Source organism: Streptomyces sp. NPDC048479 (assembly GCF_040651435.1).
Lineage (GTDB): Bacteria > Actinomycetota > Actinomycetes > Streptomycetales > Streptomycetaceae > Streptomyces.
Genome location: NZ_JBEZKA010000012.1, coordinates 112,450 through 168,468 on the forward strand (window position 1 = coordinate 112,450; position 56,019 = coordinate 168,468).

Below are 56,019 nucleotides of genomic sequence, written 5' to 3' on the forward strand. Positions count from 1 at the left end.
CCGGAGCGTAATTTCGTGGGCTGGCCGTATATTTTGATCATCTCACCCGGGGGATCGATTGGAGCTTTTACCATGCTCGAAGTAATTCATCATGTCCGGCGCCCCGGTGTCGGGCCGACCGTGTTGTTCGTCCCGGGCCTGGGAATGACCTCGCACTGTTTCGCGCACATGGCGGCCGGCCTCGGCCCGGACTACGACGTCGTCACCGTGGACTTGCGCGGGCATGGGGCCAGCCCGGAACCCCCGCTCGGCTGGACCCTCAAGGACGCCGCGACCGATCTGGCGCAGGTCGTCGAGCAGCTCGACCTGCACGACGTCACGCTCGTCGGGTGGTCGCTCGGCGCGACCGTCACCTACAACTACCTCGACCGGTATGGGACCGACAGGGTCTCCCGGCTGGTCTCCGTGGAGATGTCGCCACACTTGCTGCGGGAGGAGGGCTGGGAGCACGCGGCGTTCGGTGGTCTGGACGCGGCTGGCGCGCTGCAGGCGACCCAGCAGCAGTGGACCGACCCGGACACGTACCTCACAGCCCTGATCGAGAACTGCTTCGCGTCCGGGAGTGAACCCGAACCCGGCGCACTGCAGCCGCTGTTGGCCGAATCGCTCAAGACTTCACGGCTGGCCCTGCTGGCCCTGTGGGGCGGGGTCCTCACCCAGGACTGGCGCGAGCGGATCGGTGTGCTGACGCTGCCGACCTTGCTGCTGCACGGGGCGAAAAGCCGGATCTTTCCCACCGAGGTCGGCAAGTGGCTGCTGGGTGCGTTCCCCGATGCCCGGCTGGAGATGTTCTCGGAGAGTGGCCACGCTCCCTTCATCGAGGAACCGGACCGGTTCGTTCGCGTGCTCCGCGACTTCATGGACGGGACGGCGGGCGCGTGAGTAGGCTGCGCGGCAACCCTTGGGCGACGCTGGTGGTGTTGTCCCTGGGCTACTTCATGACTTTGCTGGACTCGACGATCGTGACGATCGCGATCCCCAGCATCATCGACTCGATGCACGCCACGCTGCCCCAAGTGCTGTGGGCGTTGAACAGCTACATCATCGCCATCACCGTACTGTTGATCACCGCGGGCCGCTTGGGCGACCGGTACGGCCCGCGGCAGATATTCGTCGTGGGCGTCCTGCTCTTCACCGTCGCGAGCCTGCTGTGCGGGCTCGCGACGGTACCCGGCATCCTGGTGGGTGCCCGCGTGCTGCAGGGTGCCGGCGCCGCGCTGCTCATGCCGCAGAGCCTGACCCTGATCGTGGCCTCTTTCCCGCGCGAGCGGCGCGGCACGGCACTGGGGGTGTGGGGCGCGATCGGCGGTGTGGCCTCGGTGCTCGGCCCCTCTCTCGGCGGCCTGTTGATCAACGCGGCCGGCTGGCGATGGATCTTCCTCGTCAACCTGCCGATCGGCGTGCTCGTCGTTGTGGCGAGCCTGATGATCGTCCCGGACCTGCGGACGGGCCGGCAGCACTCCTTGGACCTGCTCGGCGTCGGTATCGCCTCGGTGGCCCTCGCCTGCTTCGCCTACGCCGTGACCAACGGCGCGGATCACCACTGGGGCCCCCTCGTCTGGGCACTGCTGGTGGCAGCCGCGCTCTTCGGCGCGGGCTTCACCGTCCGCCAGCGGCATCGCCAGGACAGTGATCCGCTGGTGCCCTTCGCCCTCTTACGGATCCGCAGCTACACCGTGACGCTCGGGATCGCCGCGGCGATCACCGGTGCCACCTTCGCCATCATGGTGGTGACCGCGCTGTACTTCCAGGCGGTACTCGGCCTGAGCGCCTTCCGGGCAGGGCTGATCCTGGCGCCGGCGTCGGCGATGTCCGTGCTGATCGCCCTCGTCGCCGGCCGGCTGGCCGACCGGATCGAGGGCCGGCACATCCTGCTGACCGGCATGGTCGTACAGGGCGCCGGCATCCTGTGGACCGCGCTGCTGATGACGGGCTCGGTGCACTGGACGGCCTTCCTGGCCCCGATGGCGGTCATCGGCATGGGCAACGGCTGCTCGATCGCGCCGAGGACGACGGTCGCCATGCGCGACGTCCCCCAGGCATTGACGGGTGCGGCCTCCGGGATCCTGGAAACGATGCGACAGCTGGGTGCGATGGTCTTCACCGCGGGCGTCGTGGCGCTTATGCAGGGTCTGCCGTCGGTGACGGGCGGCAGCGGTGCGGCGATGCGCGCCGCTGCGGTCCTGCCGATCGCGGCGCTGGCTCTCGGCGCCGTCGCCTGCCTGGCGCTGCCGCGCGAGGCAGCTGAGCCTGCCGTGCATGCCCGGCCGATGCCGTCGGACTGACGGCGACCGACCTGAGGAGTGCGGCATTCCCGGCGGCGAACAGGACTCAGGACAAGTCCTGTCGTCCCTGGTCAGCGGCACTCCTCTCGCGTTTGGTCAGGCTAGCTTCCGGAACCGCTCTGTCCGGGAGTGTTGTGGAGGAGAAAGCTGATGTTCTCGTGGACGGATGCGTGATCGTTGGCCGCGAACAGGGCATGGCCTGCTCGCCAGTACCGGATGCGCAGGCCTTCGTACTCGAAGACCTTCGGAGCCCGGCGGCGGTCGAGGTCGATCGAGGTGACGGCCTCGGGGTGTGGGAAGGCATATGACGGCCAGGCGAAGGGAGCGTCGGTCGGGCCGTTGAAGAAGCCCACGCCGTAGTGGTCGCCGGTCGGCCGAGGGCGGCCCGGGGCGCGGCCGTTGAGCATCGCGTCGAAGTAGGCCTCGTACGGACGTATCTCGTAAGCCGATTCGAGCAGCTCGACAACGCGGTCGCCGGGGTAGCGGGTGTGGATCTCGACAAGCTCGATCCGGTCGTCGAGCAACTTGATCTCGGCGTGCATCGGCGAAGTGACGAAGCCCAGCGCCGACACGACGGCCTGGAGGTACTCCTCGACCTGCGCGGTCCGCTCCTGCGTGTGCTTGCTGGGCACCACGTGGCCGACTTCTTCGAAGTGCGGCATACCGGTGTTGACCTTGTCGGTCAGGGTGAACAGCGTGAGCTTGCCGTCCACGACGAGCCCCTCGGCGCTGATTTCGGGGCCCGGCACGTACTCCTCGACGATGACCTCGTGCGTACGGTGGTCCCCGGCGAGGTGAGCCACCCGGGCGTCACGCTCGTCGCGATTGCTCTCGGCCAGGTCGTACGGCTCGAAGACGCGCGCCAGCTCGGAATGGTCGGCGACGAACGTCACGCCGTGGCTGCCGCTGAACGATCGCGGCTTGACCACCACCGGCGGCTCCAGGCCGCCGAGCAGGTCCTCGGGGAAAAGTAGCGAACTCCGGTGAAAACCAACCTGGGTGAGCCCGTGCTCGCGCAGCACTTCGCGGGTCTCCGCCTTGTCCAGGACGCGGGCCTCGACGGCGGACGGCGTGCCGGGGATGCCGAGTTGCTCGCGCACGACCGCCGCCAGCTCCATGGAGAACTCGGTGATGGCAAGGACTGTGGCCGGCTCGGTGTCGCGCACGCAGTCGGCGATGAGCAACGGGTCGAGCGCCTTGACGGCCCGGGTCTGCACGGCGGTCTGTTCGCCGATCTGAGCGAGGGACTCGGGCGTGTCGACGACGAGGAGGGAGGCTCCGAGTGTGGCCGCGTCACGGACGGCGTCGTCCAGTTCGTAGACGCTCCACGGGACTCCCACGAGCACGACAGTCTTAGTGTTCATCCCGCTATTTTCCATACACAACAGTGCGTCGACAACATCGGATACTTGCAGGAATTGTTATCGGCCGATCAAAAATCATTATTGGACCGCTTCGTCGCAGGTTGCATAAGATTTATTTGACCTAGTGCCACACGATGTGCGAATTATTCGAATGAATCGACATTGTATTTCGCACGTGGCTGTTTCCCTTCACCGATGTGCCAGGAGAATCATGATCGGAACCATCGACCGGGAGACCCTGCTCGCTCACGCCCGGATGATCGCCTCGTCCGGCGGGAAGGCAGTCCCCGACGGGGCGAAAGAGCTTTCCGACCTGGAGATCTGTGGTCCTGCCGAGATAACGGCGATGACCCGGGCGGCGGCCGAACGTGACGGAAGCGTGCTCGTCTCCAGCGGCGGCACCACGGGCACCCCGAAGCTGACCTACCTGCCCCACCACATGGCCTTTGACCGACTCCTGCCGGTCTGGCGCCCGCTGGGCATCGGCGACGTCGTGCTCAACCTTTACGACGCGGGCCGTATGTGGGGCACCCACTATTTCGTCCAGAAGCTCGCCGAGCGCACCGAATCCACGGTGATCCCCTCGGGACCGATGACGGCCGAGGAGCTCGAACTCCGGCTTCCGATGCTCCGTGACGTCGGCGTCAGTGCTCTGGCCAGCGTTCCGTCCGTTCTCGCCGACTTCGCCGAGACCGTGCTCAAGACCGGCGTGAAGCCGCCGGTCAAGACCATCATCTGGATGGGCGAGGCATGGACGGAGTCCAAGCGGGAATTGGTTCGACGGGCCTTTCCCGACGTGCAGTTGTGGGGCATCTACGGCTCGGTCGAGACCTGGGCGATGGGGTCCACCCGGCCGGGGTGCGACGAGACGACGCTCCATCTGCTCGCGGATGAGATCTTCGAGCTGGAAGAAGCGGGTGCCTTGCTGACCCGGGCCGGCGATGGATGGACCGTGCCCGTCGTTCGTTACCGCCTCGGTGACCGCATCGAGGCAGCGGAGTGCCGCTGCGGACGCGGCGACGCTTTTCGGGTCCTGGGACGTGCTGACGATGGCTTCAGCCTTCTCGGTAACTATGTCAACGTCGCGGATATCGTCGAGTCCGCCCGGCAGTGCCCGGACGTCGTGGATGCCCAGCTCGTGTTGGTCCGCGACACCGACACGGCAGACTCGGCGCGTTCGATGACCGTCGAATACACCGGGGCGGCCGCCCCCGAAGTCGTCAGGAGCTGGCTGGCGGGGAGCAACGTGCGACTCGGCACCGTCGACAGCCAGCACCCCGAGGCGATCTCCGCCCGCCGGGTCGACCGTTTGCGCCGCATCACGAGGACGAACAAGACGCCCGACGCGGTGTGGCAGGACGCACTGGGAAGCGGTTCTTAGGCCGGGGTGAGTTCGGGGGTGTTGTTGCGGAGCTTGCGTTGGGCCAGCTCCGCGAGGACCTGGGGGACGCGTTCGCCGCGGATGAGGGCCTCCAGGATGGCCCGTCCGGCGAAGCCAGTAGTCAGAGGTCGCTTCGATCACGACCAGGGTGACTCGGGCGGCGGGCAAGTGATCGCGCAGGGCGAGTACCGCGTTCGTCATCGATCCCCGGGTGGTGGTCTCGGTAGTGAATGACCCCCGCCGCTTGGCCAACGCGATCTCTTCCCGGTCTTCCGCGGCGGCCTTCGACTCTTCCGCGTGCTTCGCCCCGCAACTTTGCGCAGGACGTGGTCTTCACGGCACCCCTGTCGGCCGCTCCGCTGCCCCGACAGGGGAACTCACCCCGCCGCGACCTGCTCGCCCTGCCGGGGCGCCGACGGCGCGTCCGCCCCCTCGCGGCGGTCGATCAGCGACAGGAGCGGGCCGGTCATCGAGGTGGTGACCACCGCCGCCCCAGCAGCGCCAGATACAGGCTGGAGGTGAACACTCCGGCGCTGTACGCGGCCTGGAGCAGGGCGATCTCGGTGAGCCCCCGGGACTCCGCCACGTCCGCCGCCCGGACGGACGGGGCCTTCGACGTGTCCTTTGCCGATTGGGCGTGGCCGGACGTGACGTTTCTTGATCGGTTTGCGCTGTGTTTCAGCAGGGCCGGTACGGCCGGTCCACGAATCACGGAAGGAGCGCATGTGCGCTTCACACACGCTGCGTTGACAGTCGGGCTCGCGGTTGCGACGAGCTTGTCACTGGCGGGGACCGCCAGCGCGGGGGGAACGGTGGAGGCGGGCCGGATCACCGCCACGGACTACTCTGCGGGGTCGCCCGCCACCGTCGCGCTGGACCCGGCGACCGGCTCCGTCACCACCACGTTCGCCCAGGCCGCGCAGGACGGGGTCCTCTCGCCCAAGGGCTCCCGGGTGGCGTACATCCAACGCCGGGACACGTGCATACCGCAGGCCGAGGGCTGCATGTACGCCCGCGACCTGGTGATCGCCGACGCCGACGGCAGTGACCGGCGCGTCCTGGCCGAGGGCGTCCAGCCCGAAGACGCCACCGCGCCGTACGTCGGACACCCTGACTGGTCCCCGAGCGGTAAGCGGATCGTCTACGACAGCCCTCGCGGCCTGGAGTGGATCGCCACGGACGGCACTGGTGCTGAGGTGCTCACCACCTCCGGCAGCCACGGCACGTTCTCCCCGGACGGCCGGAGCATCGCCTTCCTGAAGGCCACCTCATACGAGACGCCCAGCGGCTGGGAGTACGGCTCCGACGTCTACATCCTGGACCTGGCCACCCGCCAGGTCCGCGCCGTCACAGCCGACCACCAGGCATTGTCGACGCCCGCCGACTGGTCCCCCGACGGGCAGCGCGTCGTCCACTCCACCGGGCACGGTCTGCGGATCACGGAGGTCGCGACCGGCGCCGCCACCGAGCCGCAGTGGCCGATGCCCCTCTCCAGCATCCAGAACCCGGTCTTCTCCCCCGACGGCAACCGGATCGCCTTCACCGCCGTCGACGACTTCGCCGGCACAAGCGGCGTCTATGTCGACGCCGCCGATGGCGGGAACCTCCGCGTGCTCACCGACCGTCCCGTGACCCTCACGGACTGGCTGGCCAACTAGGGTCGCAGGACCCCGGCCCCGGCAGGCTTCGGCGGCCGTCCGTCCCGGCGGGCGTGCGGCCGCCAACAGTATGATCGGCGCATGATGCCACGAAGGGCCGATGCCGCGTAGGTCCCCGCATGCGCTTCGGGTCAGGCCGCCCGATCGCCAAAGCCGCAGTCGGATCAGCACGTTGCTCATCGGCACTTGCCCTGGGTCACCTGTATGCACTGCCACGCACACGTAACCTTTTTGTCGACGGCCTCGACTTGATCGCGCGCAGCGACAGCAGGGTTGTGGGCATACATCCGGAGCAGCTGCTCCGGCCCGGCGGACCGCTCTACCCGACGGATGCCGCCCGCAGTGTCGGCCTGGCGTCTCAGGAACATTCCGAGTCGGGCTGCCTTTGCTCCGACGGTGGCGGCTGACGGCAACCGCCCTCGCGGGTCCCCTCGTCAGCCGCCGTACCTTTTGGCCGACTCGTCCTCCTGTGCGAGGCGTCGCAGCGCCAGGAGTGCCGGCTCCAGCAACACGGTCAGCAGCAGGGCTCGTTCGGCCTGTTCCAGGGGGTCGGTGGTGTCGTCCAGTTGATCGAGATCGTGGGCGGCGGTGCGCTCGGCGAGGGTTGCGTAGGGGAGAAGGGACCGCCAGTCGTAGTCGACGCCGAGTGATCGCAAGGTCTCCAGGGTTTCGGCGATGACGCTCTTGGCCGGGGCGTGTTCCGATACCTGCCAGCCCATTTCCGTCAGCAGCGCATCCGCGTCGGCGATGCCGGGCCGGTCGTCCTCGTCGGACTCGGACTCGGACTCGGACGCGGACGCGGACGCGGACTCGGACTCGGGCTCCGGCTCGGTGACCGGCCGGGCGCCGAGGACGAGGCCGAGCACCTGGTGGGTGTCGGCTTCGTGCTCGGACGCCGCACTCAGCAGCTCCCTGGTGGCGTTGACCGACAACCCTCGTACTCCGATGAGGGCGCGGATCAGCCGGAGGCGGCGTACGTGCGACTCCTCGTACTCGGCCTGGGTCGCGGCTGTCGCCCGTCCGGGCGGCAGCAGTCCCTCCCGGAGGTAGTGCTTGATCGTCGTGATCGGCACCCCGCTGCGGCGGCTCAGCTCGGAAATTCGCACGGTTCCCACTCTCGTCTGGCTATTAGAGAGTGTCACTCTCTAATATGGATAGTGTCACTGCCTATCCATGAAGGCGAGAAGTGTCATGCCCACACTCCCTTGGGTCACCCCGAACCCTGCCCCGCCAGGCGCTCAGGCTTTCGTCATGGCCTCCCGCTTCGAGGTGCGCTCCCTCGGGGACGTGCCGCGTTTCTTCTGGAAGTCGCTCGCCGCGTGGCGGCAGGTGCGGTCCGCGCCGGGAGCCTTTGGTGCTTCCCTCATCGCCCAGCCGACGAAGCGCGTCTTCTTCACACTGTCCGCGTGGGAGAGCCGGGACGCCCTCTACGCGTACGCGAGGACCGAGCCGCACCGCGGGATCATGACCGGGCTGCGCGCGACCATGCGCAGCTCGACCTTCACGTTCTGGGAAGTCCCGGTGGAGCAGGTGCCCATCGGCTGGGACGAGGCCAAGCGGCGTATCGCGGAACAGGCGCGGACCGACGGCGGAGCCTGACGTCGGGTGCTCGTCCTGGCCCGTCCGCGCCCAGCCTTGGCGGCGGCGAGTTCCGGCCACAACTGAACGGGTGTTCAGCCCATTGCGGGTCGCGGCCGACGTAACCACGGCCGCTGTCAGTGCGCTCCGGTAGCGTCCCCGTATTCGGCCGGAGGTGTGTGTATGGCGTGGCGGTGTGCGGGGCTCGGCTGGCCCCGCGGGACGCGGATGCCCGTGCTCGAGTGGGAGGGCGGCCGGATCAGTCCGCTCACCGCCGGGAAAGAGCTGGGCTTCCAGGCCGAGGGGCAGCGGCGGTGTGTCGGAGCGCGGGGGAATCCCTGCCCCCTGCGGGCCGTCGTGTCCGGGCGGGCGACGCAGGCGCGGTGTGCGGAGTGTGCGCGGCTTGACCGGGCGCACTCGGTGGCCGCCGACACGATCGCCGACGACCCGCGGACGTACCGCGTGTATCTCGCCTGGTTCGGTCCTGGCATGGTCAAGGTAGGGATCACCGCCGAGGAGCGCGGCGCGGCGCGGCTGCTGGAGCAGGGGGCCGTGGTCTTCAGCTGGCTGGGGCGAGGGCCGCTGATGGCGGCGCGGCGGACCGAGGAGCTGCTGCGTACGGCGCTGGGCGTGCCTGACCGGATTCCGTACGCCGACAAGCGGGCGGTACGGGCCGCGCTGCCGGGCGCGGTCGAGCGGGCCGCGGAGATCGAAGAGTTGCACCGGCGCGCGGTCGGCCTCGGCGGGTGGGCGGAGTCGCTGGAGCGGATGGACTTCGAGGCGGTCGATCACGCCGAGGTGTTCGGGCTCGAGGGGCTGTCGGCCGCGACCGGGGTGGTGCGCGAGCTGGTGGACGGCGGGGTGGTCGCGGGGTTGCTGGTGGCGGCCGCCGGCCCCGATCTGCATCTGCGGACGGCGGGTGACGGTCTTGTCGTGGTCGATACGCGGCTGATGACCGGGTGGGCGCTGGTGGGAGCCGAGTGCGATGCGGGGGTGACGGTGCCCCTCACCGAGAAGGGCGCTCCCGGCGCCGTGCAGGACGGGCTCTTCTGACGGCTGATTCCGGCGGCTCTGCCGATTCGTGCGACCCGAAGGTCAAATGTTGGATCCCGTACGGATCCCTTCGAGCAATGAGTCTGGACACCTCCGTGACCGGGAACGGAAGGTGAGTGTCATGAGCATCAAACCTGTCGCGGCACATGAACCGCCCTACTGCACCGTGGTTTTCACTTCGGTTCAGACGGAGCGGCTCGAGGGATACGGCGAGACCGCCGAGCGCATGGAGAAACTGGTGGAAGAGGTCCCCGGGTTCCTCGGGTACGAGTCGGCGCGGACACCCGGCGGGCTCGGGATCACCGTCGGGTACTTCAGGGACGAGGAAGCCATCGCCACCTGGCAGCGGAATCTGGAGCACCAGGCCGCGCAGAAGCGCGGACGGGCCGAGTGGTACGAGAGCTACAGCGTTCATGTCGGCAAGGTCGAGCGGAGTTACGGTTTTGAGCGGAACTGACGGGACTGACGGGACTGACGGGACTGACGGCCGGATCGAGGGTTCGAACGAAGGCCGGATCGAGGGCCGGACCGAGGGCCGGACCAAGGGTTCGAGCGACAACGAGACGGCGGACGTACGGACGTTCTGGGAGCGGCTCCGGCTGCCCGGCCTCGTCGACGTCCACACGCACTTCATGCCGGAGCAGGTCCTCAGGAAGGTGTGGGCCTACTTCGACGCCGCCGGGCCGCTGACCGGCCTGGAGTGGCCGATCACCTATCGGCACGAGGAAGAGCGACGGGTGGCTCTGCTGCGCGAGTTCGGGGTGCGCTCCTTCACCTCGATGCTCTATCCGCACAAAGCCGGGATGGCCGCCTGGCTCAACGGCTGGGCGGCGGAGTTCGCGGCGCGCACACCGGACTGTGTGCATACGGCGACCCTCTTCCCGGAGGACGGCGTCGAGCGCTACGTACGAGAGGCGCTCGAGACCGGCGCGCGGATCTTCAAGTCGCATCTCCAAGTCGGTGCGTACGACCCCAATGACGCGCGGCTCGATCCCGTCTGGGGGCTGCTCGCCGAGGCCGGGGTCCCCGTGGTGATGCACTGCGGTTCCGGGCCCGCGCCCGGCAAGCACACCGGGCCCGAGCCGGTGGGCCGGCTGCTCGCGCGGCATCCCCGGCTGCGGCTGGTGGTCGCGCACATGGGAATGCCGGAGTACACGGACTTCCTGGATCTCGCCGAGCGGTACGGCGAGGTGCGACTGGACACGACGATGGCCTTCACGGACTTCAGCGAGCGGTTCGCGCCTTTCCCGGAGCGGGAGAGAGCACGCCTCGCCGACCTCGGCGACCGGATCGTGCTGGGCACGGACTTCCCCAACATCCCGTATCCGTACGTCCATCAGCTCCACGCGCTCGAAGGCCTCGGGCTCGGGGACGACTGGCTGCGAGCGGTCTGCTACGAGAACGGCGCCAGGCTGTTCGGTCTTCCGCACTCCTAGCGCATTCTCAGGAAATTCACAGGAAGTGGAAAGGACCTTCTCAGGGCGGGGTCGCAGGGTACGAGCATGACCGCGACCTCGCCCCACGGGCGTACCGAAATGCTCAGGCCGGACGGCAGCCCCGTCCGCGTACTCGTCGTGGACGACGAGACAGCGCTGAGCGAGCTGCTGTCGATGGCCCTGCGCTACGAAGGGTGGGAGGTGCGCAGCGCCGGTGACGGCGCGGGCGCGGTGCGCACGGCACGCGACTTCCGGCCCGACGCGGTGGTCCTGGATGTGATGCTGCCGGACATGGACGGTCTGGCCGTGCTGGGGCGGCTGCGCCGCGATCTGCCCGAGGTGCCGGTGCTCTTTCTGACCGCCAGGGACGCGGTCGAGGACCGGATCGCGGGGCTGACGGCGGGCGGCGACGACTATGTCACCAAGCCGTTCTCGCTGGAGGAGGTCGTGGCCAGGCTGCGCGGGCTGATCCGGCGGTCGGGCGCGGCGACCGTACGGAGCGAGTCGATGCTGGCGGTCGGCGACCTGACGCTCGACGAGGACAGCCATGAGGTCAGCCGCGGCGGGGACTCCATCCATCTGACGGCGACCGAGTTCGAGCTGCTGCGCTTTCTGATGCGCAATCCGCGGCGCGTGCTGAGCAAGGCGCAGATCCTCGACCGGGTGTGGTCCTACGACTTCGGCGGCCAGGCCAATGTGGTCGAGCTGTATGTCTCGTATCTGCGGAAGAAGATCGATGCGGGGCGGCCGCCGATGATTCACACCAGGCGCGGTGCCGGGTATCTGATCAAGCCCGGTGAGTAGCTTGAGCGGTTTGAGGGGCCGCAGATGGTCACTGCGGACCCGGCTCGTGGTCTCCGCGGTGACGCTGATCGCGGTGGTGGCGGCGGTGATCGGCACGGTCACGACAATCGCGTACCGCACCTATTTGTACGGCCAGTTGGACATACAGCTGCGCAACGTCGCCATCCGGGCCGCGGGCCCGCCGGACATGGGCGGCGGGCGGTCGCCCATCGATACGCTGTCCAAGGATCCGCTGGGCTTCGTCAACGGCGGCGGTATGCCGGTGGGCACCGTCGGCGCCCTGATTGCCGACGACGGCAGCATCGACCGGGGCGTGGCCAGCACCGAGCAGGCGTCGGAGGGTCTCGCGCCGCAGGTGAGCCGGCTCACCGTGGCGCAGGCCGAGGGCCTGGCGGAGGTACCGCGCGACCGCAGTGAGCACACCACGGAGCTGGCGGGCCTGGGCGAATACCGGGTCAAGTACATCACCGGGAGCCGCGGTTCCTTCCTCGTCGGGCTTCCCGCACGAGAGCTGCAGGACGCGCTCGGCACCCTCGTTGTGGTCGAGGTCTGTGTCACCGGCGCCGGACTCATCGCCGCCGGGATCGTCGGCGCCACCCTGGTCGGCGTCGCGCTGCGGCCGCTCCGGCGGGTCGCCGCCACCGCCACCCGGGTCTCCGAACTGCCGCTGCACAGCGGTGAGGTGGCCCTGCACGAGCGGGTCCCGGCCGCCGAGGCCGATCCTCGGACCGAGGTCGGGCAGGTCGGCGCTGCGCTCAACCGGATGCTGGGGCATGTCGGTTCGGCGCTCGCGGTGCGGCAGGAGAGCGAGACACGGGTGCGGCAGTTCGTTGCGGACGCCAGCCATGAGCTGCGTACGCCGCTGGCGTCGATCCGCGGGTACGCCGAGCTGACCCGGCGCGGACGGGAGGAGGTCGGCGCGGACACCCGGCACGCGCTGGGGCGGATCGAGGCCGAGGCGACCCGGATGACGGGCCTGGTGGAGGACCTGCTGCTGCTCGCGCGGCTCGATGCCGGACGCCCGCTCTCGTACCAGAGCACTGATCTCTCCCCACTCGTCGTGGACGCGCTCAGCGATGCGCGGGCGGCGGGCCAGGACCACAAGTGGCTGCTCGAGCTGCCGGTCGAACTCGCGACCGTACGCGGCGACGGCGCCCGGCTCCATCAGGTGCTGGTCAATCTGCTGGCGAACGCCCGTACCCACACGCCACCCGGCACCACTGTCACCGCGCGGGTGCGTGTCGGCGGGCCGAAGGTCGTGCTGGAGATCGAGGACGACGGGCCCGGCATCCCGCCCGAGCTGCAACCCCACATCTTCGAACGGTTCGCGCGCGGCGACGCGTCCAGGTCCCGGCACGCCGGAAGCACCGGTCTCGGCCTGGCAATCGTGCAGGCCGTCGTCACCGCGCACGGCGGCATCGTGACGGTGTGGTCCCGGCCCGGTCACACCGTCTTCGCGGTGGAACTGCCCGCCGTGTACGACTCACAGACGGGGCACAGGCGCATCACACAGATGTGACAGCGCGCCCGCCGAGTGTCGTTCCATGCGAACCGACACCCCAAGGGGGACTCTGCCGGCCCGGGAGCATCTGCTCGCCGCCGCGGCCGGACTGCCCGTACTCGATGTGGTGATCCCGGTCTACAACGAGGAGGCCGACCTCGAGCGGTGCGTGCTGCGACTGCACGACCACCTTGCGCGGACCTTCCCGTACGGCTTCCGGATCACCATCGCCGACAACGCGAGCACCGACCGCACGCCCGAGGTGGCGGCGTGGCTCGACGACACGATCGCCGAGGTGCGGTCGTACCGGCTGGAGGAGAAGGGGCGGGGGCGCGCGCTGCGCACCGTGTGGTCGCACTCCGACGCCCCCGTACTCGCCTATATGGATGTGGATCTGTCGACCGACCTCAACGCACTGCTGCCGCTGGTCGCGCCGCTGATCTCGGGGCACTCGGACCTGGCGATCGGATCGCGCCTCGCGCGGTCGTCGCGGGTGGTGCGCGGCCCGAAGCGGGAGTTCATCTCGCGCGCCTACAACCTGATTCTGCGCGGGTCGCTTGCCGCGCGGTTCTCCGACGCCCAGTGCGGATTCAAGGCGATACGGCGGGAGGTCGCCGAGCGGCTGCTGCCGATGGTCGAGGACACCGGATGGTTCTTCGACACGGAGCTGCTGGTGCTGGCGGAGCGCGCCGGGCTGCGTATCCATGAGGTGCCGGTGGACTGGGTCGACGACCCGGACTCCACGGTGCACATCGTGAGCACGGCGACGGACGACCTCAAGGGCGTGTGGCGGGTGGGGCGGGCGCTGGCGGTCGGCGCGCTGCCGCTCGACCGGCTGGCGCGGCCCTTCGGCGACGACCCGCGGGACCGGCAGCTCAGCGGAGTGCCGGGCGGTCTGGCCCGGCAGCTGGTCGGTTTCTGTGTGGTGGGGGCGCTCTCCACGCTCCTGTATCTGCTGCTGTATTCGCTCTTCCGGGCCGGCGTGGGACCTCAAGTCGCCAATGCCGGCGCGCTGTTGGTCTCCGCCGTCGCGAACACGGCCGCGAACCGCCGGCTCACCTTCGGCGTACGCGGCCGGGACCGCGCGGTACGCCATCAGGCGCAGGGCCTGGTCGTGTTCGGCATCGGGCTCGCGCTGACCAGCGGCTCGCTGGCGGCCCTGGACGCGGCCGCCGGAAGCCCCTCCCACAGCACCGAACTCGCGGTCCTGATCGCCGCGAACCTGGCGGCGACGGTGCTGCGGTTCCTGCTCTTCCGGGCGTGGGTCTTCCCGGACCGGCGCGATGCGCCTGCGGCGGACGAATCCGCGACGGCCCGGACCGTGACCGGCCAGGCCCAACACCCGTACGACACAACCGACTTCCGCGCCGGTGAAGCCGCGGACCGCACGTGGGACGTGACGACGCAGCTGCGCGCCGTCCCGCAGGACAACGACCAGAGGAACGCACGATGACCACGTCGCACGACAGCCACGCGTACCCGCCACCGGGCAGTCCGCCCGGGCTCTCGCCGCAGGCGGTGGGGCGCGCGCCCGACGCCGCCCGGCCCGCGCCCGACGCAGCCCCGCTCCCGCCCGGCGCCGTCCAGCAGGGACTCGGCGGGCACCGCCGGGCTGGCGGGCGCATGGCCCGGATCTGGCGCGGCCGGGAGGAGGACGCCCCATGGGTGCGGCCCGCCTTCCTCGCGATCCTCCTCGCCACCGCGCTGTTCTACGTCTACAACCTGAGCGCGTCCGGCTACGCCAACTCCTTCTACTCCGCCGCCGTGCAGGCGGGCAGCGAGAGCTGGAAGGCCTTCTTCTTCGGCTCGTCCGACGCGGCGAACTCCATCACCGTCGACAAGCCTCCTGCGGCGCTGTGGCCGATGGCCCTGTCCGTACGGATCTTCGGGCTCGGTTCCTGGCAGATCCTGCTGCCCGAGGTGCTGATGGGCGTCGCGACGGTGGGCGTGGTGTACGGGGCCGTACGCCGTCGTTTTACGCCCGCCGCCGGGCTGATCGCGGGCGCGGTGCTGGCCCTGACGCCCATCGCCGCGCTGATGTTCCGCTTCAACAACCCGGACGCGCTGCTGGCACTGCTGATGACGGTGACCGTGTACTGCGTGCTGCGCGCGCTGGAGGACGCGCGGACGAAGTGGCTGGTCTGGGCGGGCGTCGCGGTCGGCTTCGCGTTCCTCACGAAGACGCTGCAGGCGTTCCTGATCCTGCCGCCGCTGGCGCTGGTGTACACGGTGTGCGCGCCGACGACCGTACGGCGGCGGCTCGGCCAACTCGCCCTGGCAGGGGTGGCGATGGTCGTCGCGGGCGGCTGGTGGGTGGCGATCGTCGAGCTGTGGCCGGCGGCGTCGCGTCCGTACATCGGCGGCTCGCAGAACAACAGTTTCCTGGAGCTGACCTTCGGCTACAACGGCCTCGGCCGGATCAACGGCAATGAGACCGGCAGCGTCGGAGGCGGCGGCGGAGGAGGAGCCGGCGGCCGTGGTGGCGGTGGCTGGGGCGAGACCGGGATCGACCGGATGTTCAGCGCCGGCGTCGGCGGCCAGATCTCCTGGCTGCTGCCCGCAGCGCTGCTGCTGCTCGTCGCGGGGATCGTCGTCACATGGCGCGCCAGGCGCACGGACACGGCGCGCGCGGCCTTCCTGGTCTGGGGCAGCTCGCTGCTGATGACCGCGGGAATCTTCAGCTTCATGGCCGGGATCTTCCACGAGTACTACACGGTGGCGCTGGCGCCGTACATTGCCGCGCTGGTCGGTATGGGCGCCACGGTGCTGTGGGAGGAGCGGACGAAGCTGCTCGGCTCGGCGGCGCTGGGCGGCACGGTCGCGGTCACGGCGTACTGGTCGTACACGCTGCTGGGACGCAGCACGGACTATCTGCCGTGGCTGCGCTGGGCGGTGCTGATCGGCGGTCTGGCGGCGGCCGCGGGGCTGCTGCTTTCGGGCCGGATGGGCCGTCGACTGGCGCTCGGTGCGGCCGGACTGGGGATCGCGGTCTCGCTGGCGGGCCCGCTCGCGTACTCCTTCACCACAGTGAGCGAGGGCCACGCCGGCTCGATCGTGACGGCGGGGCCGGCGGTCGCGGGCGGCCGGGGTGGTCCCGGCGGCGGTGGCGGTCCTCGGGGCGGCGGTGACGGTGGCGGTCCCGGCGGCCGGATGCAGCCGCCGGGGCAGCAGGGCCAGGGCCAGGGTCAGCAGGGTGGTCCCGCCGGCGGTATGGGGCAGCCTCCGACCGGCGGTCAGATGGGTCAGGGCCAGGGCCAGGGTCAGGGTCAGGGCCGGCTGCCCGGCGGCTTCCCCGGTCAGGGTGAACGCGGCGCCGGCGCCGGCGGCGGAGGCGGTGGCATGGGTGGCCTCCTCCAGGGCGCGAACGTCAACTCGGCGGTCGAGGCCAAGCTGAAGCGGAACGCCGACGACTACACCTGGGCCGCCGCAGCCATCGGCTCCCAGAACGCCGCCAGCTACCAGCTCGCCACCGAGAAGCCGGTCATGGCGATCGGCGGCTTCAACGGAAGCGACCCGTCCCCGAGCCTCGCCCGGTTCAAGCAGTACGTGGCCGACGGGAAGATCCACTACTTCATCTCGAGCGGCAACGGCAGCGGCGGTGGCATGGGCGGCGGCCCCGGTGGCAACTCCAACTCCGTGATCACCTCCTGGATCGAGTCCACCTTCACCAAGGTCACCGTGAGCGGCACGACCCTCTACGACCTGACGGACAAGAAATAGTCCTATACGGCGTACGAGGATTCCTTGTGCGGTGTACGAGAAGCGAACTCGTACACCGCACAAGGAGCATGTATGACGGCAACGACTGCCGAGCGCCGCCCGGCCCCCACGGACCACCCGCAGCGCTGGCTCATCCTCGGCGTCGCCGTTCTGGGCGCCGTACTGAACTCCCGCTTCACCGCTCTCGTGCCGACGGTGGTGGGCGCGGCCTCGCTGCCCGCGGCGCTCGCCGCGGCCGACGGTCCCGCGGAACGTGGCCGCATCTCCGACGCGTTCGCCTCGGGCCTTCAGACGAGCCAGCTGGTCGGCGCGGTGGCGGTGCCGGCCGGTGGTCTGCTGGCGGCGATGCTGCTGAGGCGGGCGGAGCGGGCAGACTCACCCAAGGCAGCGGCATAGCATCGGGAGCGGGCGGACCGGCCCGTTCCGGCTCGTCCGCCCCGGCCGGGAAGAACCGAGGAGGATGCGCGATGGTGAGTGCGGCCGACCGCGCGAAGGGTCACGCGCGGACCAGTGTGTGGCTCGACGGCAAGGCGACCCCCAAACGGAGGGCCGAGCAGCCCGCCGGCCTCGACCGCGACAAGATCATCGCAGCTACGGTCCGGCTCCTCGACTCGGAGGGCCTTGCGAAGCTCTCGATGCGGCGGCTGGCCGCGGAGCTGAACGTCACCGCGATGTCGGTCTACTGGTACGTGGACACCAAGGACGATCTGCTGGAGCTGGCGCTCGACCAGGTCATGGGAGAGCTCCCGCTTCCGCCGGCGGACGACCCGGGCGCGGACTGGCGCGACCAGCTGCGCCGGCTTGCCTGCGGCTATCGGTCGCTGCTGGTCGCCCACCCCTGGGTGTCGCCGCTCATCGGTGAGTACCTCAACATCGGACCGCACTCGATGGCCTTCTCCACGACGGTCCAGCGGGTGATACGCAACACGGGTCTGCCGCTGCACGGCCAGACCGGCGCTCTTTCGGCGGTGTTCCAGTTCGTGTACGGCTTCGGCACGGTGGAGGGCCGCTTCGCGCAGCGCTGCGCGACGGCGGGGATCAGCCAGGACGACTACTTCCACCAGGTCATGGGCGCGATCGGGCAGCAGCCGGGTTTGCAGGAGGCGTTCGAGGAGTCGGCTGAACTGATGAAGGCGAGGGGCGGGGACACGGTGGAGGAGATGAGGGAACGGGACTTCGGGTTTGCGCTGGACTTGCTGGTAGCCGGCATCGAAGCGATGGTTGCTCGCGCGTAGGGGGTGCGGGTACCTGTTGCCCGGGGCGCGGGGTCCTGCCGGGTGCGGGGTCCTGTTGCCCGGGCCCGGGTCGTCCGGTCTTGTCGGGCGCGGGATCCGGTGCCCCTCCGGGCCCGACTTCTCGGGGTCGGCGGCGTACAGGGCCTTGGTGCGTGACCCCGGTTTTGCCGCCAATCCCCTGCGGGGCGACACTGCACGGCACCTCCCCACCCGAACGAGACAAGACCGCTCGCCGCGGGGGTACAGCGGTCCGCCGGAGGAAACCACCCACCGAAGAGCAACCGACAACGCCCCCGGCCCACGCTCACCACATGACCGGGTGACTCCACCAACGTCCCCGGCCCACGCTCACCACATGACCGGGCAACTGGCGTAGCTCCCGCTGGGGGTGTGGGGGCGTCAGCCCCCACGTACCCCCTTCCCCCGGCAGGGGGTCTGGGGGGCGTCAGCCCTCAGTTTCGGGAAGGGGCGGGGTGGGGGAATCACCCCCGGCCCCGGTCGCCGCACAAGACCCCGCACCCCGAGACCCGTGCCCCGCAGCGGAGCCGTGGGAGCGGCGGGGCCGGGGGCACCGCCCTCGGAGTCACACCCCTGGCCTCAGCTCCCGCTGAGCCTCGCTGGGAAGCCGCCCTTCGCAATCGGCCCCCACCGCTCCGGCGTCACCCGGATGATCGACTTGCCCTGCTTCACCATCGCGGCGCGATACTCGTCCCAGTCCGGGTGCTCGCCCGAGATGTTCCGGAAGTACTCCACCAGAGGCTCCACCGACTCCGGGGAGTCGATCACCTCCGCCGTGCCGTCGATCTGGACCCACGGCCCGTCCCAGTCGTCCGACAGGACGATCACGCTCACCCGCGGATTCCGCTTCGCGTTCCGCGTCTTCGCGCGTTCCGGGTAGGTCGAGACCACGATCCGGCCCGCGTCGTCGACCCCGCAGGTCAGCGGGGATCCCTGTGGGGTGCCGTCCGAGGCGCGGGTGGTCAGCAGGATCGCCCGGTGCCTGGGGCGTACGAACTCCAGCAACTGATCGAGCTCCACCTGGGTGTTGGTGGCGATGTTGGGTGCCATGCGCCGCAGCCTAATCCTCAGGCCGCCGGGAGCGACTCGCCCTGGACCGCCTGGATCGCGAGTTCCACCTTCAGCGTCGTTCCGATCGCCGAGATGCCCGCCTGCACCACCTGGTTGTAGTTCATCGCGAAGTCCTCGCGGTGTAGCTCCGTGGTCGCGCGGAAGGCCGCCCGCACCCCGCCCCACGGGTCCGGTCCGATGCCCAAGTACGCGAGGTCCAGGTCGACTTCGCGTGCGACGCCGTGCAGCGAGAGTTGGCCGTGCACCGTCCAGCGGTCCGTGCCCGCCGGGGTCAGGCCGTGGCTGCGGTACGTGATCTCGGGGTACCGCTCGACGTCCAGGAAGTCCGCGGAGCACAGGTGCTTGTCGCGCAGGCCGTTGCCCGTGTCGATGGACGCCGCCTGGATGACCGCCTCCACACGGGACTGCGACAGCTCGGGCGCGATGGTGATGAGGCCGCCGAACTCCGTGAAGCGCCCGTTCACGCTGGAGATCCCCAGATGCTGCGCCGCCGCGCCCACCGACGAGTGCGCCGGGTCCACCGACCACGCGCCGGGCGGCGGGAGTTCCACGCCGCCCTGGCGAGCCAGTACCACCGTGCCGACCTCGGCCCGGCCGCTCGCCGTCACCAGCGCGGTCGAGGCGGCCGGGGCGTACCCGAGCGCCGTCACGATTACCGTGTACGGGCCCGGGGCCAGGGGATCCGCGGAGGTCACCGCGCCGTCCCCGTCCGCCGGCGCCCGCAGTACCTGCGCGCCGGTCATGTCGGTCACGGTCACGACCGCGTGCTGGAGCGCCCAGCCGTCCCGCGTCCTCACTTGTGCGCGAAGTCCCATGCCGCTCATCCCGTTTTCTCTCCTTGCCGCGCATGCGCAGAAAATGATCGGGCCCCGGGCGGGGGCGGCAGGCCGTCCCCTGCCCGCCGTCCCCGCCTTCGGGGCCCGTTTCCACCGGCCGGCTGCTCGCCTCCGCTACAGAGCGAGCGCCCGGCCGGGGGCTCAGCTACTCGCCGGGGTGGGCGAGTTCGATGTCGTGGCCGTCGACCCCGCGACCGGCCACCGTCAGCGCGCCGGCCACCGGCGGGTACCCGGTCGCGATGACCGTGTACACCCCCGCGTCCAGGTCGGCGAAGGCGTACGCCCCGTCGTCCCCGGTCGTCGCGGTGGCGACCACATTCCCCGCGGCGTTCACCAGGGTCACCCGGGCGTCGGCCAGCGGACGCCGGTCGGCTCCGCCGCGGACGGCGCCCTGGACCAGGGCTCCGGCCTGCAGGGCCGCCTCGATACGGGTCACGCCCTGGCCGCCGATGTCCACCGGCAGTGCCAGCGGCCGATAGCCGTCGGCGTTCACCGCGACGGTCACCGAGCCGGGTACCAGCTCACCGAAGGCGAACTCGCCCTGCTCCGCGCTCTTCCCGGTGGCCAGCACATCGCCGCGCACATCGGTGACGATCACCATCGCGCCCTCGATCGGCGCACCGCCCTCGGCGGCCCGCACGGTCCCGGTCAGACCGCTCGTGCCGGAGAGGAGGATGTCGTAGACCAGCGTCTCGTCGCCGACGACCACCGTGGACGCCTGCGGCTGGAAGCCGTCGGCGGAGGCGATCAGTACGTACGAACCGGCGCCCGGAGCATCCAGCGCATAGCTTCCGTCCGGCTGGGCGACCGCGCGGCCGAGCTGCCGTCCGGTCGGCGAGATCAGCGTGACCGCTGCCTGAGGAACCGGCACGCCCTCGTTTCCGCGCACCACACCACATACCGCCGTGCCGCCCGCAGTGGGGACGGGAATGGTCTCGACGGCCTGGACGGGAGCGTCCTCAGCCTCGGGAGCCGCGACGGTCTCCGCCGTGTCCGCCGTGTCCGCCGTGTCCGCCGTCTCCGGCGCCGCGTGGCTCTTCAGCGCGACTTCCTTGATGAACAGCGTCACCAGGAAGGCGAGCAGCGCGAACGGCGCAGAGTAGAGGAAGACGTCGGCCACACCGTGCCCGTACGCGGTCTCCACCACCGTACGGATCGGGCCCGGCAGCTTGTCCAGGTCGGGGATGCCGCCGCCCGTGCCGCCGTGGCCGAGCGCCGCGCCCTGTGGGCCGAGCTCGGTGAGCCCCTCCTTGACGTAGCGCGTCACCCGGTTGGCCATGACCGCGCCCAGCGCCGAGACACCGATCGCACCGCCCAGGGACCGGAAGAAGGTGACGACCGAGCTTGCCGAGCCGAGGTCCGCCGGGGCCACCTGGTTCTGTGTGCAGAGCACCAGGTTCTGCATCATCATGCCGAGGCCGAGACCCAGGACGGCCATGAAGACCGCGATGCGCCAGTACTCGGTGTCGTACCGCATGGTGCCGAGCAGCCCGAGGCCGGCCGTCACCAGCACACCACCGATGACCAGCCACGCCTTCCAGCGGCCCGTCTTGGTGATGATCTGGCCCGAGACGGTCGACGAGATGAACAGGCCGCCGATCATCGGGATCGTCATGACGCCGGACATCGTCGGCGACTTGTCGCGCGCCAGCTGGAAGTACTGGCTGAAGAAGACGGTGCCCGCGAACATCGCGACACCGACGAAGAGTGAGGCCAGCGACGCCAGCGTGATGGTGCGGTTACGGAACAGCCGCAGCGGGATGATCGGCTCGCTCGCCTTTGCCTCCACCAGGAGGAAGAGCGCGCCGAGCGCGACCGAGCCGCCGACCATGGCGTATGTCTGCCAGGAGACCCAGTCGTACTTGTCGCCGGCGAAGGTCACCCAGACCAGCAGCAGCGAGACCGCCGCGCTGATGAGGAAGGCGCCCGACCAGTCGACCTTGACCTGGCGCTTCACGACCGGGAGCTTCAGGGTCTTCTGCAGAACGATCAGCGCGATGAGCGCGAACGGCACGCCGACGTAGAAGCACCAGCGCCAGCCGAGCCACTCGGTGTCGGTGATGACGCCGCCGATCAGCGGGCCGCCGACGGTGGCGACGGCGAAGGTCGCGCCGAGGTAGCCGCTGTAGCGGCCGCGCTCGCGCGGGGCGATCATCGCGGCCATCACGATCTGCGCGAGGGCGGTGAGACCGCCGACGCCGATGCCCTGGACCACACGGCAGGCGATCAGCATGCCCGCGCTCTGCGAGAGTCCGGCGACCACCGACCCCAGGACATAGATGACGAGGGCTATCTGGACCAGCAGCTTCTTGGAGAAGAGGTCCGAAAGCTTGCCCCAGAGCGGCGTGGTCGCGGTCATCGCCAGCAGCGAGGCCGTCACCACCCAGGTGTACGCGCTCTGGCCGCCGTCGAGGTCGGTGATGATCTCCGGCAGGGCGTTGGAGACGATCGTCGACGACAGGATGGCGACGAACATGCCGAGCAGCAGCCCGGACAACGCCTCCATGATCTGCCGGTGTGTCATCGGCGCGCTGCCGTCGGAGGCGTGGCCGCCTCCGTGCTTGGCGTGGCCGCCCCGCACACCGGTTGGTGTGGTCGTAGCCATTTTCATCCTTTTCTTGCGTCTTTACGTCGAGTCATGCGGGTGTGCGGGTCGTCGTGCTGCCGTGCTGCTGCTGTTGTCGTTCGTCGGGATGGCGCGCCCGGCAGTCTCCGAAGGAGTCGCGGAGGCGGGCGAGCATCTCGATGAGCTGTCCGACGTCGTCGTCGGACCAGTCCTTGAGGTTGCGGGCGAACATGTCCGTGGTCCGTTCGGCGAGTTCGCCGAGCATGTTCTGGCCCGCGGGGGTCAGCCGCAGGATGCGGGAGCGTTTGTCGCCCGGGTCGGGGAGCCGTTCGATCCAGCCGCGCTCGGCGGCGTGGGCGACATGGCGGCTGGTCACCGACATGTCGACGGCGAGGAGCTCGGCGAGCCGGCTCATCCGCATCTCACCGTGCCGATCGAGCAGGGTCAGGACGGCGGCGGAGCCGGACGGGCACTCGGCGGGCAGTATCCGCGTGAGGCCGCGTTTCACGGCACCGATGGCGCTGAGCTGGCGGGCCAGTTCCGCGTACTGACTGTGTGCGGCCATGGCAGTCCGCCCCTCCCACATCTTGTTGCTTAGGGCAACCATAGAAGCTGTTGGTTGCTGCAGGCAAACTAAAGGCGGGGTTGCGGCAGTAAAGGAACCTCAAAGGCTTTGCATGGGTCCGGTCATGGCTCGCCGGGGGAGGTTATGCGCTACCCGCCCGGGGTTGGGCGCGGCAGGCGGGTTCGCTAGGGTCCTGCCCCATGGCACACAACCCCCATGCTCCCCAAGGTCAGGGCCCCGAGGGCAACTACGACCCCGCGGGCAGCACCCAGATGTTCCGCGCCTTCGTCGACGACGGCGCTCCGCAGGGCCGGCAGGCCGCGCCCGCCGCGCAGTCCTCCTCGCGGGTCGGGCTGATCGTCGGCGTCATCGCGGCCGTCGTGATCCTCGGCGCGGTGGCCTGGCTGGCCCTCGGCTAGGGCATGCCCTGGCCCGCCTCGGGTCGGCTCACTTCCATACGGCGGTGACGTCCTGGGTCTCGATATGCATGCCCAGCGGCACCCGCCAGGCGTCCACGCACACGGTGTACGCCTGCTTTCTCACCGCTCCCGCGGCGATCGGCGCGGGCAGCGGCTGAGCCGACTCGATGGTCGCCCAGTCGATCCCGAGCGCGCCGATGATGTGCGTCGCGAAGGTGACGGTGCCCGAAGCCGCCGGTGAGCCGCCGGTGTTGCGGAACTCCACGGCCACCTTCTCGCACCAGCGCACGTCCAGGGCTGCGCGAACCGGGACGCCGAGGCTGAGCACGGCGGGTCCTGGGGGCGTGGGAGTGGGCTTCGGCGGGGTGGTGCCGGGCGGGGGCGGGGTGGCGGGTCCACCGCCGCTCGTACCGCCGGAGTCTCCCGCGCCGCCGGCGCTGCCGCCGGAATCTCCCGCGCTGCCGGTGCCGCCGCTCGTACGTCCCGTACCGCCGCTGTCCGGTACGGCGGGCAGCTCCTGCCCGCCCGGCGCCGTCCCTGTCCCGCCCGGCTTTCCGGGCCTGCCCGGTGTCTTGCCTTCCGCATCACCGGACGGCCTGGCAGCGTCCAGCGGCACCAGCACGACCTTGCCCTTCGGCGGCACGGCAGCCGTGGGCGCCTCATCGGGCCCGGATCCGGCGGCGCCGACCGCCACATAGCCGTCGCCACCACTGCTCCCGCACGCGGTCAGCGCCCCGCCGAGGCAGAGCGCGACCGCTGCGAGAGCTGCTCCATGACGTCGTCGCATCGCGCCAGTGTGTCTGACGCACCGTCAATAAGGAACCCTGTCCGCGAGCTTCGGTCCGGGGTCAGTCGGCGATCAGGCCCTCCCGCAGCTGCGCGAGCGTACGGGTCAGCAGCCGCGAGACATGCATCTGCGAGATGCCGACCTCCTCGCCGATCTGCGACTGGGTCATATTGGCGAAGAACCGCAGCATGATGATCTGCCGCTCGCGGGGCGGGAGTTTGGCGAGCAGGGGTTTGAGGGACTCGCGGTACTCGACGCCCTCCAGCGCCGTGTCCTCGTACCCCAGCCGGTCGGCGAGCGAGCCCTCGCCGCCGTCGTCCTCGGGGGAGGGCGAGTCCAGCGAGGAGGCGGTGTAGGCGTTGCCGACGGCGAGACCGTCGACCACATCCTCTTCCGACACCCCGAGCACCGCTGCGAGTTCGGGAACGGTCGGGGAGCGGTCGAGCTTCTGGGCCAGCTCGTCGCTGGCCTTGGTGAGCGCGAGCCGCAACTCCTGGAGCCGGCGCGGCACCCGCACCGACCACGAGGTGTCGCGGAAGAAGCGCTTGATCTCGCCGACGACCGTCGGCATCGCGAACGTCGGGAATTCCACGCCCCGTTCGCAGTCGAACCGGTCGATCGCCTTGATCAGGCCGATCGTGCCGACCTGGACGATGTCCTCCATCGGCTCGTTGCGGGACCGGAACCGCGCCGAGGCGTACCGCACGAGGGGCAGATTGAGCTCGATGAGGGTGTCGCGCACATAGGTGCGCTCCGGGGTGTCGCCCGTTCCCTCGGAGTCCAGCGCGCGCAGCCGCACGAACAGGGAGCGGGACAGAGTGCGCGTGTCGATGACTTCCGAGCTGTCAGGCACGACAGGTGCGGGTGCGCTCTTCGTGAGCGTGAGCACCTTCGAGCTGCCCTGTTCTACGGACATGCCACCCCCTTGAGGTCGCGGACGGTCGCGGCGGCCACGACCATCGGAGGAACGCAGCCTCCACCTGAATACCGGAGGCGGAGCTGCGGCAAACGCGGTTCCCGCAGAATGTCACATGTCGGCAACACGCTGTAGTGACATGTCGACATGTATCGGGTGAATTTGCGCAGGAAGCAGAGGGTGTGCGGCATTTGGGCAGCCCAAAAATGCCCCTGAAACGGTCTACCCGTTTCAGCTATGCCTCGATCCTGTTTGCGGATCTGAGTCGGGCAAAGCTTCGGGCAAGCAGCCTTGACACATGCATCTGCGAAACGCCCAGCTCCTGGCTGATCTGCGACTGCGTCAGATTGTTGTAGTAGCGGAGCATGAGGATCCGCTGTTCCCGCTCGGGCAGTTGTACGAGCAGATGGCGAACCAGGTCGCGGTGTTCGACGCCGGCCAGCGCCGGGTCCTCGTAACCGAGCCGGTCGAGCAGCCCCGGCAGCCCGTCGCCCTCCTGGGCAGCCTCCAGGGAGGTCGCATGGTACGAGCGCCCGGCCTCGATGCAGGCCAGCACCTCGTCCTCGCCGATCTTCAGCCGCTCGGCGATCTCGGCCGTCGTCGGGGTGCGCCCATGAGCCGTCGTCAGATCCTCGGTGGCGCCGTTGACCTGCACCCACAGCTCGTGCAGCCGCCGCGGCACATGGACGGTCCGTACGTTGTCGCGGAAGTACCGCTTGATCTCGCCGACCACGGTGGGCATCGCGAACGTCGGGAACTGCACACCGCGGTCCGGGTCGAAGCGGTCGATGGCGTTGATGAGCCCGATCGTGCCGACCTGGACGACGTCCTCCATCGGCTCGTTGCGGGAGCGGAACCGCGCGGCGGCGTAGCGCACAAGCGGCAGATTCGCCTCGATCAGCGCCCCACGCACCCGGGAGTGTTCCGGAGTGCCCGGCTTCAGCTCTTTGAGCTGGCCGAAGAGCACCTGGGTCAGGGCCCGGGTGTCCGCGCCCCGGCTCGGGGGTTTTCCGGGGGCCGGGGTGTCGTCGGGCCGCTCGTTCTGGGGTGGCACCTGAGGCGCAGTACTGGCCGACACGGTCACGCCACCCCTTTGCGGTCAACTACGGTCAACTCATCCGTCAAAAGCGGTCATAGCATCACAAGACATGTCCACTGTGTGCAAGCACCTGAAAACGCCGTGTTGAAGGCAAGTTGAGGGCTAAACTCAAAAGGCCCCCCGCCGACAGGCGAGGGGCTGGGGAAACCGGGGGCTCAGAACTCGTAGTCGGCGATCACCCACGTGGCGAACTCGCGCCACTGTCCGGCGGCAGCCTGATGGGCCGGATGCCCGATATACCGCGCCAGCGCCTCGCGGTCGGACACCGCGGAGTTGATGGCGAAGTCATAGGCGATCGGCCGGTCGGTGATGTTCCAGGCGCACTCCCAGAACTCCAGCTCGGGCACGACCCCGTCGAGCGCCTGGAAGGCCTTCACGCCGGCGGCCACCCGCGGCTCCTCGCGATCGACGCCCTCATTGAGCTTGAAGAGGACAAGATGGCGGATCAAGGGGCACTCCTAATTGACGAGCTCTGTCATGAATCGTCCGACGCCCTGTGCGGCGCTCGAAATGCCCTCGAAGCCTATCTGGACCATGTCGGCAGCCCTGTCCGGGGAGGTGATGATCGTGTACAGCATGAAGACAACGACAACGTAGAGAGCGATCTTCTTCGTTTGCACCATCAGCCCCTGCCTCCCCTGCGATGCCTGTGGTCCCTGCAGCCTCTGCGGTCCCTGCTGTCCCCCGGTCGCGCAGTCGCGTGAGTCTAACCGAGCCCTTTAAGGCCAAGGGCCGGGGTGTCGATGCCCTTTGCCGCCCCTGACTGCGGCCGGGCCTGTATGTGCCTCTGTCCGCCTCTCCGGGCAAGCGAAAGGGCCCGACGCATTGCGTCGGGCCCTTTCGATGAGAGCGGTAGCGGAGGGATTTGAACCCTCGGTGACTTGCGCCACACTCGCTTTCGAGGCGAGCTCCTTCGGCCGCTCGGACACGCTACCGGGAGAGAGCTTAGCCCAAGGTGGGCCGTGCTCTGAAATCCGCCCGGGATCCCGTCGTTCACCGGTCCCGGAAGAAGCCCGTCAGCTGTTCGGCGCATTCGGCCTCCAGCACTCCGAGGATGACTTCGGGCCGGTGGTTGAGCCTCCGGTCCCGTACGACGTCCCAGAGCGAACCGGCCGCGCCCGCCTTCTCGTCCCGTGCGCCGTAGACCACCCGGTCCACCCGGGACTGCACGATCGCGCCCGCGCACATCGTGCACGGCTCCAGCGTGACGACGAGCGTGCAGCCGGTCAGCCGCCACTCTCCCAAATGCGCGGCGGCCCGGCGGATCGCCAGCACCTCGGCGTGCGCCGTCGGGTCGCCCGTCGCCTCACGCTCGTTGTGACCGGTGGCAAGGACCGTGCCGTCCGCGGACAGCACGACAGCGCCGACGGGCACATCGCCGGACAGCGCCGCGCGTTCCGCCGCTGCCAGGGCAAGGCGCATCGGCGCCTCCCACGGCTCGCGTACGGGATCGGGCGGTGCGCCACCGGATGCCGGTTCTGTCACTAGCGGACGGTCTCCAGAACCTCGGCAGCGCCCAGTGCGTCCGCGATCTCCAGCAGCGCGTCCGTGTCCAGCGCCAGCAGCTCCTTCTCCGACAGTCCCAGGTCCATGAGGATGTCGCGGTCGCCGGCCGGTCCCGCCGGCACGAACTCGCCGGCCGGGCCGGACTCGCCGTCCGCCTCCTCCTCGTCGTCCTCTTCCGGCTCTCCGTCTTCGGTGCCGTCGAGGTCCAGCGTGTCGAGATCGTCGGCGGGGTCGTCATCGTCCCCGCCGAGCAGTTCCTTGGTGAGGATCTCCCCGTAAGAGGAGCGTGCGGCCGCGGCCGCGTCCGAGACGTAGATACGAGGATCCTCCTCGCCCTCCACGCGGACGACACCGAACCAAGCGTCCTCCTGCTCGATGAAGACGAGCACCGTGTCCTCGTCCACCGAGGCATCACGGGCCAGGTCGGTCAGATCCGACAGGGTCTCCACATCGTCGAGCTCTGTGTCGCTCGCTTGCCACCCGTCTTGAGTGCGCGCGAGCAGTGCGGCGAAGTACACCGTGACTCTCCCACTGATCAGAGGTGTGACGACCGGCGGCGCTGTGCTTTGTGCCCCGCCCACTCGGAATCGTGGCAGAAACGAGCCCGTTGCGAGAGGTCTTCCGTCGTTGCGTCGGCCATCAGTTCTTACGAGGAGGGGCTACCAGCGGAAGGTCCGCATGCGCATTTGCTGGCGCATCCGGGCCGCTCGGGCCCTTCTGGGCTGGACTCGCTCACGCAGTGCCTTGGCCTCGTTGAGTTCGCGGAGGAACTGGGCGCGTCGCCGCCTGCGCTGCGCTTCAGTCTCGGGTTCTATGTCGTGCTGCTCCTGCTCAGGCTCCTGCACCGGCCACACCACCCCACGGCTTGGTCCGTATTCCCCCTAGGCCCTGCGGCCTGGGAGGGACCCCCTCCACCTTCCCTCCGGACCCGTGCTTGAAGCGAGCGGATACTGTTGTGCGCATGCGGATCCATGTCGTCGACCACCCGCTGGTGGCGCACAAACTCACCACGCTGCGCGACAAGCGCACCGACTCCCCGACCTTCCGGCGCCTCGCCGACGAGCTGGTCACCCTGCTCGCGTACGAGGCCACCAGGGACGTGCGCACCGAGCAGGTCGACATCGAGACCCCGGTGACCAGGACGACGGGCGTGAAGCTCTCGTACCCGCGCCCGCTGGTGGTGCCGATCCTGCGGGCCGGCCTGGGCATGCTCGACGGCATGGTGCGGCTGCTGCCGACCGCCGAAGTGGGCTTCCTCGGGATGATCCGCAATGAGGAGACCCTGGAGGCGTCGACGTACGCGACCCGAATGCCCGAGGACCTCTCGGGCCGCCAGGTGTACGTGCTCGACCCGATGCTGGCCACCGGCGGCACGCTGGTCGCGGCGATCCGGGAGCTGATCAAGCGCGGCGCGGACGATGTGACCGCGGTTGTGCTGCTCGCGGCGCCGGAGGGCGTCGAGGTGATGGAGCGCGAGCTGGCGGGCACGCCGGTCACCGTGGTCACCGCCTCGGTCGACGAGCGGCTCAATGACCACGGTTACATCGTGCCGGGCCTGGGTGACGCGGGCGACCGCATGTACGGGACCGCGGACTAGGAGCTGGGAGCCGGGTGGTTCCTCAGCACTTCCTGGAGGGCGCCGGAGCGGGATTGGCCAGGGTGGCCAGAGCCGCGTCGGCGTCCTTCTTCGTGTCCAGGGCCTTGAACGCCGTGCCGAGGATCAGGTCGACGTCCGCCGTCTCGCGGGTGTCGGTCTTCAGCTGGCTGCCCCGGAGCTGGGTGCCGAGCACGCGGAAGGCGCCGTCGTACGCGTTGGGGGCGCCCAGCAGTATTGCGGTGCCCGGGACCTTCTTGTCGTACGCCGGAGAGGCGTTGCCCACCTTGCCGATGGCGAAGCCGCGCCTTTTCAGCTCGTCGGCCGCCGCCTTGGCGAGGCCGCCGCGCGGGGTCGCGTTGTAGACGTTCACCGTGATCTGGCCCGGCTTGGGCGCCGGGGGCGCGGCGGAGGATCTCGGCGCGGGCTTGCAGTCCGTCGTGCGGCCGCCCGCGGTTGTCTTCTTGCCGTCGCCCGCGAAGACGTCGATGAGCTGCAGTGTTCCCCAGCCGGCCAGGCCGAGGGCGACCGCCGCGGCGATGGCCGCCGATACGATCCTGCGGCGGTTGCTGGGGCGTCGCATACGCGGGTACTTGTCGCCCGTGATGCGGTACTTTCCGCCCATGCCGGGGGGAGTGAGCATGCTCATGGGCGCAGCGTAGTGCGGGCTGGTGCCGATGCCTACTAGATGATCAATCGATTGCGTCCGTACGGTCCCGAAAGGGTCCGAAAGGCTCAGTCGGACTGGTCGCCGACCGGCCCCGGCCTCAGCCCAGCTCGAGCACGCGGGCGTGCAGTACCTGGCGCTGCTGCAGCGCGGCGCGCACGGCGCGGTGCAGGCCGTCCTCCAGATAGAGGTCGCCCTGCCACTTCACGACATGCGCGAAGAGGTCGCCGTAGAACGTGGAGTCCTCGGCGAGCAGCGTTTCCAGGTCCAGCTGGCCCTTGGTGGTCACGAGCTGATCGAGGCGGACCGGGCGCGGCGCGACATCCGCCCACTGCCGGGTGCTTTCCCGGCCGTGGTCGGGATACGGCCGCCCGTTACCGATGCGCTTGAAGATCACACGGAAAGCCTACCGGGCAAGCGGCGGTCGGCGCAGCCAGGCAGCGCCAGTGTAATGCTGGTCAAAGTGCCTCATATCGGGAATAGGGGGTCGCCATGAGCGCCGGCCAACAGCCGCTGAACGCGCCGGAAACGGAAACGCCCACGGGTGTGTCCGTGGCTGATGGGGCTGCGTCCACCCCGTCGGGCGCGTCGGCCGCCGGGTCCGCGCTGCCGCCGCCCGCGCAGGAGATCGCCGCCGGATACGCCCTCAGCGGCGCCGCACTGGACCTCGGCGCACTGCTCTGGGACGGCCAGTGCCGACCCGAGGCCCAGATCCGTATCCCGCTGTCCATGCTCAACCGGCACGGTCTGGTCGCCGGCGCCACCGGCACCGGAAAGACCAAGACACTCCAGCTGATCGCCGAGCAGCTCTCCGCGAACGGCGTGCCCGTCTTCCTCGCCGACATCAAGGGTGATGTCTCCGGAATCTCCGCCCCGGGCGAGTCGGGCGCGAAGGTCCAGGAGCGGGCCGGGCAGGTCGGGCAGGCGTGGGAGGCCAAGGGATTCCCCTGCGAGTTCTACGGCCTCGGCGGCATCGGCCCCGGCGTTCCGCTGCGCGCGACGGTCACCAGCTTCGGACCCGTACTGCTCTCCAAGGTGCTCCAGCTCAACCGGACGCAGGAGCAGTTGCTCGGGCTGATCTTCCACTTCGCCGACTCCAAGGGTCTGGAGCTGGTGGATCTCAAGGATCTGCGGGCCGTGGTCGTCTTTCTGGTGTCGGACACCGGGAAGGCGGAGCTCAAGAACATCGGCGGACTCTCCACGGTCACCGCCGGGGTGATCCTGCGTGCGCTCACCGCCTTCGAGCAGCAGGGCGCGGGCGGCTTCTTCGGCGAGCCGGAGTTCGACACGAGTGAGCTGCTGCGTACGGCTCCGGACGGGCGCGGGCTCGTCTCCGTACTGGAACTGCCCGCCGTACAGGACAAGCCGCAGCTGTTCTCGACGTTTCTGATGTGGCTGCTCGCGGACCTCTTCCACGACCTTCCCGAGGTCGGGGATGTCGAGAAGCCGAAGCTGGTGTTCTTCTTCGACGAGGCGCATCTGCTCTTCAACGGGGCGTCGAAGGCGTTCCTGGAGTCGATTACGCAGACGGTGCGGCTGATTCGCTCGAAAGGAGTCGGCGTCTTCCTTGTCACGCAGACGCCGAAGGATGTTCCGGGGGATGTGCTGGCGCAGCTCGGCAACCGGGTGCAGCACGCGCTGCGCGCCTTCACTCCGGACGACGCCAAGGCGCTGAAGGCGACGGTGAAGACGTTCCCGAAATCGCCGTACGACCTGGAGGAGGTGCTGACGGGGCTCGGCACGGGCGAGGCGGTGATCACCGTGCTCAGCGACAAGGGCGCCCCGACGCCGGTCGCGGTGACCCGTCTGCGCGCCCCGCAGTCGCTGATGGGCCCGCTCGACGCGGCGGCCCTGGACGAGGTGGTGAAGTCCTCGCAGCTGTACTCGCGCTGTGCGGAGGCGGTCGACCGGGAGTCGGCGTACGAGAAGTTGACGGCCGAACAGCTGGAGGCGGCGGCGGGGCGGGCGGCGGTGGAGGCCGAGCATGCCAAGGAGGCCAAGGAGGCCAAGGAGGCCAAGGAGGCCAAGGAGGCCAAGGAGGCCAAGGAGGCGGCGAGGACGGCGAAGGCCCCGAGGGCGCGGGCGCAGGACGAGTCTGTGGTGGGGCAGGTCATGGGCAGCGGCATCTTCAAGTCGCTGGCGCGCTCGGTCGGCACGCAGCTGGGCCGGGAGATCTCCCGCTCGATCTTCGGCACGGCGCGCAGGCGACGCTAGGCGCGGGTTCCCCAGTGGGGGCGAGTCCCCCAGGCCCCATAAGGCCTTCGGCCGTGTCCTCAATCGCCGGACGGGCTGGGCTTAGCGCCGGAGGGACATGTCAGCCCCTCCGGCGTTTGAGGAGCGGGGCCTGGGGCGGAGCCCCGACAAGAGCCTCGCCGGCGATTGAGGCGCGCGGTGGGCGGAGCCCCAGGTGCGGCCTACTCGGTCACATCGTGGTCGTGTCCGTCGTGCAGGCCGCCACCGCTGCCCGCTTCGCCGCCCGTCGGGACCGTGACGACCGGCTTGCGCAGCGAGCTCAGGTCGTGGGCGTATGTGCCCACCGCGTTGGCGATGACGCCGATGTTGACGGCGAACGCCTTCATGTCGATGTTGCTGATGTTGTCGCACTTGGCGTGGTAGCAGGAGTCGTACGCCACCCCGGCCGTGCCGCCGTACTTCTTCGCCTGGGCCGCCGTCTTGATGCCCTCGGCGCCCGTGAACGTACCGCCGGACGGGATGCCGGCCTCGATGAACGGGCCGTAGTCCGAGCGGCCCGTGAAGTCCGTGCCCTCGTGCGGCCTGCCCCGCTTGTCGAGGAACTCGTTGATGTCACGCTCGAGTTGCGCCGAGCCGGCCGGGCCGGGGCCCGCGCCCACGCCGTCGGAGTCGTCGCCGTCGTAGACGAAGAGCCCGTAGTTCGGCGAGGCGATCATGTCGAAGTTCAGGTAGAGCTTGATCTCCTTCTTGCCCAGCGAGCTCAGCTGGGCGACGTACGCCTCCGAGCCGAGCAGGCCGTTCTCCTCCGCCGACCACCAGGCGAAGCGGACCTTGTTGGTCGGCCTCGCCTTGGACTTGGCGAGTTCCTGGGCGACTTCGAGGAGTCCGGCCGAGCCGGAGCCGTTGTCGTTGATGCCGGGGCCCGCGGTGACCGAGTCGAGGTGCGCGCCGAGCATCACGGTGTTCGCGGCGTTGCCGCCGCGGGTCTCCGCGATGACGTTGTTGGTGGAGCGCTTCTGCTGGAGCTGGCGGATCTCGAAGGAGATGTTCACCGGGCCCTTGGCGACGTCGGCGGCGAGCTGCTCGCCCTCGGCCCGGGTGATTCCGCCGGTCGGGATCTTGCCGGTGGCCGGGTCGCCGAGGGTGCCCGACAGCGCGCCGTCGGCGTTGTTGTAGATGACCGCGCCGACCGCGCCGGCACCCGCCGCGGCAGCCTGCTTCTCGCCGAAGGTGCAGCCGCCGCGCTTGATCAGCGCGATCTTTCCGGTGAAGGTCCCGGAGGCGTAGTCGGCCGGCTCGCAGCCGGTGGTCGCGTCCACCGGCACGGCGGCCAGATCGGCTTTGACGCCACCCACCGGAGTGGACTTGGTGTACGTCATCGCCTTGATCTCGACGGCGCGCGGCGCGGGCGAGACCACGGAGAGCTTCTCGGCCTGCGTCTCGGTGTAGATGAAGTCGAACTGCTGGTACGAGACGTCATAGCCGTACTTCTTCAGCTGCTGGTAGACGTACGCGGCGGAGGCGTCGTGCCCGAGCGTCCCTGCGGCGCGGTTGCCGTCGGTCGTGTCGGCTATCTGCTGGAACTTCTTCAGGTGCTGGAACGCGTCCTTGGCGGACGACTTCTCGACCAGTTTCCTTGCGAGCTTCGACGCGTCCTTGGCCGCCTGCTCGCCGGGGTTCTGGCGGGCTGCGGAGGGGGATGCGGATGCCAGCAGGAGCGGGGTCGCGAGTGCGGCTGCGGCCATGGTGGCCACGGCTCTGCGATGGGTTGCCTTCACAGAGATCCTTCCCGTGTGTACGAGGTTGAGGGGAAGTTAGCGATCTTTGCGAGCTCTGTGAACCGATGTGCCCCAACTCACGGCGTATTTCATCGCATTGATACCAGGAGGCGCCCCATCCACTTCAACACGCCGTGCATCAGGCCTTCTTGTCCGCCTTCGTGGCGCGTTTCATCTCCTGCTTGTACGCACGTACCTTGGCGAGCGACTCGGGTCCGGTGATGTCGGCCGCCGAGCGGTACGAGCCCTGCTCGCCGTACGCTCCGGCAGCCTCGCGCCAGCCCTTGGGCCGCACCCCGAACTGCTTGCCCAGCAGAGCCAGGAAGATCTTCGCCTTCTGTTCGCCGAAGCCGGGCAGCGCCTTCAGCCGCGCCAGCAGCTCCTCCCCGGTCTCCACATCGCGCCAGACGGCGCTCACGTCGCCGTCGTACTCGTCGACCAGGTACTGGCACAGCTGCTGCACCCGTTTGGCCATGCTTCCCGGATAGCGGTGCACGGCGGGCTTCTGCTTCAGCAGCTCGGCGAAGGCGTCGGGGTCGTACGCGGCGATCTGGGCAGCATCGAGATCGTCGGTGCCCAGGCGCTGCGCGATGGTGTACGGGCCGGAGAACGCCCACTCCATGGGGACCTGCTGGTCGAGCAGCATGCCGATGAGCACGGCGAGCGGACTGCGGCTGAGCAGTTCGTCGGCCTCGGGCTGTTGGGCGAGATGAATCGTGGGGCTCATGTCCCGATGATCACCCGGCCGCTGACGCGCCGCCAGTCTCACGCGGGCGATCGGGTCGCTCCGGGGTGCACGAAGCGATGTCGCGGCACGCGTGGGGGGATGTGTACGCGATTCTGTCGGGGGCCGACGGGCCTGCTGAGCTTCGCCATGGTCACCGTCGGCGAAAGCCTGATCGGGCTCGGTGAGGCACGAGAAGGTGTCCAGCTCCTCGACGAGGCCATGGTCGCGGTGACGGCCGGCGAGGTGTCCCCGGTTGTCTCCGGACTCGCGTACTGCGCGGTGATCGCGGCCTGCCACGAGATCTTCGATCTGCGCCGAGCCCGCGAGTGGACGGCCGAGCTGTCCCGGTGGTGTGCGTCGCAGCAGCAGGTGGTGCCGTACCGCGGTGTGTGCCTGGCCCACCGTCTCGAGATCATGCGGTTGCACGGCGACTGGGCCGACGCCATGGACGAGGCCAACCACACGTGCCGCTGGCTGGGCTCCGCGCCGTCCGCTCGGTCCGCCGACGCCGCCTACTACCAGCTCGGTGAGCTCCACCGGCTGCTCGGCGAGTACGGCAAGGCGGACCAGGCCTACCGCGAGGCCAGCAGACTCGGACACACCGCGCAGCCGGGACTCGCGCTTGTGCTGCTCGCCGCGGGAGATGTACGGGCCGCCCAACACGCGATCCGCACCGCGCTCGACGCCGCCGCCGACCAGGCGTCGCGGTGCCGGAGGCCACCGTCGCGAGGGCCGCGGCGCGGACGTGGTGCTGGACATCGTCGGAGGGCGGGTGTTCGGGCAGAGCCTGCGCGAGATCGGCTACGCAGGCCGTGTCGTCGCCCTTGCGAACGTCGCGCTGGAGTCGAGCGCCATCGATACCCGCGACTTCTATCCGAAGAACGCCTCCATCCACGGTTTCCAGCTCACCAACCTGCAGGAGCACGGCTACGACCCCCGCGAGGACCTGCGTGAGATCGCCGACCGGGTCGCCGCCGGCACCTACCACGTTCCGGTCGAGGCGGCCTTCCCGCTGGAGCGGGCGAGCGAGGCCCATGAGCGCCTTCAACAGCGCAGTACCCGGGGAAAGATCGTGCTCACGGTCTCGTAGGTGAAGTGACCAGGACTACGCGGGAGTGATGCCGGTGACGGTGAGGATCTGCTCCGCCGATCTGCAGTTGCTGTCCAGTACGGCCATGGCCATCGCGGCGCGTGCGGCCGATGCGGGAGCCTGTGGCGGGATCACCAGAAAGGAGAAGTGGTCCTGAGGCCCGCGAGTGATGATCATTGTGCTGTCGTCGACGGCCGACCAGTCGATATGGACCGTGCGGCCGCCGATGGCCAGGTGGCCGGGAGCGTGGTTCCAGGCGCTCGCGTCCAGGCCGACGCTTGCGATGGGGCCGAGTCGGGCGGTCAGTGCGGTGATCAGGCCGGGCAGTTGGGTTTCGATGTCACGGGAGCTCGGCCACCACGCGCCGTCGAACAACCCCACACGGCTGGAGGTCGTCTCCATCCTCAGCACAGCCACGCCGGGAACTATCGGCTGATCGCTTGTGTCCTCGAGAAGCAGGAGAGGATTCGGGACGCTGGAATCGCAGGTCATGAGACGCCGCCAGTGGCACTCGAAGCCGCGTGTCCGCGGGACGTGGGTGGAACCGCCGTGGGCCGAGTGGTACCTGAGCAACGACTTCTTGCGCAGCTGAACCCGAGGCCGGGTGGGCTGGTGGCCGGCGCGAGGATGAGTCGGAGGGGCAGCGAAGAGGTCCGGTCTCCGACCGCGGGCGTATGCAACATGGTCGCGGTCATGACGCGGACCCTGCCCCGGCCCGGTCGAAACCGGCCCGGTGTCGTGAATCGCCGAAAACGACACGAGCAATGGAAGCTGGTGCGCGAAGAGTTCTCGGTATCCCCACGGTACTCCCGGCCGGAGTCCGCCGATATGTTTCGAATTTGCTGCCGCAGTCGGCGGATGGAACGCCGCCGAGCACCCCGGACCAGCACCATCACCCGAATCCTTCTTCAGCGCTGAGTCTTCAGTGCTGAGCTGTACTGAGCGTGGGGTCAGCGGCGCGCGAGTTGCCGTTCGCCGTTGGCGCCCGGCTGGTAGGTCATGCCGTAGTGCTGGAAGATCGCTTCCTCCTGCCCGGCGGGCAGTACGTCGTCCGTGCCGATCGAAGGGGCCTTCCTCACCAGTCCTTTGGCGTAGGAAACCTTGAGGTATCCCGGTCCGAGGACGGCCTTGTCGAGGGGGACGAAGACCAGGCGCTGGCGACTGAGCAGCCCGGTCCGGACGGTGGCCACGGCCGGTTCGTCGGTGGTGGTGTCCACATAGACCGCTTCGAGCACGCCGATCTTGCGCTGCTTCTCGTCGACGACATCGTGGTCGCGCCACTCGCGGATGTCGGCTGCCTGGATCATGCCCTCTCCCTCCTGAGCGGGACACCGGTCGGTGCGAGCCGTCTGAGCGGATCACCAGTCGGTGCGAGCCGTCTGAGCTGGATCACCAATCGGTGCGAGCCGTCCCACGGAATGTCGCGGCCGAGCAGCTGGATCGGTGGCCCTCCACTTTTCCAGCCTGCCCCCGCGGGCCCCTGACGCCACGCTCACTCGCCCAGTCGGATCCGCGCCCGCCCCGCAGGCGAGCCCTGGCATCTGCTGCGCTGTCGCACCGACGACTTGGGCAACGACCCCGGCGTATACACGCCGGGGTCGCCCTTCCGGGCGGTTGCACGTGAGAGTGCACCAACCCACAGTCGATTTTACTGCCCGCCGGCTCGGCCCTGCTCTTCTTCCATGGCCTCCATGAGCCGAATTCCTTCGTGTGTCAGCGTGACCATGGCGGGTGTGTTGCCTGTCGCCCAGTCGACCGCGATCAGCTCCTCGCCCACCAGATAGGTGCAGGCGGCAGCCAGATCCTCTTCGCGGATCCCGAGATCGTGAAGCAGTTGCGCCCCGGTGACACCCAGGAGGCGGTTGCCTTCAGTGGCTTCATACAGAGCCTGCATGATCTTCTCGCGGTACGCCTTCCGCTCGGTCAGAGATGCCATGACTGCCACCTGGTCTCCTCAGACCTCGTCCTTGTGCGGGCGGTCACTCGCCGCTGACCTGCTGGTCACCAGCCATGGCGGGGCCGAATCGGCGGGCGCGGGGGTGTGCGTGGTGTCCACGGTGATGTGGAGCCGGGTCCCGCCGTCGCGGCCGGCGGGGTAGCTGCGCTGTTCGGTGGAGGTGAAGAAGTGCCGGAGAACCTCTGCGACCCGGCGGGCGGCTTCGGGGGACGTGGCGACGATGCGAACCTCGGCGAGCCCTGCCCCGGGCACTGGTTCCGCAGATCTCATGATGGCCTCGCTGTCCGGCGAATGCTGTGCCCAGTGGTGTGAGGCGAAGGCGTAGAACGGCATGCACGGGCGCGCTCCAAATGGCCCCCGGTGTCTTCACACTACTCCGGCGCGAACAGGGGCCCTGGCTCGTATCCGCTCGATGTCCCGGCGCCGGCTCCTGATTTCACAGTCCGAGTGGTCCAGAACCGCCGGTTCCGAATCAAAATTTCGGTGATAGTTCGGTTTCTTGTCTTGCGTTTTCCGCGTGACGGAGTCATTTCCTCTGCGCAGTCCATCGCGAGGGAGGCGGCCTGTGTCCCAGGGAGCCTCGTCGCTAAATGCCGTTTTCGTTTCACCTATACATCGATAAGTGGAAGATGGAGACATCTCATGCCATCTCGTCTCGCTTGGTGTGCGTCGAACCGTAAATGCAGATATGCCCTGCCGGGGTCGTGTGCAGGGCTTTTACGTGAGTGTTCACCGTAGATTCCGTGCGATGGGGTTCGTCACCAACGGCAGACAAAACGGCACTTCAAGGCATGTTGTGGTGACGAAGTGTGTGCACCGAAAAGAACCGGGAGGTAAGTTGCCCGGCGGTCCCTCGGCGTGATTGCATCCTGCGAGTACGGGAGTCGTAATTATTGGTGCCCGGTTGGGTGTCAGACGCCCGTTGAACCGGCCGGATTTGTCTTGCCGTAAACCCGGCCGACGCCCGTTCAGGAACCTCAGAGCATTGAAAGGAAGGGAAAGTCGTGCGCAAGGACTTCACCCCTCAGGTTGAGACCGTCGAGATTTCCGACAGCGAGCTGGACAACATTTCCGGTGGTGTCGCAAGCGCCGGTGCCGATGTCGCAGGTAACGGTGCCTCCGTTGGCATCGGCGACGTAGTCGGGACTGCCCAGTCCCTCGCGCCCGCCCTGCCCGTTTCGCAGCTCTCCGGTCTCGTCTCGGTGCGGACCACCGGAATCTGACGGCGATATTTTGCGACAATGTCTTATGGCCAGGAGTATTACTCGACCCACCGGTGCATCTGAATACCAGTAGGTTGGCCAGGACCCCGGAACCCTCCAGTTCCGGGGTTCATGCATGTTCTGGACGAGGCTCGTCGGCCGCGCATCTGCAGTCGAAACTGGGCAAGGTCTTCTTCCCCTCCGGTTCCCCCGGTGCGCAGGTGGGTCTCGAGCTTCGCCACCTTTGCCGCGGCGTTCGTCGTGCGCCCCCTCGGCGGGCTGGTCTTCGGCCCGCTGGGCGACCGCATCGGACGCCGGCGGGTGCTCTCAGCGACCATGATCATGATGGCGATCGGCACCTTTGCGGTGGGACTGCTGCCCGGCTACAACGCCCTCGGCTTCGCCGCCCCGCTGCTGCTCGTCGTCTGCCGTCTTGTGCAGGGTTTCTCCACCGGCGGTGAGTACGCCGGGGCCACCACCTACATCGCCGAGTACGCCCCGGACACGCGTCGTGGCTTCCTCGGCAGCTGGCTCGACTTCGGGACGTTCATCGGCTTCGCCCTCGTCTCCGGCCTGCTGCGTGGTGACCTTCTGATCCGTAGCTCTACAAGCCCGCGCCCGCACCGCCCACTACCGCAGACAGTCCACAGCGCAACCGTGAAGGCGCCTGGCCTGCACGGCCGTTTACCGTCCCGCCGGGGTGACTGCAGCAACGCCGTCGATCTCGACGAGCACGCCATCGCGCACGAGCTGCGTGACGACCGTGGTCCGGGCGGGCAGCGGAGAGCAGTCCGCGAAGAACTCCCCGTACACGCGGTTGAAGGCGGCGAAGTGCCTACGGTCACTGAGATAGCAAGTGCACTTGACGACCAGGTCCTTGCTGCTGCCGGCTGCGACGAAGACCGCGACGAGGTTGAGCAGAACCTGCCGAACCTGGGCATCGAAGTCGGTCGGTATCTCGCGCGTAACGGGGTCGAGTGGCCCCTGCCCGGAGGTGAAGATCAGATCACCGGTCCTGATGGCCTGGGACAACGGAGGCTCGGTGCCATCGGAGAAGCGTACGAATGGGGCGTTCTCGGTGTGGATGCCTTCGATCATGGCGGCATGCTCCGTCACAGACGCCTGCCGATACGCGGCCTGACACCCGCCGCTCACCATCTCAGCCGGCAAGGTCATGCTCTACGACTGCCGTACTGGCGGCTACTCATCCTGTGAAGAGAGCAGCGCCGGGTGGCGGCAAAGCCCAGCAAGCCCCTCCTGCTCCGTGGCGGTCCGCACGTAGTCCTACCTGCGTGGCCTTCGCCGATGTCGCGACGAGAGGCTGATGCCAAGACGCACGCGGCATCGCTGCGTCCGGCCGCCGAACTTCCCTCCCGCTCCTGCCTCTACGCTTGAGGCCGCCGATTGACGGATGACGAACAGCGATGGAACGGAGCGTGCGGTGACGGCGGGGGAAGCGCATGGCGGAGAGCTGATAGGCAAGGTACTCGGGGGGCGTTACCGGGTGACCTCCATGGTCGGACGCGGCGGCATGGGAGTGGTCGCCCGGGCGGTGGACGAACTGCTGAACCGAGAGGTCGCCGTCAAGGTCCTGCGAGCCTTCACCGACGCCTCCGCAGCCGAACTGGCCGACCTGCGGACCCGGATGCAGCGTGAGGCGCAGGCCGCCGCGCGTATCCGGCACGGCGGCGTGGTCACCGTGCACGACGTGACCGAGGATCAGGGCCTGCCCGTCATCGTCATGGAACTCGTCGACGGGCCCTCGCTCGACGACCTGCTGATGGAGCGCGGCACTCTGGAGCCGCACGAGGCTGCGGCGATCGGCGCCAAGCTGATGGACGCGCTCGACGCCGCGCACCGGGCCGGCGTACTGCATCGGGACGTCAAGCCCGCGAACGTGCTGCTGGAGGACGGCGGGAGGGTCGTGCTCACCGATTTCGGCATCGCCAGCATGGAAGCCTCCGGCGACGACGCCATGGCCAAGCTGACCCGCAGCGGTCAGCTCGTAGGCTCCCTCGACTATTTGCCGCCGGAGCGCGCGCAGGGCAGGGAGCCCGGTCCCGCGTCGGACATCTGGTCGCTCGGCATGACGCTGTACGCGGCAGTGGAGGGCACTCCGCCGTTCCGTCGCAATTCCGCGTGGTCCACGTTGTCGGCCATCGTCACCGAGCCCCTGCCGGAGCCCCGCCGGGCGGGACCGCTCACGCCGGTGCTCCAGGCGCTGATGGCGAAGGAACCGGAGGACCGGCCCACCGCGGAACAGGCGCGCGGCATGCTGGAGCGCGTCGCCTCGGGCGGGACGGTGCACCTCGCGTCCGCCGCCCCGACGCCCACTCCCACGGTGGATCCCGGGGCTGCGGCCACCGTCGAACCGCCCCCCGGGTTCGGCCCCCCGCTGTTCCCCCAGCCCACCTCGCAGCCTCAGCCTCCGTATGCCGGCTACCCGCAGCCCAACCTGCCGCCGACGCTTCCGCAGCCCGCCGCGCCGGTCGCGGGCCCCGCCGGAGTCCCCGCTCCCGAAACGAGCCGGACGGCAGCCCGTCGCGTACAGCGCCGCAGCCGCACCCTCACCGCATCAGCAGCCGCCATCCTGCTCCTCGCCGCAGGCGGCGGAATCACCTACGCCCTGACTGCCCAACAGGGCGGCACGACCACGGGCGGCGCGCAGGTCAGCTCCCCGGCGGGCAGCCACCGGCCGACTGGGGGCAGCACCCCGTCGTCCGCCGGTTCTCCTGGCGCGTCCTCGAAGCCGTCTCCCTCGGAGGAGACAGACATTCACGAGGACGAGGACAGAAAGACAGGTCCCACGACGACGCCCGGCAACGACGGTCACGAGCCGGCCGCGGAGTCGCCCGCCTCTCCGGAGACCAAGCCCAGTTCCACGGTGAAGGAGCCCACCCCGGTGTCGACGGGTTGCAGCGGCTGGAGCCACCAGAACCGCAGCAACGGCTACGGCTACCTGGTCGACGACTACCACCTCTTCACCGGGCCGTACCGGGAATGTGCCTACGTGACCCTGGTTAAGTCCGGCGTGAAGATTTGGTACCACTGCTACGTCACAAATGCCCTTGGCAACAAGTGGATCTACGCCCGTATCGAGGGCGCGGACACCGAAGGCTGGATGTCCAGCAACCACCTCACCCGGGAGAGCGGCACGCTGGTCCGCTGCTAGTACCGCGAGTCGCTGGAAGCAGTGATCACCGCCATGTCCCTCCGCCGAGTGGAGGCGCCCCGGGGGACATATTCGAACTCGTGAGGGGTTGCCCCCAACACGCTTTCCAACTCCGCTGGTCCCCGTTCCTGGTGGTTCAGACCCGTTCAGATCCTGCGTGTCGCCTTCCGCAAGCATGGCCGTGAACGAGCGCGAACTTCCACGGATGAGACTGCGGTTGAGACTGAGCGACATCAGGGGGCTCCCTAGGAACGTATCGGGGAGTTGTTCAAGGCGTTCGCCGGCAAGGGCGAGTTTTGCGGGTTTGGTTTCCGAGCCGGAGCCTCAGCTGTTGGCCAGGGTGCGGTCGAGGAGGGGCAGCAGGCGGTCCCAGTGGCGCTGCAGCGCGGCGGGGTTGAAGGCGTCGGTGTCGGACATGGTGAAGCCGTGGATGGTGCCGGGGTAGATCTCGGAGGTGTAGTCGACCCCCGCGGCGTCCAGGGCCTGGTTGAGCTCGTCGAGGGCCTCGGGCGTCATGTCGCCTTCGGCGTGGCCGAGGTGGACCTGGGCGGTTAGCTTGGCGAGGCTGTCGGGCCCGTCGGCGCCCACGGGGCCGTGGAATCCGGCGACGGCGGCCACCTGGCCGGGGTGGGCCGCGGCGGTGCGCATCGCCAGGAGGCCGCCTATGCAGTAGCCGGTCACCGCGACCGGTCCGGCGCCGACCTCGGGCTGGGTGGTGAGGAACCTGAGGTAGGCGTCGGCGTCGCTCAGGACACGTTCGGCGGTGTGCGCCTCGATCAAGGGCATCAGCTGGGCGAAGACCGCGGGCCGGACCTCTTCTCCGATGTGCTCGGGAAGTTCGACTACCGGTGCCGGGCCGTGCCGGTAGAAGAGGTTGGGGACGAGCACGTAGTACCCGTGCCCGGCCAGTTCGCGGGCCATCTCCCGCAGCACGGGCCGGATGCCGAAGCCGTCCGCGTACATCAGCACCCCTGGGTGCCGCTCACCGCCGTCGGGGAAGGCAGCGAAAGCGTCGGCCTGGCCGTCCGCGGTGGGAATGTGCAGCGTCTTGGTGGGCATGAGTTCTCCTGTCGTGGTTGACGTGTCGAGCTGTGATCAACACGACAGGAGGCGGAGCCCGCGCAGCAGCGCCAGATCCTCGATCCCACAGCGGGCCAGCACCGGCCCGTACGGCGCTCAGAGGAGCGCCGGGTCACCAATCCGTGTGTGGCGCAATGCCGTCCCGGTAGTCATCGCCGCACAACGTAGCCCACCGGACAGGATCGATGCCAGCCCCCCCAAGTCCACAGTGCTGTTCGCGAGAATGATCTCGGTCAGCACCTCGGATCCTGAACCCGCGCGCTGCCCGCGACAGCGATACCGATCTTGTGTCTGCGCGGTCCTCACCACACTTCGAAGGCCCTGTTCGAACTCTGAGCTGGGCAAACGCTCGCCAGGGATCGAAAACGGCCACAGCCTTGGTACTGCGGCTCGGTGTGCGGTTCCTCGACCCATCCGAGCTCGCAGCGACGGCAGATCTTGTAGTCGACGCCGAATGCGACCTTGCAATGGAGTAGAGCCGCACGCTGGCGCCGTCCGGTGCGAGTAGTGATGCAGATCATGGGGTGGTCGTCCACGGCGATGGCGGCCCGCTATCAGCAGGTGACGGGCGGCATCCTGGCCGACGTAGCGCAGCGGGTCGGGGGCCTCATCTGGGAGGTGGCCAAGGCGAACGACGAGGATGGCCCGGCGGGCTCCCAGGAAACGCGTTGAGACTGCGGACGCCGAAGGGCCCCACCGCGGACGGTGGGGCCCTTCGACGTATTGCCCGGTGAGAGCAATGGCGGAGGATACGAGATTCGAACTCGTGAGGGGTTGCCCCCAACACGCTTTCCAAGCGTGCGCCCTAGGCCACTAGGCGAATCCTCCGCGGCAAACAATACAAGACGTTGAGGAGTGCTAGCGAACTCGTTCCCACCCCCTGCGATCAGGTACCCTGTGCGGAGCCCCTCACGTGGCGCTATCTGACTGAACTCCCCCAGGGCCGGAAGGCAGCAAGGGTAGGTTGGCTCTGGCGGGTGCGTGGGGGGCGCTTGCGTTTGCTGCCCGTCCGACGGTCCCGCCTCCCGGCCAGCGACGCGGATGCGGATGCGGGCCGGTCGCCCAGCGCCGTCGGGCGGCGCCGCTTGTCAGTGGGCCCCGATAACCTCGTAGGCGTGTCGTCCCTTGCGCTGTACCGCCGCTATCGCCCCGAGTCGTTCGCCGAGGTCATCGGGCAGGAGCATGTCACTGACCCGCTGCAGCAGGCCCTGCGGAACAACCGGGTCAATCACGCGTACCTGTTCAGCGGGCCGCGCGGATGCGGAAAGACGACCAGTGCGCGCATCCTCGCCCGCTGTCTGAACTGCGAGCAGGGGCCCACGCCGACGCCGTGCGGCGCGTGCCAGTCCTGCCAGGACCTCGCCAGGAACGGGCCGGGGTCGATCGATGTCATCGAGATCGACGCCGCGTCGCACGGTGGTGTCGACGATGCGCGTGATCTTCGGGAGAAGGCCTTCTTCGGGCCGGCGAGCAGCCGGTACAAGATCTACATCATCGATGAGGCGCACATGGTCAGCCCGCAGGGCTTCAACGCTCTGCTGAAGGTGGTCGAGGAGCCGCCGGAGCACCTCAAGTTCATCTTCGCGACCACCGAGCCCGAGAAGGTCATCGGGACGATCCGGTCGCGTACGCACCACTATCCGTTCCGGCTGGTGCCTCCGGGGACGCTGCGCGAGTACCTCGGCGAGGTGTGCGGCAAGGAGAACATCCCGGTGGCGGACGGCGTGCTGCCGCTCGTCGTGCGGGCCGGCGGCGGGTCCGTGCGTGACTCGATGTCCGTGATGGACCAGCTGCTGGCGGGCGCGACCGAGGAAGGTGTGACGTATGCCATGGCCACCTCCCTCCTCGGGTACACGGACGGGTCGTTGCTCGACTCGATCGTGGATGCCTTCGCGGCGGGCGACGGGGCCGCGGCCTTCGAGGTCGTGGACCGGGTCATCGAGGGCGGCAACGACCCGCGGCGCTTTGTCGCCGATCTGCTGGAGCGGCTGCGGGACCTGGTGATCCTGGCCGCCGTGCCGGACGCGGCGGACAAGGGCCTGATCGACGCACCGGCCGACGTGGTCGAGCGTATGCAGGCGCAGGCGTCCGTCTTCGGTGCGGCCGAGCTGAGCCGTGCCGCCGATCTGGTCAACACCGGGCTCACGGAGATGCGCGGCGCCACCTCGCCGCGGCTGCAGCTCGAGCTGGTCTGTGCGCGGGTGCTGCTGCCCGCAGCCTTCGACGACGAGCGGTCGATGCAGGCGCGGCTGGACCGGCTGGAGCGGGGTGCGACGTTCTCGACCGGGGGCTCCGGGCCCGCGATGGGGTACGTGCCGGGGCCGGAGGCGCAGGCGCACGCTCCCGTACCGCCGGTCCCGCAGGGGGGCGGGCCCGCCGCGGCCCGGGCGGCGGCTCGGGGCGGAGGTGCGCCCACGCCCGCTCCTGTTCCTGCCGCGCCCACTCCCGCACCCGCACCTGCTCCCGCGCCTGTGCCCGCTCCCGAGGCGGTGGCTCCCCCGGCGGAGCAGCCACAGCCGGCCGGGTCGCGCCCGGGGGCCTGGCCCGCCGCGGCCGCGGCGGAGCCGGGGCGGCGTCCCGGTGGCTGGCCCACGGCATCGGCCCCGGGACAGGGCGGCCAGCCCGCGGCTCCCGCGCCCGCGGCCCCCGCTCCCGCGTCGGCCGCGTCCGCCCCCGCCGCGCCGAGCGCCGGCATGGTGCAGGGCGCCGTACAGGTGCGGAACATGTGGCCGGACATCCTGGAGGCCGTGAAGAACCGCCGCCGCTTCACCTGGATCCTGCTCAGTCAGAACGCCCAGGTCGCAGGCTTCGACGGCACCACCCTCCAGCTCGGCTTCATCAACGCCGGCGCTCGGGACAACTTCGCGAGCAGTGGCAGCGAGGAGGTGCTGAAGCAGGCGCTCTCCGAGCAGTTCAATATGCAGTGGAAGGTCGAGGCGATCATCGATCCCTCGGGCGGTGCGGGCGGTCCAGGTGGCGCAGGCGGTCCCGGCGGCGGTGCCCAGCCCCCGTCCGGCGGCGGCTTCGGTGGTGGATTCGGCGGCGGTCGTGCCCCGGCGGCCCCGGCCTCGCAGCCCCCCGCAGCCCCCGCGCCCCGACCCGCCCCGTCGGCTCCCTACTCAGGATCAGGCCCGCAGACCTCCGCGCCGGAGCCCCGGCGCGCGGCCCAGGTGCACACCCCGCCCCCGGTCGCTCCCGAGGACGACGTACCGGAAGAGGACGATCCCGACCTCGTCGACTCCGCGCTCTCCGGCCACGACCTGATCGTGCGCGAGCTCGGTGCCACGGTCGTGGAGGAATATACGAACGAGTAGGGGGCGGGTCCTCGGAGGCCCGTACAGGACCAGCCGCCCCCGGCGGTTAGGCTGGCTGCCGTGAAGGTCCTCGTCATCGGCGGCGGCGCCCGCGAACACGCCCTGTGCCGCTCTCTCTCCCTCGACCCCGACGTCACCGCTCTGCACTGCGCGCCCGGAAACGCCGGCATCGGCGAGGTCGCCGAGCTGCACCCGGTCGACGCGCTGGACGGCGCGGCCGTGGCGCGGCTCGCCACCGAGCTGGCGGCCGAGCTCGTCGTCGTCGGCCCCGAGGCGCCGCTCGTCGCCGGGGTCGCCGACGCCGTACGGTCCGCGGGTATCCCGTGCTTCGGCCCCTCCCGGGAGGCCGCCGAGCTGGAGGGCTCCAAGGCCTTCGCCAAGGACGTGATGGCGGCGGCCGGAGTGCCCACGGCCCGCAGCTATCTCTGTACGACTCCCGAGGAGATCGACCAGGCCCTGGACGCCTTCGGCGCTCCGTACGTCGTCAAGGACGACGGCCTGGCCGCCGGCAAGGGCGTCGTCGTCACCGACGACCTCGCCGCCGCCCGCGAGCACGCGCTGGCCTGCGACCGCGTCGTCATCGAGGAGTTCCTCGACGGCCCCGAGGTCTCCCTCTTCGCCATCACCGACGGCCAGACTGTCGTCCCGCTGACGCCCGCCCAGGACTTCAAGCGCGCCCTCGACGGCGACGAAGGCCCCAACACCGGCGGCATGGGTGCGTACTCCCCGCTCCCGTGGGCCGACCCCAAGCTGGTCGACGAGGTCATGGCCACCGTCCTCCAGCCGACCGTCGACGAGCTGCGCCGCCGTGGCACGCCCTTCTCCGGGCTGCTGTACGCGGGCCTCGCGATCACCTCGCGCGGCGTACGGGTCATCGAGTTCAACGCCCGTTTCGGCGACCCGGAGACCCAGGTGGTCCTGGCCCGCCTCGCGACGCCGCTCGCGAGCGTTCTCCTCAACGCGGCGCAGGGCACCCTCGACCTCGAGCCGCCGCTGCGGTGGCGCGAGGACGCGGCCGTGACCGTGGTCGTCGCCTCCCACAACTACCCGGACACCCCGCGCACCGGCGACCCGATCGAGGGCCTGGACGAGGTCGCGGCCGAGGACGCCCCCCATGCGTACGTCCTGCACGCCGGGACCAGGCACGAAGGCGACGCGGTCGTGAGCGCCGGTGGCCGCGTACTTTCGGTAACCGCGACCGGCAAGGACCTGGCGCAGGCCCGCGAACGCGCGTACAAGGCGGTGGCCCGGATCCGCCTGGACGGTTCGCAGCACCGTACGGACATCGCACGCAAAGCCGCCGGGGAGTGAACCTCTAGGGCCCGGAGCCCGTCATCACCTTTGCCCAAAGCCATTCCATCGAGTGACGGGTGGCCCATCCGGATGACGCCCGCCGAAGCCCCCAACTAGGGTGCGGCGCAGGCATTCCGGCACTTGGCCCACCGGCATTGCGATGTCAGTGGTGGGTGCCACAGTGGGGGAGTGAGCAGCACCGTCGCAGGGCAGAGGGGGTGAGTCCGGCCGTGTCGGGTTCCGGTATCGGTGAGTCCATGGGCGCGCAGGCCGCGCGGTCCCGGGCTCTCGCCGTGCTGCGTATACGTAGCCGGGCGCTGGCCGTGGCGCTGCTGCCCGCGGCCGTCGCCGTCGTGCTGCTGGCAGGCGGCACCACGGACCATATGGACGGCGGTAGTTGGAACGCGGCGCGCTGGGGTGTGACGTTCTGCGCGGTGATCGTGCTGCTGGTCGCCGCGGCGGTCGCGACCGTGATCGTTCGGGCCAGTCCGGCACTCAGCCCGACCGTGGAGCTCTCGGAGCGGGCCGCCCCTGATCTGTACCGGCTGGTGCGGGACGTGGCAGAGCGCCTCGAGGTGCCGGCGCCGTCCGCGCTCGCGCTCACACCCGACTGCGACAGCTGGCTCGAGGACCGTACGCACCCGGCCCATGCGATCCGGGGGATTCAGGGCGGGCGCAGACGCCGGACGACCGAGGCGCCCGTGCTGGTGATCGGCTCGCCGTTCCTGTGGTGGATGCGGGTCGCGGAGCTGCGGGCGGTGCTGGCGCCGGTCGTGGCCGGGACCGCGCCCTCCGCGCACCCGGACATAGCCGCGGCGCGCCGTTTCGTACGGGGACTGGACGCGGCGGTCGCGGTTGCCGCGAACCCCGGCCGGGGGGCGATACCCAGGCTCGCGCTCGGCTTTGTCGGCCGGATCGCCCGGCTGCTGCTGCGCAGCTGCCAGCTGCATGTCGGTGAGATGGAGCGCGGGGTCGCGGCCGATGCCTCCGAGCGTGCACAGGCTGTGGACTACGGTCTGCGGATCGTCGCCCAGGAACAGGTCGGCCTCGCCTACGCGGGGTGGGACCGGCTGCTGACCCGGGTCGCGCTGCCCGCCTGGCGTATGGGCCGCTGGCCCTCCCGTCTGGACGCGGGCGTCGTCTCGGCCCTCACCGAGCTCTCCCGCCGCGACCGCCTCGCCGAGGGCTTCGCATCCCGGCTGGGCGAGCGCCCCGCCTGCGACCTGCTCGAGGAGCCGGGCGCGGTCGACGAGGCGGCTTCGCTGCTGGCGGCCCGCCTCTTCCACGGTGGCCCGGCCGAGGAAGGTCCCGACTGGTCCCCGGTGGACTGGCAGCAGTATCCGGAAGAGGTCGTCGACCGCAAGTGGCGTACGGAGGCGGCCCGGCTTCACCGGGTGCTTGACGGCCTGGGCGTGCCTCCGTCGACCGGCCCCGACGGCCCGACGCTCGCGCGGGTGATGAACCACCTGTCGGCGCGGGGCACCGCCATCGGCGACACCCTGGCGGCGGGGATCAGTGCGGAGGTCGCCCGCGAGGAGGAGGCGGCGCCCCTCCCGCAGAGCCCGGCAGACGCCGTCAACGGCTGGGGTGCGGACCCGCTGCCCCTGTTCCCGCTGCAGCCGCCGCGTACCGGCCGCGAGCTGCTCGCCGACCATGTCACGGCGATGGTCTGCTGCGCCGCGGTCGACACCGCGGGCGCCGTCCCCGGCCTCGACTGGCTCGACGGCCCGGCCCTTCTGATCAACGGTGAACGCCGCGCAGACCTGGGCAGCCGCGTCCTGAGCCTGATCGAGGACGGCGACGCGGCCCCACTGCGCGGCTGGCTGACCACACTGGGCATCCGCCCTGAGAAGCCGGTCCGCCTGGTGTAGGCGCGCATCTGCCCACTCACCGGCCCCCGAGAGCCGGTCGAGTCACGCTCCCAAACCGGTCGAGTCACGCTCCCGAAACGGTCGAGCCACGCTTCCGAAACCGGTCGATCACGCTCCCGCACGACGGAACGGCACGTTCCGTTCACGCCAATTCGCGACGAACGGTGACGGAGTGCGTGCGTTATGTGATGTGCTGGAGACCGGCACTGAACAATCGGCGCAGCACAGTGTCCCGGGGCATCGAGGGAGGGCGCGGCATGGGGGCGGAGCAGATCCGGCGATGGGAATCGGGCGCACTGGCCCACGCGGTCACGGATCCCTTCGGGCAGGGCCCGCTCCCGTGGCTGCGCGGCAGCGAGCACTACTTCGACGACACCGGCCAGGTCGTCCCCTGGTACGCCGACCCCACCCTTGCCAGAGGCCGCTCCGGCGGGCCCCGCTCCGCCGACGACGTACGCCGCCAGATCAAGGGCTTCGCGTCCACCGGCGCGGCCGCCCCCGGTGAGTCGATCGACTTCCACATCACTGTGGACCCGCCCCAGCAGTTCTCCGTCGACATCTACCGCATCGGGCACTACGCGGGCGACGGCGCCGCCAAGATCACCACCAGCCCGCGCCTCTCCGGGATCGTCCAGCCGCCCCCGCTTGCCGCCGACCGCACGGTCTCCTGCCACCACTGGTGGCTCTCCTGGCGGTTGCAGATCCCCTCCTACTGGTCGATCGGTGCCTACGTCGCCGTCCTCACCACCGGCGACGGCTACCGCTCCCACATTCCCTTCACGGTGCGCGACGACCGCCCCGCCGACCTCCTTCTGCTCCTCCCGGACATCACCTGGCAGGCGTACAACCTCTATCCGGAGGACGGCCGTACCGGCGCCAGCCTCTACCACGCCTGGGACGAGACGGGCCGGCTCCTCGGCGAGGAGGACGCCGCCATCACGGTCTCCTTCGACCGTCCGTACGCAGGCGCCGGCCTCCCCCTCCATGTAGGTCACGCCTACGACTTCATCCGCTGGGCCGAGCGCTACGGCTACGACCTTGCCTACGCCGACACCCGCGACCTCCACGCCGGCCGGGTCGACCCCTCCCGCTACCGCGGACTGGTCTTCCCCGGCCACGACGAGTACTGGTCGGCGCCCATGCGCCGCACCGTCGAGCTCGCCCGCGACCAAGGCACCTCGCTCGTCTTCCTCTCCGCCAACACCATGTACTGGCAGGTCGAGCTCGGGCCCGCGCCTTCCGGCGTACCCGACCGTCTCCTCACCTGCCGCAAGCGCCGCTGCCCCGGCAAGCCCGCACTCTGGCGCGAGATCGACCGGGCCGAGCAGCAGCTGCTGGGCATCCAGTACGCGGGACGGGTCCCCGAGCCGCATCCCTTGGTCGTACGGAACGCGGACCACTGGCTCTGGGAGGCGACCGGCGCCGGCGAGGGCGACGAGCTCGCCGGACTGGTCGCGGGCGAGGCCGACCGCTACTTCCCGCGCACCGCGCTCCCCGAGCACCAGGGCCGGATCCTGCTCGCCCACTCGCCGTACCGGGACAGCGAGGACGCCACCCGCCACCAGGAGACGTCGCTCTACCGGGCCCCTTCCGGCGCCCTGGTCTTCGCGTCCGGCACCTTCGCCTGGTCCCCGGCGCTGGACCGGCCCGGCCATGTCGACACCCGCGTCCAGCGGGCGACCGCCAATCTGCTCGACCGCATCTGCAAACGCGACTAGGGCACGCCCTGGAGGCGCCGAGGGGGCCCCTGGCCGGGCCCGCACTTCCCGCGTACGGGACAATCGGACGCGTTGGCCCACCCGTCTCCCACCACCGCCCTACTTGTGCCCCTTCGGGGCGCCCCTCTTGTTCCACCACGGGGAGGAACCGTGTCCGGATTCGTCGAAAAGCCCGAGCCGCTACAGGTGCCGGGCCTGGTACATCTGCACACCGGCAAGGTGCGCGATCTGTATCAGAACGAGGCGGGCGACCTCGTGATGGTCGCCAGCGACCGCATCTCCGCGTACGACTGGGTGCTGCCCACCGAGATCCCCGACAAGGGACGGGTGCTCACCCAGCTCTCGCTCTGGTGGTTCGAGCGTCTAGAGAGCCTCGTACCGAACCACGTCATCTCCACCGAGCTGCCCGCCGGCGCCCCTGCCGACTGGGCCGGTCGCACCCTTGTCTGCAAGTCCCTGCGGATGCTCCCGGTCGAGTGTGTCGCCCGCGGCTATCTCACCGGGTCGGGTCTCGTCGAGTACAAGGAGTCCCGCACCGTCTGCGGTCTCGCGCTGCCCGAGGGCCTCAGCGACGGCTCCGAGCTCCCGGCCCCGATCTTCACGCCCGCCACCAAGGCGGCCGTCGGTGACCACGACGAGAACGTCAGCTACGAGGAAGTCGCCCGCCAGGTCGGCGCGGACACCGCGGCCCAGCTGCGCCGGACGACCCTGGCCGTCTACAGCCGGGCCCGTGACGTCGCCCGCGAGCGCGGCATCATCCTCGCGGACACCAAGTTCGAGTTCGGCTTCGAGGGCGACGAGCTCGTCATCGCCGACGAGGTGCTGACCCCGGACTCCTCGCGCTTCTGGCCGGCCGCCACCTGGGAGCCGGGCCGCGCCCAGCCGTCGTACGACAAGCAGTACGTCCGCGACTGGCTGACCTCGCCCGCCTCCGGCTGGGACAGGAAGAGCGAGCAGCCGCCACCGGCCCTCCCGCAGGAGATCGTCGACGCGACCCGCGGCAAGTACATCGAGGCGTACGAGCTGCTGACCGGCACCCCCTGGCAGTAGCGGCGCACGAAGAAGGACGCGAGAAGGAGCACACACGAAGAAGGCCCCGGTCACCAGGACCGGGGCCTTCAATCTGAGCGGACGACCAGGTTCGAACTGGCGACCTCAACCTTGGCAAGGTTGCGCTCTACCAACTGAGCTACGTCCGCATGCGCCGTAGCGCGGAGACCACTATACCCAACCTCGCTCGTGTGCGAGACGCACCGCCGCGTGTCGGTTCTCGGCCCCCAGCTTGGACGCGGCCGACGAGAGGTAGTTCCGTACCGTCCCCTGCGACAGTGAGGCCTTCTCCGCGATCTCCGCGATCGGCGCCCCGTCCGCCGCCAGCTCCAGCACCTGCGCCTCCCGCACGGTCAGCGGAGAGTCCCCCGCCGAGATCGCGTCGGCCGCCAACTCCGGGTCCACATAACGGTTTCCGGCATGCACGGTATGGATGATCTCGGCCAGCCGCTGGGCGCTGACGGTCTTCGGTACAAATCCGCGCACTCCCGCCACCAGGGCCCGTTTCAGATGGCCGGGCAGCCCGTGGCTCGTCACGATCATGGTCCGGCATTCGGGCAGTTCAGCCCTGAGAGATGTGGCCACACTCACACCGTCCGGGCCGGGCATCTGAAGATCGAGGACCGCGACATCGGGCCGGTGCGCCCGCGCCATGGCGAGGGCCTCGGCGCCCGACGCCGCCTCGGCGACCACCACGAGATCGTCCTCGAGTGCGAGCAGCGCGGCCAGCGCACCCCGGATCAGATGCTCGTCGTCGGCGAGCAGTACGCGTACGGTCACACCGCCTCCTTCACGTCATCCCCGATCAGGTCGTCCCCGTCGCGCCGGTTGCCTCTGTCGTCCCCGTCGTCCCCGTCGTCCTCAAGGGGAACGCGGGCCGTCAGCCGGAAGCGTCCGCCCCGGTACGGGCCGGCCTCCAGCGTGCCGCCCACCGCGGACAGCCGCTCCCGCAGGCCCGCGAGCCCCGAGCCCGGGGCGTCACCCGACGCCGCATCGGCCACCCCGTCGTTCTCGACGACCAGGACGACGGTGTCGTCCGCGCTGCGCACCGAGATCGTGCAGCGCCGCGCGTCCCCGTGCCGCAGCACGTTCGTCGTGGCCTCCCGGACCACCCAGCCCAGCGCCGACTGGACATCGCCGGGCAGTTCCGTGTCCCTCGACTCGACGACGCAGGCGATCCCCGCCGCAGCCAACACGCCCCGTGCGCCCTCCAGTTCCACCCGCAGGTTCGCCTCGCGGTAGCCGCGCACCACGTCCCGTACCTCTCGGTGCGACTCCCGCGCGATGCGCTGGACCTCCGTCATCTGGTCGACGGCTCGGTCCCACCCGTCACCCGACCGCCGCCCCTCAACGGGTGCTTCGCACGATCCTTTCGACGCGCGCCGGGCCAGTTGCACCGCCAGCTCGCTCTTGAGCGCGATGACGGCGAGATTCCGCCCCAGTACGTCGTGCAGATCACGGCCGAAGCGCAGCCGTTCCTCGGCGACCGCGAGCCGCGCCTGTACGTGGCGCGCCTCGCGCAGCTCCCACATCACCGCCAGCACCCACATGGACGCCCTGGCCGTGAACGCCATCCAGCCGGTTACGAAGCCGATGGTCACGACGGCGAACAGCGCCTGATCGGCGGTGCGGCCGGTCAGCGAGACCAGCCCGCACACCCCGGCCAGCACCACCAGCTGGATCAGGGCCGTGGTCCGGTTGCGCACGAGCAGACAGTGGACGGTCAGGAAGGGTGTCAGCCCCGCCGCCAGCATCGTCGGCAGCAGCCCCGTCAGATCGACCGTCGCCGCCAGCACCACCACGGCGGCCGTCGTCGCGGCCGTCGCCGCCGCTGCCCACGAGACCAGTCTCCGGGGCACCTGTCCCTGCCCCAGATAGGCATCCATGGCGTGCCGGGCCAGCCGTCCGCAGACCACCCCTTCCGCGACGCCGAGCAGCGAGGCGCTCACGACCAGCACCTGCTGCCCGCCCTCGTGGACCGGCCGGGCCTGCAGCAGCAACGTCAGCCCGAGGACCCCCACCCACACGATCAGATAGACCGTGCCGCGCGTGTACAGGTCCACCTTCGCCAGTCCGCTGCGGCTGCTCCAGCCCTTCACCCGCACAGAAACTCCCGAAGTCAGCGGCGGGGGTCCCAACGGAACCATGCCCACCGCAGCAGTTCCTCGAGCGTCTGCTGCAGCCGGTGCGTACGGATCTCGATCCGCCGTCCGTCCGCGGCGGCCCGCAGCGAGAGCGGCAGCCGTGCCGCAGTCACCCCCTTGGGCAGTGCGAACCGGATGCGGGACGGCCGGGCGGCCGTCACCTCGGCCGGGCTCCCCGCGGTCACGATCCGCCCCCGGTGCATGATCGCCAACCGGTCGGCCAGCGACTCGGCCTCCTCCAGGTAGTGCGTCGTCAGCAGCACCGTGGTGCCGCCGTTCCGCAGCGCCCGCACCAACTCCCAGGTGCCATGCCGCCCTTCCACGTCAAGGCCGGTCGTCGGCTCGTCGAGGAAGAGCACCTCCGGCCGCCCGAGCACCGACAGCGCCAGGTCCAGCCGCCGCCGCTCGCCGCCCGACAGCTGCTTGACCCGCACGCCGGCGCGCCCTTCGAGCCCCACCAGCTCCAGCGCCTCACCGATGGGCCGCGCCCCGCTGGTGCAGCCCGCCCACATACGGGCGGTCTCGGCGGCCGTCAGGTCGGACGGGAAGCCGCCCTCCTGGAGCATCACGCCTGTCCGCGGCCGGACGGCGGCGCGCTCGCGGTACGGATCGTGGCCGAGGACGCGTACGGTCCCGCCGTCGGGGGCGGCGAGGCCTTCGAGCAGCTCGACCGTCGAGGTCTTGCCCGCGCCGTTGGTCCCGAGCAGGGCGAAGATCTCGCCGCGCGCCACGGAGAAGGAGATTCCGGTCACCGCTTCGAAGCCGCCGGAGTAGGTCCGGCGCAGCCCTTCCGCCTCGATGACGTACTGGTCTGTGGTCATGGCTCAAGGCTTCCGCCGAGCGTGAGCGACGGGCAGTGCGCCCTGTCATCACTGCCGATGACAAATGTCATCGGACCCGGGGCGTACGGATACGACGAAGGCCCCGGTCGATTCGACCGGGGCCTTCACTCTGAGCGGACGACGAGATTCGAACTCGCGACCCTCACCTTGGCAAGGTGATGCTCTACCAACTGAGCCACGTCCGCATTGCTGCCGCTCAGCTCTCACTGGGCGGGGCGATCACCACCCTACCCGATCCACCTGGATGGCCGGCAAAGCGATGCAGAGCGGGTGACAGGAATTGCACACTGCGCCTTCCCCCTGGAAGGGGGATGTTCTACTACTGAACTACACCCGCACGCTGCGTGAGGTCGGACCTTGCGGCCTCGCCCCTCGGCGTGCTCCAGACTCTATCCGAACAGCAGGGGTGCAGTGCAACTCGGATCCGCGGGCGCCCCTCAACTGGCCTCGCGGAAGGCCTCGTAGACCCTCTTGGGGATCCGGCCGCGAGCGGGCACGTCCATCTTGTTGGACTGTGCCCAGGCCCGCA

Annotated in this window: 53 protein-coding genes, 5 tRNA genes, 1 other RNA gene and 2 pseudogenes (1 of these 61 only partly in view); 28 read left to right on the forward strand and 33 right to left on the reverse strand. The window is 69.7% G+C overall.

Going from position 1 to position 56,019, the window contains the following annotated elements; genetic code table 11:
• Positions 1-72 precede the first annotated feature (72 nt).
• Complete coding sequence (locus tag AB0D12_RS20205; RefSeq protein ID WP_362684381.1) at positions 73-882, forward strand: alpha/beta hydrolase; 810 nt, start codon at positions 73-75, stop codon at positions 880-882.
• Complete coding sequence (locus AB0D12_RS20210) at positions 879-2,285, forward strand: DHA2 family efflux MFS transporter permease subunit (RefSeq protein ID WP_362684383.1); 1,407 nt, start codon at positions 879-881, stop codon at positions 2,283-2,285. The genes AB0D12_RS20205 and AB0D12_RS20210 overlap by 4 nt, the downstream gene beginning before the upstream one ends.
• A 101-nt stretch (positions 2,286-2,386) precedes the next feature.
• Here the strand turns inward: AB0D12_RS20210 and AB0D12_RS20215 are convergent, their stop codons facing one another.
• A complete protein-coding gene (locus AB0D12_RS20215) occupies positions 2,387-3,649 on the reverse strand; it encodes an ATP-grasp domain-containing protein (protein ID WP_362684385.1) in 1,263 nt (420 codons plus the stop codon).
• A gap of 124 nt (positions 3,650-3,773) precedes the next feature.
• On the opposite strand from AB0D12_RS20215, the gene AB0D12_RS20220 reads away from it, so the two are divergent.
• Both AB0D12_RS20220 and AB0D12_RS20225 read left to right on the forward strand, forming a co-directional pair.
• Positions 3,774-5,030 (forward strand): AMP-binding protein, encoded by a 1,257-nt coding sequence (locus tag AB0D12_RS20220; protein ID WP_362684388.1) that lies wholly within the window; start codon positions 3,774-3,776, stop codon positions 5,028-5,030.
• A 725-nt stretch (positions 5,031-5,755) separates the two neighbouring features.
• Positions 5,756-6,688: a hypothetical protein gene (locus AB0D12_RS20225; RefSeq protein ID WP_362684391.1), complete on the forward strand. Its 933-nt coding sequence runs from the start codon at positions 5,756-5,758 to the stop codon at positions 6,686-6,688.
• A gap of 434 nt (positions 6,689-7,122) precedes the next feature.
• On the opposite strand, the gene AB0D12_RS20230 is transcribed toward AB0D12_RS20225, so the two are convergent.
• The gene (locus AB0D12_RS20230; protein ID WP_362684394.1) at positions 7,123-7,794 is read right to left on the reverse strand and encodes a MerR family transcriptional regulator; all 672 of its coding nucleotides are present in this window, start codon (positions 7,792-7,794) and stop codon (positions 7,123-7,125) included.
• Between the two features lie 85 nt (positions 7,795-7,879).
• On the opposite strand from AB0D12_RS20230, the gene AB0D12_RS20235 reads away from it, so the two are divergent.
• The 10 genes and pseudogenes from AB0D12_RS20235 (at position 7,880) to AB0D12_RS20280 (ending at position 18,015) form a co-directional block, all read left to right on the forward strand.
• On the forward strand, positions 7,880-8,287 hold the full coding sequence (locus AB0D12_RS20235; protein ID WP_362684397.1) for a DUF3291 domain-containing protein: 408 nt from the start codon (positions 7,880-7,882) through the stop codon (positions 8,285-8,287).
• 162 nt (positions 8,288-8,449) lie between these two features.
• Positions 8,450-9,319: a DUF2797 domain-containing protein gene (locus AB0D12_RS20240; RefSeq protein ID WP_362684400.1), complete on the forward strand. Its 870-nt coding sequence runs from the start codon at positions 8,450-8,452 to the stop codon at positions 9,317-9,319.
• A gap of 121 nt (positions 9,320-9,440) precedes the next feature.
• Positions 9,441-9,776, forward strand: coding sequence for an antibiotic biosynthesis monooxygenase (locus AB0D12_RS20245; RefSeq protein ID WP_362684403.1), 336 nt, complete (start codon positions 9,441-9,443; stop codon positions 9,774-9,776).
• Positions 9,777-9,918: 142 nt separating this feature from the next.
• The gene (locus AB0D12_RS20250; RefSeq protein ID WP_362684669.1) at positions 9,919-10,755 is read left to right on the forward strand and encodes an amidohydrolase family protein; all 837 of its coding nucleotides are present in this window, start codon (positions 9,919-9,921) and stop codon (positions 10,753-10,755) included.
• Positions 10,756-10,821: 66 nt separating this feature from the next.
• Positions 10,822-11,559: a response regulator transcription factor gene (locus AB0D12_RS20255; protein WP_327324650.1), complete on the forward strand. Its 738-nt coding sequence runs from the start codon at positions 10,822-10,824 to the stop codon at positions 11,557-11,559.
• 1 nt (position 11,560) lies between these two features.
• Positions 11,561-13,078: a HAMP domain-containing sensor histidine kinase gene (locus AB0D12_RS20260; RefSeq protein WP_362684406.1), complete on the forward strand. Its 1,518-nt coding sequence runs from the start codon at positions 11,561-11,563 to the stop codon at positions 13,076-13,078.
• A 25-nt stretch (positions 13,079-13,103) separates the two neighbouring features.
• A complete protein-coding gene (locus AB0D12_RS20265) occupies positions 13,104-14,513 on the forward strand; it encodes a bifunctional glycosyltransferase family 2/GtrA family protein (RefSeq protein WP_362684409.1) in 1,410 nt (469 codons plus the stop codon).
• A gap of 170 nt (positions 14,514-14,683) precedes the next feature.
• The gene (locus tag AB0D12_RS20270; RefSeq protein WP_362684672.1) at positions 14,684-16,780 is read left to right on the forward strand and encodes a glycosyltransferase family 39 protein; all 2,097 of its coding nucleotides are present in this window, start codon (positions 14,684-14,686) and stop codon (positions 16,778-16,780) included.
• A gap of 135 nt (positions 16,781-16,915) precedes the next feature.
• Positions 16,916-17,176 (forward strand): annotated as a pseudogene (locus tag AB0D12_RS20275) (MFS transporter); the annotation flags it as partial.
• A 71-nt stretch (positions 17,177-17,247) separates the two neighbouring features.
• Positions 17,248-18,015 carry a TetR/AcrR family transcriptional regulator gene (locus tag AB0D12_RS20280; protein ID WP_362684412.1) on the forward strand — a complete coding sequence of 256 codons (768 nt, stop codon included), beginning with the start codon at positions 17,248-17,250 and terminating at the stop codon, positions 18,013-18,015.
• Between the two features lie 597 nt (positions 18,016-18,612).
• On the opposite strand, the gene AB0D12_RS20285 is transcribed toward AB0D12_RS20280, so the two are convergent.
• The 4 genes from AB0D12_RS20285 to AB0D12_RS20300 all read right to left on the reverse strand — a co-directional run bounded on the left by AB0D12_RS20285 (position 18,613) and on the right by AB0D12_RS20300 (position 23,071).
• The gene (locus AB0D12_RS20285) at positions 18,613-19,083 is read right to left on the reverse strand and encodes a PPOX class F420-dependent oxidoreductase (RefSeq protein ID WP_362684415.1); all 471 of its coding nucleotides are present in this window, start codon (positions 19,081-19,083) and stop codon (positions 18,613-18,615) included.
• A 17-nt stretch (positions 19,084-19,100) separates the two neighbouring features.
• Positions 19,101-19,919 (reverse strand): YceI family protein, encoded by an 819-nt coding sequence (locus AB0D12_RS20290; protein ID WP_362684675.1) that lies wholly within the window; start codon positions 19,917-19,919, stop codon positions 19,101-19,103.
• 166 nt (positions 19,920-20,085) lie between these two features.
• The gene (locus tag AB0D12_RS20295; protein ID WP_362684418.1) at positions 20,086-22,545 is read right to left on the reverse strand and encodes an MFS transporter; all 2,460 of its coding nucleotides are present in this window, start codon (positions 22,543-22,545) and stop codon (positions 20,086-20,088) included.
• 31 nt (positions 22,546-22,576) lie between these two features.
• Positions 22,577-23,071, reverse strand: a complete 495-nt coding sequence (locus AB0D12_RS20300; RefSeq protein WP_362684421.1) for a MarR family winged helix-turn-helix transcriptional regulator — start codon at positions 23,069-23,071, stop codon at positions 22,577-22,579.
• 200 nt (positions 23,072-23,271) lie between these two features.
• Here AB0D12_RS20300 and AB0D12_RS20305 point away from each other — a divergent pair, with 200 nt between their 5' ends.
• Complete coding sequence (locus tag AB0D12_RS20305; RefSeq protein WP_326651005.1) at positions 23,272-23,490, forward strand: hypothetical protein; 219 nt, start codon at positions 23,272-23,274, stop codon at positions 23,488-23,490.
• 28 nt (positions 23,491-23,518) lie between these two features.
• On the opposite strand, the gene AB0D12_RS20310 is transcribed toward AB0D12_RS20305, so the two are convergent.
• From AB0D12_RS20310 to AB0D12_RS20350, 9 genes are all read right to left on the reverse strand, one after another.
• A complete protein-coding gene (locus AB0D12_RS20310) occupies positions 23,519-24,277 on the reverse strand; it encodes a hypothetical protein (RefSeq protein ID WP_362684424.1) in 759 nt (252 codons plus the stop codon).
• A gap of 61 nt (positions 24,278-24,338) precedes the next feature.
• Positions 24,339-25,193, reverse strand: a complete 855-nt coding sequence (locus AB0D12_RS20315) for an RNA polymerase sigma factor SigF (protein ID WP_362684427.1) — start codon at positions 25,191-25,193, stop codon at positions 24,339-24,341.
• A gap of 235 nt (positions 25,194-25,428) precedes the next feature.
• Complete coding sequence (locus AB0D12_RS20320) at positions 25,429-26,271, reverse strand: RNA polymerase sigma factor SigF (RefSeq protein WP_362684430.1); 843 nt, start codon at positions 26,269-26,271, stop codon at positions 25,429-25,431.
• A 176-nt stretch (positions 26,272-26,447) separates the two neighbouring features.
• Positions 26,448-26,741 carry a Dabb family protein gene (locus AB0D12_RS20325; RefSeq protein ID WP_362684433.1) on the reverse strand — a complete coding sequence of 98 codons (294 nt, stop codon included), beginning with the start codon at positions 26,739-26,741 and terminating at the stop codon, positions 26,448-26,450.
• Positions 26,742-26,750: 9 nt separating this feature from the next.
• Positions 26,751-26,915, reverse strand: a complete 165-nt coding sequence (locus AB0D12_RS20330) for a hypothetical protein (RefSeq protein WP_362684436.1) — start codon at positions 26,913-26,915, stop codon at positions 26,751-26,753.
• 227 nt (positions 26,916-27,142) lie between these two features.
• Positions 27,143-27,227: transfer RNA gene (locus AB0D12_RS20335), tRNA-Ser, on the reverse strand.
• Between the two features lie 58 nt (positions 27,228-27,285).
• Positions 27,286-27,714 carry a tRNA adenosine(34) deaminase TadA gene (tadA, locus tag AB0D12_RS20340; RefSeq protein ID WP_327328396.1) on the reverse strand — a complete coding sequence of 143 codons (429 nt, stop codon included), beginning with the start codon at positions 27,712-27,714 and terminating at the stop codon, positions 27,286-27,288.
• 62 nt (positions 27,715-27,776) lie between these two features.
• Positions 27,777-28,316, reverse strand: coding sequence for a hypothetical protein (locus tag AB0D12_RS20345; RefSeq protein ID WP_362684438.1), 540 nt, complete (start codon positions 28,314-28,316; stop codon positions 27,777-27,779).
• Between the two features lie 141 nt (positions 28,317-28,457).
• On the reverse strand, positions 28,458-28,655 hold the full coding sequence (locus AB0D12_RS20350; RefSeq protein WP_362684441.1) for a hypothetical protein: 198 nt from the start codon (positions 28,653-28,655) through the stop codon (positions 28,458-28,460).
• 104 nt (positions 28,656-28,759) lie between these two features.
• Between AB0D12_RS20350 and upp the strand changes: the two genes are divergently transcribed.
• Entirely contained in the window at positions 28,760-29,395 is a 636-nt protein-coding gene (gene upp / locus AB0D12_RS20355) for a uracil phosphoribosyltransferase (RefSeq protein WP_362684444.1), read from the forward strand.
• A gap of 22 nt (positions 29,396-29,417) precedes the next feature.
• On the opposite strand, the gene AB0D12_RS20360 is transcribed toward upp, so the two are convergent.
• Positions 29,418-30,017, reverse strand: coding sequence for a LytR C-terminal domain-containing protein (locus AB0D12_RS20360; protein WP_362684678.1), 600 nt, complete (start codon positions 30,015-30,017; stop codon positions 29,418-29,420).
• A gap of 142 nt (positions 30,018-30,159) precedes the next feature.
• A complete protein-coding gene (locus AB0D12_RS20365) occupies positions 30,160-30,456 on the reverse strand; it encodes a type II toxin-antitoxin system VapB family antitoxin (RefSeq protein ID WP_003955420.1) in 297 nt (98 codons plus the stop codon).
• Between the two features lie 209 nt (positions 30,457-30,665).
• Between AB0D12_RS20365 and AB0D12_RS20370 the strand changes: the two genes are divergently transcribed.
• Positions 30,666-32,273, forward strand: a complete 1,608-nt coding sequence (locus AB0D12_RS20370; RefSeq protein WP_362684681.1) for a helicase HerA-like domain-containing protein — start codon at positions 30,666-30,668, stop codon at positions 32,271-32,273.
• Positions 32,274-32,473: 200 nt separating this feature from the next.
• On the opposite strand, the gene AB0D12_RS20375 is transcribed toward AB0D12_RS20370, so the two are convergent.
• Together AB0D12_RS20375 and AB0D12_RS20380 are read right to left on the reverse strand one after the other, a co-directional pair.
• Positions 32,474-34,006: a M28 family metallopeptidase gene (locus tag AB0D12_RS20375; RefSeq protein WP_362684684.1), complete on the reverse strand. Its 1,533-nt coding sequence runs from the start codon at positions 34,004-34,006 to the stop codon at positions 32,474-32,476.
• Between the two features lie 163 nt (positions 34,007-34,169).
• Positions 34,170-34,757, reverse strand: coding sequence for an HhH-GPD-type base excision DNA repair protein (locus AB0D12_RS20380; RefSeq protein ID WP_362684687.1), 588 nt, complete (start codon positions 34,755-34,757; stop codon positions 34,170-34,172).
• Between the two features lie 745 nt (positions 34,758-35,502).
• Between AB0D12_RS20380 and AB0D12_RS20385 the strand changes: the two genes are divergently transcribed.
• A complete protein-coding gene (locus AB0D12_RS20385) occupies positions 35,503-35,847 on the forward strand; it encodes a zinc-binding dehydrogenase (RefSeq protein ID WP_362684447.1) in 345 nt (114 codons plus the stop codon).
• Between the two features lie 15 nt (positions 35,848-35,862).
• Here AB0D12_RS20385 and AB0D12_RS20390 read toward each other — a convergent pair whose 3' ends face one another.
• The 4 genes from AB0D12_RS20390 to AB0D12_RS20405 all read right to left on the reverse strand — a co-directional run bounded on the left by AB0D12_RS20390 (position 35,863) and on the right by AB0D12_RS20405 (position 38,074).
• Positions 35,863-36,264 (reverse strand): DUF5994 family protein, encoded by a 402-nt coding sequence (locus AB0D12_RS20390; RefSeq protein WP_362684450.1) that lies wholly within the window; start codon positions 36,262-36,264, stop codon positions 35,863-35,865.
• Between the two features lie 533 nt (positions 36,265-36,797).
• Complete coding sequence (locus tag AB0D12_RS20395) at positions 36,798-37,154, reverse strand: PRC-barrel domain-containing protein (RefSeq protein ID WP_362684453.1); 357 nt, start codon at positions 37,152-37,154, stop codon at positions 36,798-36,800.
• Between the two features lie 341 nt (positions 37,155-37,495).
• A complete protein-coding gene (locus AB0D12_RS20400; protein WP_362684456.1) occupies positions 37,496-37,783 on the reverse strand; it encodes a hypothetical protein in 288 nt (95 codons plus the stop codon).
• Between the two features lie 18 nt (positions 37,784-37,801).
• Positions 37,802-38,074 (reverse strand): hypothetical protein, encoded by a 273-nt coding sequence (locus tag AB0D12_RS20405; RefSeq protein ID WP_362684459.1) that lies wholly within the window; start codon positions 38,072-38,074, stop codon positions 37,802-37,804.
• A 734-nt stretch (positions 38,075-38,808) separates the two neighbouring features.
• On the opposite strand from AB0D12_RS20405, the gene AB0D12_RS20410 reads away from it, so the two are divergent.
• Both AB0D12_RS20410 and AB0D12_RS20415 read left to right on the forward strand, forming a co-directional pair.
• On the forward strand, positions 38,809-39,027 hold the full coding sequence (locus AB0D12_RS20410) for a hypothetical protein (RefSeq protein WP_362684462.1): 219 nt from the start codon (positions 38,809-38,811) through the stop codon (positions 39,025-39,027).
• Between the two features lie 158 nt (positions 39,028-39,185).
• Positions 39,186-39,585: pseudogene (locus tag AB0D12_RS20415) on the forward strand (MFS transporter); the annotation flags it as partial.
• Between the two features lie 105 nt (positions 39,586-39,690).
• Here the strand turns inward: AB0D12_RS20415 and AB0D12_RS20420 are convergent.
• A complete protein-coding gene (locus tag AB0D12_RS20420; RefSeq protein WP_362684690.1) occupies positions 39,691-40,182 on the reverse strand; it encodes a RidA family protein in 492 nt (163 codons plus the stop codon).
• Positions 40,183-40,417: 235 nt separating this feature from the next.
• Here AB0D12_RS20420 and AB0D12_RS20425 point away from each other — a divergent pair, with 235 nt between their 5' ends.
• On the forward strand, positions 40,418-42,178 hold the full coding sequence (locus tag AB0D12_RS20425; protein ID WP_362684465.1) for a protein kinase: 1,761 nt from the start codon (positions 40,418-40,420) through the stop codon (positions 42,176-42,178).
• 324 nt (positions 42,179-42,502) lie between these two features.
• Here AB0D12_RS20425 and AB0D12_RS20430 read toward each other — a convergent pair whose 3' ends face one another.
• Positions 42,503-43,237 carry a dienelactone hydrolase family protein gene (locus AB0D12_RS20430; RefSeq protein WP_362684468.1) on the reverse strand — a complete coding sequence of 245 codons (735 nt, stop codon included), beginning with the start codon at positions 43,235-43,237 and terminating at the stop codon, positions 42,503-42,505.
• Positions 43,238-43,768: 531 nt separating this feature from the next.
• On the opposite strand from AB0D12_RS20430, the gene AB0D12_RS20435 reads away from it, so the two are divergent.
• Entirely contained in the window at positions 43,769-43,930 is a 162-nt protein-coding gene (locus AB0D12_RS20435; protein WP_362684471.1) for a hypothetical protein, read from the forward strand.
• Between the two features lie 68 nt (positions 43,931-43,998).
• Here AB0D12_RS20435 and AB0D12_RS20440 read toward each other — a convergent pair.
• Positions 43,999-44,086: transfer RNA gene (locus tag AB0D12_RS20440), tRNA-Ser, on the reverse strand.
• 72 nt (positions 44,087-44,158) lie between these two features.
• Between AB0D12_RS20440 and ffs the strand changes: the two genes are divergently transcribed.
• From ffs to AB0D12_RS20470, 6 genes are all read left to right on the forward strand, one after another.
• Positions 44,159-44,257: signal recognition particle sRNA small type (gene ffs, locus AB0D12_RS20445), an RNA gene on the forward strand.
• Positions 44,258-44,373: 116 nt separating this feature from the next.
• Positions 44,374-46,572, forward strand: coding sequence for a DNA polymerase III subunit gamma and tau (locus AB0D12_RS20450; protein ID WP_362684474.1), 2,199 nt, complete (start codon positions 44,374-44,376; stop codon positions 46,570-46,572).
• Positions 46,573-46,632: 60 nt separating this feature from the next.
• Positions 46,633-47,883 (forward strand): phosphoribosylamine--glycine ligase, encoded by a 1,251-nt coding sequence (gene purD / locus AB0D12_RS20455; RefSeq protein ID WP_362684477.1) that lies wholly within the window; start codon positions 46,633-46,635, stop codon positions 47,881-47,883.
• A 212-nt stretch (positions 47,884-48,095) separates the two neighbouring features.
• The gene (locus AB0D12_RS20460) at positions 48,096-49,736 is read left to right on the forward strand and encodes a hypothetical protein (protein WP_362684479.1); all 1,641 of its coding nucleotides are present in this window, start codon (positions 48,096-48,098) and stop codon (positions 49,734-49,736) included.
• Positions 49,737-49,993: 257 nt separating this feature from the next.
• On the forward strand, positions 49,994-51,454 hold the full coding sequence (locus tag AB0D12_RS20465; RefSeq protein ID WP_362684481.1) for a N,N-dimethylformamidase beta subunit family domain-containing protein: 1,461 nt from the start codon (positions 49,994-49,996) through the stop codon (positions 51,452-51,454).
• A gap of 150 nt (positions 51,455-51,604) precedes the next feature.
• Positions 51,605-52,504, forward strand: a complete 900-nt coding sequence (locus AB0D12_RS20470; protein WP_362684484.1) for a phosphoribosylaminoimidazolesuccinocarboxamide synthase — start codon at positions 51,605-51,607, stop codon at positions 52,502-52,504.
• Positions 52,505-52,580: 76 nt separating this feature from the next.
• On the opposite strand, the gene AB0D12_RS20475 is transcribed toward AB0D12_RS20470, so the two are convergent.
• The 7 genes from AB0D12_RS20475 to AB0D12_RS20505 all read right to left on the reverse strand — a co-directional run.
• Positions 52,581-52,653 (reverse strand) — tRNA-Gly (locus tag AB0D12_RS20475).
• 22 nt (positions 52,654-52,675) lie between these two features.
• On the reverse strand, positions 52,676-53,284 hold the full coding sequence (locus AB0D12_RS20480) for a response regulator transcription factor (RefSeq protein WP_362684487.1): 609 nt from the start codon (positions 53,282-53,284) through the stop codon (positions 52,676-52,678).
• Positions 53,281-54,651: a histidine kinase gene (locus tag AB0D12_RS20485; RefSeq protein ID WP_362684490.1), complete on the reverse strand. Its 1,371-nt coding sequence runs from the start codon at positions 54,649-54,651 to the stop codon at positions 53,281-53,283. Before AB0D12_RS20485 ends, AB0D12_RS20480 begins: the two co-directional genes overlap by 4 nt.
• Positions 54,624-55,469 (reverse strand): ABC transporter ATP-binding protein, encoded by an 846-nt coding sequence (locus AB0D12_RS20490; protein WP_362684493.1) that lies wholly within the window; start codon positions 55,467-55,469, stop codon positions 54,624-54,626. The genes AB0D12_RS20485 and AB0D12_RS20490 overlap by 28 nt, the downstream gene beginning before the upstream one ends.
• A gap of 133 nt (positions 55,470-55,602) precedes the next feature.
• Positions 55,603-55,675 (reverse strand) — tRNA-Gly (locus AB0D12_RS20495).
• Positions 55,676-55,755: 80 nt separating this feature from the next.
• Positions 55,756-55,827 (reverse strand) — tRNA-Gly (locus AB0D12_RS20500).
• 100 nt (positions 55,828-55,927) lie between these two features.
• Positions 55,928-56,019, reverse strand: partial view of an Lsr2 family protein gene (locus AB0D12_RS20505; protein WP_362684496.1) — the 3' end only. 244 nt of this gene lie beyond the right edge of the window; only the last 92 of its 336 coding nucleotides appear in the window; its start codon lies beyond the right edge, outside the window; it ends in the stop codon at positions 55,928-55,930.

Excerpts from the sequence above, each read along its gene's own strand:
- AB0D12_RS20205 (WP_362684381.1), top strand. The coding sequence starts at position 73 with ATGCTCGAAGTAATTCATCATGTCCGGCGCCCCGGTGTCGGGCCGACC.
- AB0D12_RS20215 (WP_362684385.1), bottom strand. The coding sequence starts at position 3,649 with ATGAACACTAAGACTGTCGTGCTCGTGGGAGTCCCGTGGAGCGTCTAC.
- AB0D12_RS20235 (WP_362684397.1), top strand. The coding sequence starts at position 7,880 with ATGCCCACACTCCCTTGGGTCACCCCGAACCCTGCCCCGCCAGGCGCT.
- AB0D12_RS20240 (WP_362684400.1), top strand. The coding sequence starts at position 8,450 with ATGGCGTGGCGGTGTGCGGGGCTCGGCTGGCCCCGCGGGACGCGGATG.
- AB0D12_RS20245 (WP_362684403.1), top strand. The coding sequence starts at position 9,441 with ATGAGCATCAAACCTGTCGCGGCACATGAACCGCCCTACTGCACCGTG.
- AB0D12_RS20255 (WP_327324650.1), top strand. The coding sequence starts at position 10,822 with ATGACCGCGACCTCGCCCCACGGGCGTACCGAAATGCTCAGGCCGGAC.
- AB0D12_RS20265 (WP_362684409.1), top strand. The coding sequence starts at position 13,104 with ATGCGAACCGACACCCCAAGGGGGACTCTGCCGGCCCGGGAGCATCTG.
- AB0D12_RS20270 (WP_362684672.1), top strand. The coding sequence starts at position 14,684 with ATGGCCCGGATCTGGCGCGGCCGGGAGGAGGACGCCCCATGGGTGCGG.
- AB0D12_RS20280 (WP_362684412.1), top strand. The coding sequence starts at position 17,248 with ATGGTGAGTGCGGCCGACCGCGCGAAGGGTCACGCGCGGACCAGTGTG.
- AB0D12_RS20285 (WP_362684415.1), bottom strand. The coding sequence starts at position 19,083 with ATGGCACCCAACATCGCCACCAACACCCAGGTGGAGCTCGATCAGTTG.
- AB0D12_RS20290 (WP_362684675.1), bottom strand. The coding sequence starts at position 19,919 with ATGGGACTTCGCGCACAAGTGAGGACGCGGGACGGCTGGGCGCTCCAG.
- AB0D12_RS20295 (WP_362684418.1), bottom strand. The coding sequence starts at position 22,545 with ATGGCTACGACCACACCAACCGGTGTGCGGGGCGGCCACGCCAAGCAC.
- AB0D12_RS20300 (WP_362684421.1), bottom strand. The coding sequence starts at position 23,071 with ATGGCCGCACACAGTCAGTACGCGGAACTGGCCCGCCAGCTCAGCGCC.
- AB0D12_RS20305 (WP_326651005.1), top strand. The coding sequence starts at position 23,272 with ATGGCACACAACCCCCATGCTCCCCAAGGTCAGGGCCCCGAGGGCAAC.
- AB0D12_RS20310 (WP_362684424.1), bottom strand. The coding sequence starts at position 24,277 with ATGCGACGACGTCATGGAGCAGCTCTCGCAGCGGTCGCGCTCTGCCTC.
- AB0D12_RS20315 (WP_362684427.1), bottom strand. The coding sequence starts at position 25,193 with ATGTCCGTAGAACAGGGCAGCTCGAAGGTGCTCACGCTCACGAAGAGC.
- AB0D12_RS20330 (WP_362684436.1), bottom strand. The coding sequence starts at position 26,915 with ATGGTGCAAACGAAGAAGATCGCTCTCTACGTTGTCGTTGTCTTCATG.
- tadA (WP_327328396.1), bottom strand. The coding sequence starts at position 27,714 with ATGCGCCTTGCCCTGGCAGCGGCGGAACGCGCGGCGCTGTCCGGCGAT.
- upp (WP_362684444.1), top strand. The coding sequence starts at position 28,760 with ATGCGGATCCATGTCGTCGACCACCCGCTGGTGGCGCACAAACTCACC.
- AB0D12_RS20360 (WP_362684678.1), bottom strand. The coding sequence starts at position 30,017 with ATGGGCGGAAAGTACCGCATCACGGGCGACAAGTACCCGCGTATGCGA.
- AB0D12_RS20380 (WP_362684687.1), bottom strand. The coding sequence starts at position 34,757 with ATGAGCCCCACGATTCATCTCGCCCAACAGCCCGAGGCCGACGAACTG.
- AB0D12_RS20395 (WP_362684453.1), bottom strand. The coding sequence starts at position 37,154 with ATGATCCAGGCAGCCGACATCCGCGAGTGGCGCGACCACGATGTCGTC.
- AB0D12_RS20400 (WP_362684456.1), bottom strand. The coding sequence starts at position 37,783 with ATGGCATCTCTGACCGAGCGGAAGGCGTACCGCGAGAAGATCATGCAG.
- AB0D12_RS20405 (WP_362684459.1), bottom strand. The coding sequence starts at position 38,074 with ATGAGATCTGCGGAACCAGTGCCCGGGGCAGGGCTCGCCGAGGTTCGC.
- AB0D12_RS20420 (WP_362684690.1), bottom strand. The coding sequence starts at position 40,182 with ATGACCTTGCCGGCTGAGATGGTGAGCGGCGGGTGTCAGGCCGCGTAT.
- AB0D12_RS20425 (WP_362684465.1), top strand. The coding sequence starts at position 40,418 with ATGACGAACAGCGATGGAACGGAGCGTGCGGTGACGGCGGGGGAAGCG.
- AB0D12_RS20430 (WP_362684468.1), bottom strand. The coding sequence starts at position 43,237 with ATGCCCACCAAGACGCTGCACATTCCCACCGCGGACGGCCAGGCCGAC.
- AB0D12_RS20435 (WP_362684471.1), top strand. The coding sequence starts at position 43,769 with ATGCAGATCATGGGGTGGTCGTCCACGGCGATGGCGGCCCGCTATCAG.
- AB0D12_RS20465 (WP_362684481.1), top strand. The coding sequence starts at position 49,994 with ATGGGGGCGGAGCAGATCCGGCGATGGGAATCGGGCGCACTGGCCCAC.
- AB0D12_RS20485 (WP_362684490.1), bottom strand. The coding sequence starts at position 54,651 with ATGGTTCCGTTGGGACCCCCGCCGCTGACTTCGGGAGTTTCTGTGCGG.
- AB0D12_RS20490 (WP_362684493.1), bottom strand. The coding sequence starts at position 55,469 with ATGACCACAGACCAGTACGTCATCGAGGCGGAAGGGCTGCGCCGGACC.